The sequence below is a fragment of the Streptomyces sp. NPDC126499 genome (assembly GCF_040302485.1).
Lineage (GTDB): Bacteria > Actinomycetota > Actinomycetes > Streptomycetales > Streptomycetaceae > Streptomyces.
In genome coordinates, this window is sequence record NZ_JBEOUO010000011.1 from 54,281 (window position 1) to 111,951 (window position 57,671).

Annotated in this window: 44 protein-coding genes and 2 pseudogenes (1 of these 46 cut by a window edge); 32 read left to right on the forward strand and 14 right to left on the reverse strand. The window is 73.5% G+C overall.

Annotation, left to right across the window (positions count from 1 at the left end):
- Positions 1–40 precede the first annotated feature (40 nt).
- Positions 41–2,818, reverse strand: a complete 2,778-nt coding sequence (locus ABTZ91_RS18375) for a glycosyl hydrolase (protein WP_352078206.1) — start codon at positions 2,816–2,818, stop codon at positions 41–43.
- 295 nt (positions 2,819–3,113) lie between these two features.
- Here ABTZ91_RS18375 and ABTZ91_RS18380 point away from each other — a divergent pair, with 295 nt between their 5' ends.
- The 4 genes from ABTZ91_RS18380 (at position 3,114) to ABTZ91_RS18395 (ending at position 8,005) form a co-directional block, all read left to right on the forward strand.
- Positions 3,114–4,418, forward strand: coding sequence for an extracellular solute-binding protein (locus ABTZ91_RS18380; protein WP_352078207.1), 1,305 nt, complete (start codon positions 3,114–3,116; stop codon positions 4,416–4,418).
- A gap of 147 nt (positions 4,419–4,565) precedes the next feature.
- A complete protein-coding gene (locus ABTZ91_RS18385) occupies positions 4,566–5,543 on the forward strand; it encodes a carbohydrate ABC transporter permease (RefSeq protein WP_407077974.1) in 978 nt (325 codons plus the stop codon).
- Positions 5,540–6,448, forward strand: a complete 909-nt coding sequence (locus tag ABTZ91_RS18390; RefSeq protein ID WP_407077975.1) for a carbohydrate ABC transporter permease — start codon at positions 5,540–5,542, stop codon at positions 6,446–6,448. The genes ABTZ91_RS18385 and ABTZ91_RS18390 overlap by 4 nt, the downstream gene beginning before the upstream one ends.
- Positions 6,449–6,604: 156 nt before the next feature.
- Complete coding sequence (locus ABTZ91_RS18395) at positions 6,605–8,005, forward strand: GH1 family beta-glucosidase (protein ID WP_352078208.1); 1,401 nt, start codon at positions 6,605–6,607, stop codon at positions 8,003–8,005.
- Here the strand turns inward: ABTZ91_RS18395 and ABTZ91_RS18400 are convergent.
- Positions 7,977–8,999: an ATP-grasp domain-containing protein gene (locus tag ABTZ91_RS18400; RefSeq protein WP_352078209.1), complete on the reverse strand. Its 1,023-nt coding sequence runs from the start codon at positions 8,997–8,999 to the stop codon at positions 7,977–7,979. The genes ABTZ91_RS18395 and ABTZ91_RS18400 overlap by 29 nt on opposite strands.
- A 230-nt stretch (positions 9,000–9,229) precedes the next feature.
- Here ABTZ91_RS18400 and ABTZ91_RS18405 point away from each other — a divergent pair, with 230 nt between their 5' ends.
- The 4 genes from ABTZ91_RS18405 to ABTZ91_RS18420 all read left to right on the forward strand — a co-directional run bounded on the left by ABTZ91_RS18405 (position 9,230) and on the right by ABTZ91_RS18420 (position 12,014).
- A complete protein-coding gene (locus tag ABTZ91_RS18405) occupies positions 9,230–10,420 on the forward strand; it encodes a cytochrome P450 (RefSeq protein ID WP_352078210.1) in 1,191 nt (396 codons plus the stop codon).
- A 14-nt stretch (positions 10,421–10,434) separates the two neighbouring features.
- The gene (locus ABTZ91_RS18410; protein ID WP_352078211.1) at positions 10,435–10,635 is read left to right on the forward strand and encodes a ferredoxin; all 201 of its coding nucleotides are present in this window, start codon (positions 10,435–10,437) and stop codon (positions 10,633–10,635) included.
- A 76-nt stretch (positions 10,636–10,711) separates the two neighbouring features.
- Positions 10,712–11,170 carry a hypothetical protein gene (locus ABTZ91_RS18415; protein ID WP_352078212.1) on the forward strand — a complete coding sequence of 153 codons (459 nt, stop codon included), beginning with the start codon at positions 10,712–10,714 and terminating at the stop codon, positions 11,168–11,170.
- 70 nt (positions 11,171–11,240) lie between these two features.
- Positions 11,241–12,014 (forward strand): class I SAM-dependent methyltransferase, encoded by a 774-nt coding sequence (locus tag ABTZ91_RS18420; RefSeq protein WP_352078213.1) that lies wholly within the window; start codon positions 11,241–11,243, stop codon positions 12,012–12,014.
- 82 nt (positions 12,015–12,096) lie between these two features.
- Here ABTZ91_RS18420 and ABTZ91_RS18425 read toward each other — a convergent pair whose 3' ends face one another.
- The 3 genes and pseudogenes from ABTZ91_RS18425 to ABTZ91_RS18435 all read right to left on the reverse strand — a co-directional run bounded on the left by ABTZ91_RS18425 (position 12,097) and on the right by ABTZ91_RS18435 (position 16,855).
- Positions 12,097–13,911, reverse strand: a complete 1,815-nt coding sequence (locus ABTZ91_RS18425) for a S8 family serine peptidase (RefSeq protein WP_407077983.1) — start codon at positions 13,909–13,911, stop codon at positions 12,097–12,099.
- Between the two features lie 649 nt (positions 13,912–14,560).
- Positions 14,561–15,493, reverse strand: a pseudogene (locus ABTZ91_RS18430) (MFS transporter); the annotation flags it as partial.
- A 453-nt stretch (positions 15,494–15,946) separates the two neighbouring features.
- Complete coding sequence (locus ABTZ91_RS18435; protein ID WP_352078216.1) at positions 15,947–16,855, reverse strand: dihydrodipicolinate synthase family protein; 909 nt, start codon at positions 16,853–16,855, stop codon at positions 15,947–15,949.
- A 72-nt stretch (positions 16,856–16,927) separates the two neighbouring features.
- Here ABTZ91_RS18435 and ABTZ91_RS18440 point away from each other — a divergent pair, with 72 nt between their 5' ends.
- From ABTZ91_RS18440 to ABTZ91_RS18465, 6 genes are all read left to right on the forward strand, one after another.
- On the forward strand, positions 16,928–17,833 hold the full coding sequence (locus ABTZ91_RS18440) for a LysR family transcriptional regulator (RefSeq protein ID WP_352078217.1): 906 nt from the start codon (positions 16,928–16,930) through the stop codon (positions 17,831–17,833).
- A 106-nt stretch (positions 17,834–17,939) separates the two neighbouring features.
- A complete protein-coding gene (locus tag ABTZ91_RS18445; RefSeq protein WP_407077976.1) occupies positions 17,940–19,466 on the forward strand; it encodes an ABC transporter substrate-binding protein in 1,527 nt (508 codons plus the stop codon).
- A gap of 113 nt (positions 19,467–19,579) precedes the next feature.
- The gene (locus tag ABTZ91_RS18450) at positions 19,580–21,388 is read left to right on the forward strand and encodes an ABC transporter permease subunit (protein WP_352078357.1); all 1,809 of its coding nucleotides are present in this window, start codon (positions 19,580–19,582) and stop codon (positions 21,386–21,388) included.
- 169 nt (positions 21,389–21,557) lie between these two features.
- The gene (locus ABTZ91_RS18455; RefSeq protein ID WP_352078218.1) at positions 21,558–22,694 is read left to right on the forward strand and encodes an ABC transporter ATP-binding protein; all 1,137 of its coding nucleotides are present in this window, start codon (positions 21,558–21,560) and stop codon (positions 22,692–22,694) included.
- Positions 22,691–23,365 carry a dipeptide/oligopeptide/nickel ABC transporter ATP-binding protein gene (locus ABTZ91_RS18460; protein WP_352078219.1) on the forward strand — a complete coding sequence of 225 codons (675 nt, stop codon included), beginning with the start codon at positions 22,691–22,693 and terminating at the stop codon, positions 23,363–23,365. Before ABTZ91_RS18455 ends, ABTZ91_RS18460 begins: the two co-directional genes overlap by 4 nt.
- Positions 23,362–24,597 carry an MFS transporter gene (locus ABTZ91_RS18465; protein ID WP_352078220.1) on the forward strand — a complete coding sequence of 412 codons (1,236 nt, stop codon included), beginning with the start codon at positions 23,362–23,364 and terminating at the stop codon, positions 24,595–24,597. The genes ABTZ91_RS18460 and ABTZ91_RS18465 overlap by 4 nt, the downstream gene beginning before the upstream one ends.
- 83 nt (positions 24,598–24,680) lie before the next feature.
- Here the strand turns inward: ABTZ91_RS18465 and ABTZ91_RS18470 are convergent, their stop codons facing one another.
- Entirely contained in the window at positions 24,681–25,691 is a 1,011-nt protein-coding gene (locus ABTZ91_RS18470) for an aminoglycoside phosphotransferase family protein (protein WP_352078221.1), read from the reverse strand.
- A gap of 117 nt (positions 25,692–25,808) precedes the next feature.
- Entirely contained in the window at positions 25,809–26,210 is a 402-nt protein-coding gene (locus ABTZ91_RS18475) for a DUF5997 family protein (RefSeq protein ID WP_345491578.1), read from the reverse strand.
- A gap of 58 nt (positions 26,211–26,268) precedes the next feature.
- Between ABTZ91_RS18475 and ABTZ91_RS18480 the strand changes: the two genes are divergently transcribed.
- The gene (locus ABTZ91_RS18480) at positions 26,269–27,111 is read left to right on the forward strand and encodes a LysR family substrate-binding domain-containing protein (RefSeq protein WP_407077977.1); all 843 of its coding nucleotides are present in this window, start codon (positions 26,269–26,271) and stop codon (positions 27,109–27,111) included.
- Positions 27,112–28,012: 901 nt separating this feature from the next.
- On the opposite strand, the gene ABTZ91_RS18485 is transcribed toward ABTZ91_RS18480, so the two are convergent.
- The 4 genes from ABTZ91_RS18485 to ABTZ91_RS18500 are packed head-to-tail and all read right to left on the reverse strand — an operon-like array spanning position 28,013 to position 32,348.
- Positions 28,013–29,038 (reverse strand): LacI family DNA-binding transcriptional regulator, encoded by a 1,026-nt coding sequence (locus ABTZ91_RS18485; protein ID WP_352078222.1) that lies wholly within the window; start codon positions 29,036–29,038, stop codon positions 28,013–28,015.
- A gap of 30 nt (positions 29,039–29,068) precedes the next feature.
- Complete coding sequence (locus ABTZ91_RS18490) at positions 29,069–30,001, reverse strand: carbohydrate ABC transporter permease (protein WP_352078223.1); 933 nt, start codon at positions 29,999–30,001, stop codon at positions 29,069–29,071.
- Positions 29,998–31,023 (reverse strand): sugar ABC transporter permease, encoded by a 1,026-nt coding sequence (locus ABTZ91_RS18495; RefSeq protein ID WP_352078224.1) that lies wholly within the window; start codon positions 31,021–31,023, stop codon positions 29,998–30,000. Before ABTZ91_RS18495 ends, ABTZ91_RS18490 begins: the two co-directional genes overlap by 4 nt.
- Entirely contained in the window at positions 31,020–32,348 is a 1,329-nt protein-coding gene (locus ABTZ91_RS18500) for an extracellular solute-binding protein (RefSeq protein WP_352078225.1), read from the reverse strand. Before ABTZ91_RS18500 ends, ABTZ91_RS18495 begins: the two co-directional genes overlap by 4 nt.
- A 207-nt stretch (positions 32,349–32,555) precedes the next feature.
- Here ABTZ91_RS18500 and ABTZ91_RS18505 point away from each other — a divergent pair, with 207 nt between their 5' ends.
- Together ABTZ91_RS18505 and ABTZ91_RS18510 are read left to right on the forward strand one after the other, a co-directional pair.
- Positions 32,556–34,574, forward strand: coding sequence for a beta-galactosidase (locus ABTZ91_RS18505; RefSeq protein ID WP_352078226.1), 2,019 nt, complete (start codon positions 32,556–32,558; stop codon positions 34,572–34,574).
- 291 nt (positions 34,575–34,865) lie between these two features.
- Entirely contained in the window at positions 34,866–36,443 is a 1,578-nt protein-coding gene (locus ABTZ91_RS18510) for an arabinogalactan endo-1,4-beta-galactosidase (protein WP_352078227.1), read from the forward strand.
- 352 nt (positions 36,444–36,795) lie between these two features.
- Here ABTZ91_RS18510 and xylB read toward each other — a convergent pair whose 3' ends face one another.
- Complete coding sequence (gene xylB, locus ABTZ91_RS18515) at positions 36,796–38,283, reverse strand: xylulokinase (protein WP_352078228.1); 1,488 nt, start codon at positions 38,281–38,283, stop codon at positions 36,796–36,798.
- A gap of 109 nt (positions 38,284–38,392) precedes the next feature.
- Here xylB and xylA point away from each other — a divergent pair, with 109 nt between their 5' ends.
- From xylA to ABTZ91_RS18580, 13 genes and pseudogenes are all read left to right on the forward strand, one after another.
- Positions 38,393–39,562 carry a xylose isomerase gene (xylA, locus tag ABTZ91_RS18520; RefSeq protein WP_352078229.1) on the forward strand — a complete coding sequence of 390 codons (1,170 nt, stop codon included), beginning with the start codon at positions 38,393–38,395 and terminating at the stop codon, positions 39,560–39,562.
- Positions 39,563–39,845: 283 nt separating this feature from the next.
- Positions 39,846–40,490 (forward strand): GntR family transcriptional regulator, encoded by a 645-nt coding sequence (locus ABTZ91_RS18525; RefSeq protein WP_352078230.1) that lies wholly within the window; start codon positions 39,846–39,848, stop codon positions 40,488–40,490.
- 2 nt (positions 40,491–40,492) lie between these two features.
- On the forward strand, positions 40,493–41,395 hold the full coding sequence (locus ABTZ91_RS18530; RefSeq protein ID WP_407077978.1) for a dihydrodipicolinate synthase family protein: 903 nt from the start codon (positions 40,493–40,495) through the stop codon (positions 41,393–41,395).
- Positions 41,392–43,125: an L-arabinonate dehydratase gene (gene araD, locus ABTZ91_RS18535; RefSeq protein WP_352078232.1), complete on the forward strand. Its 1,734-nt coding sequence runs from the start codon at positions 41,392–41,394 to the stop codon at positions 43,123–43,125. Before ABTZ91_RS18530 ends, araD begins: the two co-directional genes overlap by 4 nt.
- A 250-nt stretch (positions 43,126–43,375) precedes the next feature.
- Complete coding sequence (locus ABTZ91_RS18540) at positions 43,376–44,314, forward strand: sugar ABC transporter permease (RefSeq protein WP_352078233.1); 939 nt, start codon at positions 43,376–43,378, stop codon at positions 44,312–44,314.
- A complete protein-coding gene (locus tag ABTZ91_RS18545) occupies positions 44,311–45,204 on the forward strand; it encodes a carbohydrate ABC transporter permease (RefSeq protein ID WP_352078234.1) in 894 nt (297 codons plus the stop codon). Before ABTZ91_RS18540 ends, ABTZ91_RS18545 begins: the two co-directional genes overlap by 4 nt.
- Positions 45,201–46,412, forward strand: coding sequence for a Gfo/Idh/MocA family oxidoreductase (locus tag ABTZ91_RS18550; RefSeq protein ID WP_352078235.1), 1,212 nt, complete (start codon positions 45,201–45,203; stop codon positions 46,410–46,412). The genes ABTZ91_RS18545 and ABTZ91_RS18550 overlap by 4 nt, the downstream gene beginning before the upstream one ends.
- Before the next feature lie 80 nt (positions 46,413–46,492).
- The gene (locus ABTZ91_RS18555) at positions 46,493–47,338 is read left to right on the forward strand and encodes a PmoA family protein (protein ID WP_352078359.1); all 846 of its coding nucleotides are present in this window, start codon (positions 46,493–46,495) and stop codon (positions 47,336–47,338) included.
- On the forward strand, positions 47,335–48,888 hold the full coding sequence (locus tag ABTZ91_RS18560; RefSeq protein WP_352078236.1) for a family 43 glycosylhydrolase: 1,554 nt from the start codon (positions 47,335–47,337) through the stop codon (positions 48,886–48,888). The genes ABTZ91_RS18555 and ABTZ91_RS18560 overlap by 4 nt, the downstream gene beginning before the upstream one ends.
- Before the next feature lie 91 nt (positions 48,889–48,979).
- Positions 48,980–50,320 carry a sugar ABC transporter substrate-binding protein gene (locus ABTZ91_RS18565; protein ID WP_352078237.1) on the forward strand — a complete coding sequence of 447 codons (1,341 nt, stop codon included), beginning with the start codon at positions 48,980–48,982 and terminating at the stop codon, positions 50,318–50,320.
- A complete protein-coding gene (locus ABTZ91_RS18570) occupies positions 50,317–51,120 on the forward strand; it encodes a rhamnogalacturonan acetylesterase (RefSeq protein ID WP_352078238.1) in 804 nt (267 codons plus the stop codon). Before ABTZ91_RS18565 ends, ABTZ91_RS18570 begins: the two co-directional genes overlap by 4 nt.
- Positions 51,121–51,122: 2 nt before the next feature.
- Positions 51,123–52,616 (forward strand): polysaccharide lyase family 1 protein, encoded by a 1,494-nt coding sequence (locus ABTZ91_RS18575; RefSeq protein WP_352078239.1) that lies wholly within the window; start codon positions 51,123–51,125, stop codon positions 52,614–52,616.
- A 259-nt stretch (positions 52,617–52,875) separates the two neighbouring features.
- Positions 52,876–53,987 (forward strand): annotated as a pseudogene (locus ABTZ91_RS18580) (pectinesterase family protein).
- 69 nt (positions 53,988–54,056) lie between these two features.
- On the opposite strand, the gene ABTZ91_RS18585 reads toward ABTZ91_RS18580, so the two are convergent.
- Together ABTZ91_RS18585 and ABTZ91_RS18590 are read right to left on the reverse strand one after the other, a co-directional pair.
- Positions 54,057–54,908 carry an SMP-30/gluconolactonase/LRE family protein gene (locus ABTZ91_RS18585; RefSeq protein ID WP_352078240.1) on the reverse strand — a complete coding sequence of 284 codons (852 nt, stop codon included), beginning with the start codon at positions 54,906–54,908 and terminating at the stop codon, positions 54,057–54,059.
- Entirely contained in the window at positions 54,905–55,678 is a 774-nt protein-coding gene (locus ABTZ91_RS18590; protein ID WP_352078241.1) for an IclR family transcriptional regulator, read from the reverse strand. The genes ABTZ91_RS18585 and ABTZ91_RS18590 overlap by 4 nt, the downstream gene beginning before the upstream one ends.
- Positions 55,679–55,884: 206 nt before the next feature.
- Between ABTZ91_RS18590 and ABTZ91_RS18595 the strand changes: the two genes are divergently transcribed.
- Together ABTZ91_RS18595 and ABTZ91_RS18600 are read left to right on the forward strand one after the other, a co-directional pair.
- Positions 55,885–57,039, forward strand: a complete 1,155-nt coding sequence (locus ABTZ91_RS18595; protein WP_352078242.1) for a mandelate racemase/muconate lactonizing enzyme family protein — start codon at positions 55,885–55,887, stop codon at positions 57,037–57,039.
- Between the two features lie 260 nt (positions 57,040–57,299).
- Positions 57,300–57,671, forward strand: partial view of an alcohol dehydrogenase catalytic domain-containing protein gene (locus ABTZ91_RS18600; RefSeq protein WP_352078243.1) — the 5' end (the start) only. It continues 585 nt past the right edge of the window; only the first 372 of its 957 coding nucleotides appear in the window; it begins with the start codon at positions 57,300–57,302; the stop codon falls past the right edge of the window.

Genomic DNA, 57,671 nt, shown 5'->3' on the forward strand with positions numbered 1-57,671 from the left:
CCCAGGAGGCTTCGTCGCGCGGCTTCGCCGCCGGGGCGGCTCAGCCGTACGGGATCACCAGGACGGACCGGTCCGTGCCGGTCTGGAGCCTCGACGTCCCGTTGCCGATGGCGCTCCACACCTCCAGGCGCACGGTGCCGTTGGTGAGGTTGCCGAGCGTGCCGGTCGCCGACGAAAGGCCGCGGGTCTGGGCGTACTCCTCCCAGCCGGTGAGCGGGTCGGTGGCGAAGTAGTGGTACGTCTCGGTCCGGTCGAAGGTGCCGTCGCCGGTCAGGTCGTAGCTGATCCTGGCCTGCTGGCCGAGGCCGACCGTGGTTCCGGCGTCGACCTGGAGCCGGAAGGCGGTGGAGGCGCCCGGGGTGAGGGTGCCGTTGACCCCGCGGGCCTCGTAGACGAGCGGCTTGTACGGGGTGCCGTCGTGGTTGGCGCCGTCGGCGGAGGCGATCGTGTCGGCCCCGGCCGTGCCCCCGGTGGCGGTGGTGAGGGTGCCGCCGGAGCGCAGCTGGAAGGTGTTCCCGGTCGACGGGCCGGGGTCCGGGCCGGGGTCGCCGCCCGTTCCGGTGCCGATGGCGGTCGAGCGGGCGGGCACGGTCAGGGTCCTGCCGTCGGAGAAGGTGACGGTCCGGGCGGCGGAGCCGTGGTTGTGGGCCGCGTAGGTCCGCACCGTGCCCTTGGTGAAGACGGCGGAGGTGGGCAGGTCGCCGGTGACGCCGGCGTCGGGTGCGCCGAGCGCGTCGAGCGTGCCGATCCAGTGGTAGGTGTGCGCCTTCGACTCGCCGGCCTCGGGGGTGTAGGCGGCGTGGCCCGCGTCCCACTTCACCTTCGCGGCGGCCGGGTCGGCGAGCGACTGGAACTCCCAGAGGATGTCGCGCCATTCGACGGCGGGGCCGCCGTTCTCGCGTTCCATCTCGGCGATGTTGCGGCGGATCGCGTCCTTGCGTCCGCCGAGGTGGAGGGAGCCGCCGGCGGTGACGGGCAGGACGTTGATGCCGTGGATCTCCTCGGGGTTGGCGGTCCACCAGGTGGCGTAGGCGCCGCCGCTGCCCCAGACCATGCCGACGGTGTCGTGGCCGAAGGAGGCCGGGAAGACCTGCTGGTCGGCGTCGAACCAGTACTGGGCGACGGCCTCGGCCTCGGTGGTCAGCAGATAGGTGCCGAGGTCGCGCAGCGCGGTGTCGCCGGTGGCCGAGCCCCACAGGACGAGCGCGGCGCTGAGGTTGGTGGACTCGGAGGACGACTCCTGGTTGTTGCCGGCGGCGAAGCCCTGGTGGCCGGAGGCCCAGCTGTGGCCGGCGTAGACGTCGAAGCCGCGCAGGAAGGGGAAGGCGGCGTCGGTGCGGGAGGGGTTGGCGGTGTCGCGGACCAGGGTCCTGACCATGCCGCCCCAGGCGGAGCCGGCGGCCCAGGCGGGGTCGTACTGGGCGACGATCGCGGCGGCGTAGACGTAGTAGCCGTAGTGGAAGTGGTGGTCGTTGAGCTCGGTGTCGCTGCCGTAGGAGGCGGGGTATCCGGTGAGGGTCTTCCACGCCGGGTCGTACGAGAACTCGTTGGCGCCGCCGGCGGTGAACCAGTCCTGGAGGCGGCCCTTGATCAGACCGAGGAGCTTGTCGCGGATCGCTCCCTCGCCGATCTGGTCGGCGACCGGCACGAGTTGGGCGAGCTTGCCGAGGGCCTTGCCGGTCCAGTAGGTGTCGACGGCACCGGAGAACGGGTCGGAGGCGTTCGCGGTCTCGCCCAGGTACGCCCGCAGCCGGGCGGTGTCGACGCCGTTCGTCCTCGGCAGGGCGGGCAGCACGGCGGAGGCCTTCTGGGCGGTGGTGAAGGAGGCCGCCTCGCGGACCTTCATGGTGCCGCGCGGCGAGACGTAGGTGTACGGGGTGAGGGCGTCGGTGGTGTGGAGCCACTGGTGCCGGTAGAGCGCCTGGAGGGTGCCGCGCTCGGTGCCCTCCTTGGCCTCGGTGGTGAGGGTGTAGGTGGCCCGGACGGTGCCGCCGGTGTAGCTCCAGTTCACGGTGGAGCCGGTGACGAAGCTGAAGGCGTACTTCCGGTAGGTGGCGAGCGCGCCGGTGGAGGGCAGGACGGCGACGGAGAAGTAGTCCTTGCCGCCGAGGCCGGTGGTGATGGTGCTGCCGGAGACGTTCCAGTCGGTGCCGGTGGGGGCGAAGAGGGCGTAGTGGTGTCCGGCGACGGTGATGCCGAGGACGTTGCCCTGGTCGGCGAAGACGGTGGGGGTGGTGGCGGTGGTGATCTGGGCGTTGCCGCCGGAGCCCTTGGCGTACACGAAGGGGCTGCCGTGTCCGATGGTGGTGCGCAGGGTGCGGGTGCCGTCGGACCAGTAGGGGGTGACGGTCCAGTCGGACCAGGCGTCGGCCTTGGTGTCGGGCGAGTTGAGGCCGCTGAGGCCGACGGTGAGGTCCCGCTTGTGGGGGTACTCGTACTGGCGGCCGTCGCCGACGATCTGGGGGCTCGTCGGGTAGCCGATGTCGAGGCCGGCGGCGGTGGCCTGGTAGGTGAGGGGGTGTCCGTACATGGGGGTGGAGTACGGGTTGTCGCCGTAGCGCTGGAAGGCCAGGGAGGACCACCAGTCGTTGGTGGGCACCGGCCTGCCCTGGGCGGCCGCCGTGACCTTGGGGGTGACGGGGGTGCCGGTGTGGGTGGTGGGGCCGGAGGTTCCGGCGGGGCGGCTGTCGGAGTAACTGCCGGAGCCTACGGGGACGGTGGCGGCCCCGGCCGGTGACGCGGTCGGCAGAAGTCCGACCGCGGCCAGGGCGGTGGCCAGGACCAGCACGGCGGCCGGTCGGTTGCGGGGGGCGGGCATGGGCGGCACCTCGTGTCATCACGACGGATAGGGGTGTCAGCGCGATCCGGGGCGCGAGAGCGCTCTCAGATGCCGGTGAACGTAAAACTCCTGAAACAACGGTGTCAATAGATGGAACGGCGGGGGGACTTGAGGGTGAGTCCAACCCGTTACGCCTTCGAGTCTTGACGGGACGGACACCGGGCGGGCACGCTCCAGACGCATCTTTGAGAGCGCTCTCAAACGGCGGGGCCGCCGGGCGGACGGCGCCCTCGACGCGTTCTTCTCTCCGCTCCAAACCCAAGGGAGGCTTCCCATGCCCATCGCCCGAGCCGCCAAGAGGGCCACCGTCCGTCTGGGAGCGGTCGTTCTGGCCGGGGCCCTGCTCGCCGCCTGCGGCGGGTCACCGGACGAGGCGTCGTCCGCCGGTCCGGGCGGCAAGGTGACCCTCACGGTCGACCTGTTCGGCTCCTTCGGGTACAAGGAGGCCGGCCTCTACGCGGAGTACGAGAAGCTCCACCCGAACGTCACGATCAAGCAGACCGACACCGAGGACGAGGCGGACTACTGGAAGTCGCTGCAGACCCGGCTCGCCGGCGGTGGCGGTCTCGCCGACGTCCAGGCCGTCGAGGTCGGGCGGATCGCCTCGGTCACCCAGCAGCAGGCGGACAAGTTCGAGGACCTGCGCAGATACGGCGCCGACGGGCTCAAGAACCGGTTCGCCGAGGCCAAGTGGGCCGCCGCCACCGGCCGCGACGGCGCGGTCCTGGGCCTCGGCACCGACGTCGGCCCCGAGGCCATGTGCTACCGCACCGACCTGCTGCGCAAGGCCGGGCTGCCCACCGACCGCGAGGAGCTCGCGAAGAAGTGGTCGACCTGGGAGGGCTATCTGGAGCTCGGCGAGCGGTACAAGGCCAAGGCGCCCGCGAACAGCGCCTGGCTGGACAGCGTCGGCAGCCTCTACTCGATCATGATCGGGCAGGAGAAGGAGCGCTACTACGACGCCTCCGGCGCCCTGATCTGGGAGAAGAACCCCGCCCTGAAGAAGGCCTGGGACACCTCGGTCGCGGCGGCGCGCAGCGGCCTGAGCGCCAAGCTGGACCAGTGGTCCCCGCAGTGGAACCAGGCGTTCGCCGCCGGCTCCTTCGCGACCCTCCCCTGCCCCGCCTGGATGCTCGGCTACATCAAGGGCCAGGCCGGCGACGCCGGAAAGGGCACGTGGGACATCGCCGCACTGCCGGGCGGCGCCGGCAACTGGGGCGGCTCCTACCTCTCGGTGCCGAAGGCGGCTCGGCACAAGAAGGAGGCGTACGAGCTGATCGCCTGGCTCACCGCGCCCGAGCAGCAGGCGAAGCTCTTCGAGAAGAACGGCAACTTCCCCTCGGCCACCGGCGCCATCGACAAGGTCGCCGCCGCCAAGGACCCTTACTTCTCGAACGCCCCGATCGGGAAGATCTTCGGTGACGCCGCGAAGGCCGCTCCCGTCCAGGTGCTCGGCGTCCACGACCAGAACATCGCCCAGCAGATCACCAACGCCCTGAGCGAGGTCGAACGCAAGGGAACGGCTCCCGAGAAGGCATGGGAGAACGCGAGGAAGGGCGTCGCCAACACGATCGGCTGACCCCGCGCCCCCCTTCCCCGGGCCCGCCGTGCCCCACCTCCCGCCGGGAGCCCCCGGGCCGCCGCCGTGGCGGCCCGGGGGCCCGCCAAGACCCGCCCTGCCCCGCCCCGCTCCGCTCCGGTACCGACTCACCCCCAAGGGCCGCCCGTGACCCTCGCCTCCTCCTCCGCGAAGCCGATCGCACCGCCCCGCCCGCCCCGTGCGTCCGGGCCGCCCCGCCCGCCCGTGCTCCGGCGCGCGTGGCGGAGCGTCTCCCCGTACGCGTATCTCGCCCCCTTCTTCACCCTGTTCGCCGCCTTCGGGCTGTTCCCGCTGGTGTACACGGCGTTCGTGTCGCTGTACCGGGTCGAGCTCCAGACGCCCGGCGACATGGAGTGGCGGGGCCTCGGCAACTACACGGCCCTGCTCGGCGACGCGTTCTTCTGGACCTCGCTGCGCAACACGTTCACCATCGGCGTGCTGTCGACGGTGCCGCAGCTGCTGATGGCCCTCGGCCTCGCCCATCTGCTCAACTACAAGCTGCGCGGGCGCACTTTCTTCCGCACCGCGATGCTGCTGCCGTACGCGACCTCCGTCGCCGCCGCCACCCTCGTCTTCGCGCAGCTCTTCGGCCGCGACTTCGGGCTCGTCAACTACGTGCTCGGGCTGGTCGGCGTCGGGCCGGTCGACTGGCAGAACGGCACGGTGGCCTCGCAGATCGCCGTCTCCAGCATCGTCGTGTGGCGCTGGACGGGCTACAACGCGCTGATCTACCTGGCCGGCATGCAGTCCATCCCGCACGAGCTGTACGAGGCGGCCGAGATGGACGGGGCGTCCAAGTGGCGGCAGTTCCTCCATGTCACGCTGCCGGGTCTGCGGCCCACGATCGTCTTCACGGTCGTGGTCTCCACGATCGGCGCCACCCAGCTCTTCGGCGAGCCGCTGCTCTTCGAGGGATCGGTCTCCGGCGGCATCTCCCACCAGTACCAGACGCTCGGGCTCTATCTGTACGAGCAGGGCTGGGGCTTCTTCCACCTGGGCCGGGCGGCGGCCATCGCCTGGGTGATGTTCCTGATGATCCTGCTCCTGGTCGGGGCCAACGCCCTGATCGCCCGCCGCCGTACCCGTAAGGAGGCCGGCCGATGACCACCTCGCTCGCCGATCCGCCGGTCACGCGCCCGGCCCCCGGGGCGCCCGCCACCGGGCGCGGGCGCCGCCGCTCGCGCGCCGGGCGCACGATGCGGGGCGGGAAGCTCGCGTACGCGCTCCTCACCCTCGCCGTGCTCGTCTCGGCGTTCCCCTTCTACTGGACGATCGTCGCCGCCAGCCGCTCCAACGCCGAGCTGGCCCAGGTGCCGCCCGCGCTGCTGCCCGGCCGCAGCCTGATCCGGAACTTCGAGGCGGTGATGGAGGAGGCCGACATCGGCAAGGCCCTGCTGAACTCCTTCATCGTGTCCGGCTCGATCACGCTGGGCACCGTGCTGTGCTGCACGCTCGCCGGGTTCGCCTTCGCCAAGCTGCGGTTCCGTGGCCGGGGCGCCCTGCTCGCCGTCACGGTGGGCACGATGATGATCCCGCCGCAGCTGGGCGTGATCCCGCTGTTCATGCTGATCGCCGAACTCCAGTGGGCGGGCCGGCTCCAGGCGGTGATCCTGCCGGGTCTGGTGTCCGCGTTCGGTGTGTTCTTCATGCGGCAGTACCTGGTGCAGTCCCTGCCGGACGAGCTGATCGAGGCGGCCCGGGTCGACGGCGCCTCGACGGGCCGGATCTTCTGGTCGATCGTGGTGCCCGTCGCCCGGCCCGGCATGGCCGTACTCGGCCTGCTGACCTTCATGGCGTCCTGGAACGACTTCTTCTGGCCCATCGTCGCCCTCACCTCCTCCGAGCCCACCGTCCAGGTCGCGCTGCGCCAGCTGGGCGGCGGCTACGTCAACGACCAGTCCGTGATCATGGCGGGCACCCTGCTCGGCACCCTTCCGGTGCTGCTGGTCTTCGGCCTCCTCGGCCGGCAGATCGTCGGCGGCATCATGCAGGGCGCGGTCAAGGGCTGAGCCGGGCCCGCCGGCCTCCTCGGCCCCGGCCCCGGCCCCGGCCGGGTGCCTCGCCTCTCCGCCGTCCTGCCCTCCCCGCCGTCCCGCACTCCTCTCCTCCCCGCCGTTCCACCCTCCTCGCCTCCCCGTCGTCTCACTCCTGGGAGTTCCCGCCTCATGACCGCGCTCGACCCCCGCCCCCGCACCACGACCCCGCTCCGGTTCCCGGCCGGCTTCCGCTGGGGCACCGCCACCGCCGCGTACCAGATCGAGGGAGCCGCCGCCGAACACGGCCGCACCCCCTCCATCTGGGACACCTTCAGCCGCGTCCCGGGCAAGGTCCGCAACGGGGACACCGGCGACATCGCCGCCGACCACTACCACCGCGTGAGCGAGGACATCGCGCTCATGCGCCGGCTCGGGGTGACCGACTACCGCTTCTCCGTCTCCTGGCCCCGGGTGCAGCCCACCGGGCGCGGGCCGGCCGTGCGCCAGGGCCTCGACTTCTACCGACGGCTCACCGACGAACTGCGCGAGGCCGGCATCCGGCCCGTGGCCACCCTCTACCACTGGGATCTGCCGCAGGAACTGGAGGACGCCGGCGGCTGGCCCGAGCGCGAGACGGCACGGCGCTTCGGCGAGTACGCGGCCCTCATGGCCGAGGCGCTCGGCGACCGCGTGGCGACCTGGACCACCCTGAACGAGCCGTGGTGCGCCGCCTTCCTCGGCTACGGGAGCGGGGTGCACGCGCCCGGCCGCACCAGCGCCCTCGCCTCCCTGCGCGCCGCCCATCACTTCAACCTGGCCCACGGTCTTGCGACCCGGGCGCTGCGCGCCGCCCTGCCCGCGGGGTCCGAGGTCTCGCTGACCCTCAACCTCCACGCGGTGCGCCCGCACACGCAGGCGCCCGAGGACCTGGACGCGGCCCGCCGGATCGACGCGGTCGGCAACCGCGTCTTCCTCGACCCGGTCTTCCACGGCACCCTGCCCGAGGACCTGGTCCGGGACACCGCCCCGGTCACGGACTGGTCGTTCGTACGGGACGGGGACCTCCGGACCGCGTCGGCACCGATCGACTCGCTGGGCATCAACTACTACTCCCCCACCGTGGTCGCCGCCGGGTCCTCGCCGGCGCCGTCGCCGTGGGCGGGCGCCGAGCGGCACGTGCGCTTCCTTCCGGCACCGGGGCCGCGCACGGCGATGGACTGGCCGGTCGACGCGAACGGGCTGCACGAGCTGCTCGTCCGGCTGCGCGACGACCTGCCCGGCGTTCCCCTGGTGATCACCGAGAACGGCGCCGCGTACGACGACTACGCCGATCCGGAGGGCCAGGTGAAGGACCCCGAGCGGGTGGCGTATCTGCGCGCGCACCTGGCGGCGGTCCACCGGGCGATCGAGGACGGCGCCGACGTCCGCGGTTACTTCCTCTGGTCGCTGCTCGACAACTTCGAGTGGGCGTACGGCTACAGCAAGCGGTTCGGCATCGTCCACGTCGACTTCGCCACCCAGCGGCGGACGTTCAAGGACAGCGCCCACTGGTACGCGGGGGTCATCGCGCGCGGGGGTCTGGAGGCGTAGCCGGGGGCCCGGCGGGCGGCGCGGCGAGGGGCGCGGACAGCGGCGCGTCGGGCGGCGCGTCGGGCAGCGCGGTGAAGGGCGCGGCGGGCGGTGAAGCGGACGGCGCGGCGAGCGGCGCGGACAGCAGGGCCGTCAGGAGCGCGGCCGGGTCGGTGCCGCTCGGCAGGTCGCTGACCTGGCCGTCGCCCACCTCCACCACCCGCCAGGCGCCGCCCTCGGCGAGGCGCGCCAGGTCGGTGGTGACGAAGCGGCAGCCGAGGGCCCGGACCAGGGGGCGGACCGCCGACAGGTCCGGGGCGGGCCGCACGTCCGGTGTGTCCGGGTGCGGGCCGACGAGGACCGGCTCGCCGTCGAGCCACCAGACACGGGCCTCCTCGGCCCGGTCGGCCGCGCCGCGCACGTACCGCTCGAAGCGGCGCAGCACCACCCCGCCGGCCAGGTCGTCGCCCTGCAGCTCGACGAAGCGTCCGACCACCCGGCGCAGGCCCTCGGTGTCGGCGAGGTCCGGTACGAAGCAGGCCTGTGCCCACTCGTGCTTGCGGGACTTCACGTAGTCCTTGACGATCGCCGGGCCGCGTCCGCCGAGCTCCCCGGCCGCCTGCTTCAGCTCCGTGTCGCCCGGCATGCCGCCGCCGGGAATCCAGCGGCTGCGCGGGGTGACGGCGGCGAAGGCCGCGTACCAGCCGGGAAGTTCGTGGGCCTGCCGGTAGGCGGCGGACGGGGTGAGCAGGGTCCGGCCGCGGGCGGCGAGGGCGGTTTCCAGGGCCGCGTACGCCGTCGGCGGCAGCATCCAGCCCCGGTACCAGAGAGGGCCGCCGTCCGCCGGCACCCGGCGGACGGCCTCCCGGGCGCGTCCGGCGAGCAGCGCGTCGTGGTCGACGACGGCGGGAGTGCCACCGAGTTCCCCGGCGCGGCGCGCTTCCGCCGCGTAGTGCGGGTCGGGCCGGTGCGGTGCGAGCGGGTCGGCGGGGAACAGCAGGGCGGGAAGCGGCATGCGGTGCACGGTAGCCGACGGGGGCGGGGCGGCGCGTCGGCCGGTCGACGGGCGGTTGGCGACTCAAGGCCGCCGGACGACGGCCGGACGACGGCCGGACGACGGCCGGATGGATCCACTCGTTCCGGCGGTTTGGCCGAACTGTGCGTAGACCGGATAGATGCCTGAGGCATGTAGTGGAGACGGCACCACCGTAGAAGCCGAAGCTCAGCCGTCTGCGAGGACCGGACATGACCGAAGCCGTGGCCTTCCCCCAGAACCGGACCTGCCCCTACCACCCGCCGACCGCCTACGACTCCCTGCGCGAGGAACGCCCGTTGTCGCGCGTCACCCTCTGGGACGGACGCCAGGTGTGGTTCGTCACCGGACACCAGGCCGCCCGGACCCTCCTCGCGGACCAGCGGCTGTCCACCGACTCCACCCGGGAGGACTTCCCGCTGCCGACCGAGCGGGCCGCACGCGTGCGCCGCCGCCGCCGGGCCGCGCTGCTCGGCTGGGACGATCCCGAACACAACGCCCAGCGGAGGATGCTGATCCCGAGCTTCTCGCTCCGGCGCACGGAGAGCCTGCGACCGCGCATCCAGGCGACCGTGGACCGGCTGCTCGACGCCATCGAGGAGACGGGACCCCCGGCGGAGCTGGTCGGCGCGTTCGCCCTGCCGGTGCCGTCGATCGTGATCTGCGACCTGCTCGGCGTGCCGTACGAGGACCACGACTTCTTCGAGGAGCAGTCCCGCCGGCTGCTGCGCGGCCCCACCGGCGCGGACACGGAGGAGGCCCTCGCCCGCCTGGAGGACTACCTGGGCGATCTGATCGACCGCAAGCGGGCCGAGCCGGGCGAGGGGGTGCTCGACGACCTGGTGGCCCGGCGGCCCGAGGACGGCGTACCCGACCGCGAGGAGCTGGTCGAGCTGGCGACGATCCTGTTGGTCGCGGGGCACGAGACCACGGCCAACATGATCTCCCTGGGGACGTACACGTTGCTGCGCCATCCCGAGCGGCTCGCGGAGCTGCGGGCCGATCCCGCCCTGCTGCCCACGGCGGTGGAGGAGCTGCTGCGCTTCCTGTCGATCGCGGACGGGATGCTGAGGGTCGCGCGCGAGGACGTGGAGGTCGGCGGTGCGGTGATCCGGGCGGGTGAGGGCGTCGTCTTCGCCACGTCCGTCATCAACCGGGACGGCGCGGTCTACGCCGATCCGGACACGCTCGACTGGTCCCGGCCCGCGCGGCACCACGTGGCGTTCGGCTTCGGCATCCACCAGTGCCTGGGGCAGAACCTGGCCCGTGCCGAGCTGGAGATCGCACTCGGGACGCTGCTGCGCAGGCTGCCCGGACTGCGACTCGCCGTGCCCGCCGAGGAGGTCCCCTTCAAGCCCGGGGACACGATCCAGGGCATGCTCGAACTCCCCGTCACCTGGTGAGAGGAAACCGGCCGATGCGCATCCTTCTCGACACGGACGTCTGTATCGGCGCCGGGCAGTGCGCCCTGGTCGCGCCCGACGTCTTCACCCAGGACGACGACGGCTTCGGCACCGTCGTCCCGGGCGGCGAGGACGGCGGGGGCGGTGGGGACGGGCCGCTGGTCCGCGAGGCGGCCCGCGCCTGCCCCGTACAGGCGATCACGCTCGACGCGTAGGCGTTGCCCCCGGCGCGTAGGCGTTGCCCCCGGCGCCCCGTTGCCCCGGCGTCCGGCGCCGGGGCACGATCGGGTCGTGTTCGAGGTGCTGCCCGGGGTGGGGCTCGTGTTGCCGCGTGGTGCGGGCGTGCTGCGGTTCGGCATGCCCGAGCGCGAGGCCCAGTGGGCCGTCGCGACGCTGGCGGACGTGCGCGGAACCTGGGTGTGCGGCGCCGGGTGGTCCTTCTCGGCCTCGTACGAGGGCCTGGAACTGCTCGTGTGCGGTGACACGGCCGACCGCTGGGGCCGGGCGGAGCACACGGTCAGCGGCCTGGCGACGGTCCGTCTCGGCCGGTACGGCGGGGCGGCGACGGAGCCCTCCGCCGTACCGGTGACGCTCCGGGACGTGGACGTGTTCGGCCACCCGGCGAGGGAGGTGCTCGACGTCCTGACATCGGACCCGCACCCCACGGTGAGCCTGCCGCACGCGCCCGCACACGCACACGCACACGCACCGGCCGGATATCTGACGGAGATACGGCTCTCGGCCGGCTGAGTGCCGCGACCGGGATACTCGATCCGGGCGGCCCTGGTCCCGCGGATCACGCGCGCACTAGGGTGCGACGATGGACCCAGTGACCGACGCACCGGTGCACCGTGTCCGGGCCGAGACCCCCGCCCGGACGAACGACTACGACGGATTCGCCGAGGCGTACGCGGCGAAGACCGAGAACAACCTCGTCAACGCCCACTACGAGCGGCCCGCGATGCGGGCCCTCGCCGGGGACGTGGCCGGCCGGCGCGTCCTGGACGCCGGGTGCGGCTCGGGCCCCCTGTCCGCGGCGCTGCGCGAGCGCGGCGCGGTCGTCACGGGCCTCGACGCCAGCGCCGCGATGCTGGCGCTGGCCAGGCGACGGCTCGGCGCGGACGTGGACCTGCGCCTGGGGGATCTGGGCGAGCCCCTGCCGTTCGCCGACAGCGTGTTCGACGACGTGGTCGCGTCCCTGGTGCTGCACTACCTGGAGGACTGGGGGCCGGCGCTGGCCGAGCTGCGGCGGGTGCTCCGGCCCGGCGGCCGGCTCATCGCCTCGGTGGAACATCCCATCGTGGCCTACGAGTTCACGGATCCGCGGCCCGACTACTTCGCGACCACCAGCTACGGCTTCGACTGGAGCTTCGGTGAGCGGTCCGTTCCGATGAGATTCTGGCGCAGGCCGCTGCACGCGATGACCGACGCCTTCACCGCCGCCGGTTTCCGGCTTTCCGCTCTCAGCGAGCCGCGGCCCGACCCGGCCGCACGGGAGCTGTTCCCCGACGGCTTCCACGACCTCGCTACCAAGCCCTGCTTCCTCTTCTTCGTCCTCGAGGTGCCGGCGGCGGCTCCGGACGCGGTCGCGTAGCCGTCGGACGGGAGGCGCCGAGCCCCCGGGAGGCTGCTCCCGGGGGCTCGGCGTGCGTCGGGCGGGCTGCCCGGAAGGCGGCCTAGAAGGTCAGGTTCCAGGCGTCGATGCGGCCCGTGTCCTGGGAGGCGATGTCCTGGACGCGGAGCTTCCAGGTGCCGTTCGCCGGCTCGGCGGAGGCGTTCACCGCGTAGGTCTTGGCGACGTCGTCGGTGCTGTCGCTGTTGGTGAAGTCCTCCAGCGGGTAGACCGTGCCGTCCGGGGCGACGAGGGAGAGCACCAGGTCACCGCGGTAGGTGTGCTTGATGTCGACGCCGACCTTGAGCGTCGACGGGGCGTTGCCGGTGACCCCGGAGACGGTGATCGGGCTCTCGACCGTCGCGTTGTCGACGATGGTGACGTCCGCGAGGTTCTCGAAGTACGGGCCGGTGGGCGGCGGGGTCGCGCCGCCGACCGCCTTGAGCGCGTCGACCTGGCCCTCGCCGAAGAAGCCGTTCTTGGCCGTGGTGCCCGTGCAGCGGCTGTCGGAGGGGCAGGCCTTGTCGGTGGCCTGCGTCGCGAGGGCGGCGCGGATGTCCGCCGGGGTGTAGGAGGGGTTCACGCTCGCGAGGAGGGCGGCGACGCCGGCGACGTGCGGGGAGGCCATCGACGTACCGCTCATGGAGCCGTACTTGCCGCCCGGCAGCGTGGAGTAGACGCCGCTGGCACCGTCGCCGCCCGGCGCGGCGATGTCGATGATGCCGTTGCCGAAGTTGGAGTACGAGGCCTTGGCACCGCCGTTGGCCTGTGCGGAGACCGTCACGACGCCCGGCAGCTCGGTCGGGATGTCGATGCAGGCGTTGGTGATGGTGCGGGTGACCGGCGTCGAGTCGTTGGGGCTCTCGGTGTCGGTCGTCTTGTTGGCCAGGTCGTAGTTGGCGTTGCCGGCCGCGGCGACCTGCAGCGAGCCCTTGGACTCGGCGTACGCCTGGGCGCGGCGGACGCCCTCGATGATGGCGGCCTGGTCGACGTTGTCGGGGCAGTTGAACTGCCACGGGTCGGTGTAATAGCTGTTGTTGGTGACCTTGAAGCCGTGGTCGCCCGCCCACATGAACCCGCAGATGGTGTTCTCCGCGAAGAACAGGCTGGTGGACGGCTCGGCGATGCGCACGGAGGAGATCTTCACTCCGGGGGCGACGCCGATGACTCCCTTGCCGTTCTTCGCGGCGGCGATCGTGCCCGCGACGTGGGTGCCGTGGGTGCCGACGTCGCGCCAGGCACCGGCGCGCGTGTCGGCCTTGCCGTAGGCGCAGGAGACGGAGTCCGCGGCGTTGAAGTTGGGCGCGATGTCCTGGTGCCGGTCGTCGACTCCGGTGTCCAGGACGCCGACCTTGACCGCGGCCGAGCCGGTGGTGACGGCCCAGGCCTGGTCGGCCTTGATCTGCGTCATGTCCCAGCGGTTGGTCTCATTCAGGGTCGTCGTGGACTGCGACGGGGTCGCCGGAAGCGCCGGGTTGTACGCGTCGGCCGGCACGTCGGAGGTGCGGGTCGCGCCGACCTGCTGGACCCCGGAAACGCCGCGCATCGTGGCGGCGAAGGAGGTGGAGGCGGAGTGGGCGACGATGACGCCGATGGCGTCGTAGGCGGCGAAGACGGTGCCGCCGTGGGAGGCGACGGCGTTGCGGACGGCCGTGGTGTCACCGGGCGTGGTGATGACCAGGTACGCGCGCGTACCGGCGGCCCAGGCGGCCGTGCCGGCCCGCGTACCGGCCGCGGACTTCGCCGGCGCCTGCGCGGCCGGGGCGGTACGGGCTCCCTGGGCCGCCTTCGCCGCCGTCTCCACGGGCAGGACCCGCGCCTGGGCGGGGGCGGTGAGGGCGACGGTGGCGCCGACGACGACGGCGGCCGCGACCGGCAGTCTCAGCCGGCTCGATATGTGGGAAAACAATGCGTCCTCCGATGGCCCGGAGGAGCTGGTGGCACCGGCCGGGCCCTGTGATGTGTGGGGTGGACGCAAGATCCCAGGACGCCGGTACCGGAGGGAAGGATTCTGTCCGTCCTCTCCCTTTCCGTTACCCATTGTTGATCTGACGGCACGCCATGTCGGGGGACGAACGAGGTCAGGTGGGGCATTGCCGCCACCCGCCGTCCGTGACGGCTCGTCAGGTCCGCGTCGGCGTGGTTTTCCCCCTCCGGTGGGAGCGGGCGCGGTCGACGGCGGTGAGGAGCGCCGCGGCGGCGGCGAGGACGGCGCTGGTCCACACGGCGGTGACGGGGGCGCCGGTCCGGCCGGTCGCGGCGGCGGCGAGGAGCGGGCCCGCGAAGGCGCCCGTGTTCAGTCCGACGGTGGCGAACGCGCCGGCCAGCACCGGGGCGCCGGACGCGAGGCGCAGGACGCGGCTGACGAGGGCGGTGCCGAGGCCGAAGGACAGCGCGCCCTGGACGGCCGCGAGGAGGAAGAGCGTCACGGGATGGACCGCCGTCAGCGCGAGCAGCACCCAGCCGGCGGTGAGCGCCCCGAACGCGCGGCGGCCGTACCGGAGCGCCGCACCCGGCCCCGCTCCCGGCGCCATGCGGCCGGCGGCGGTGACCCCCAGGAACGCGCCCGCGCCGAACGCGGCGAGCAGCCCGGGGACCGCTCCGGAGGGCAGGCGGGCGACGTCCTCGGCGACGACCGCGAGGAAGGCGAAGGTCGCGAAGGTGGCACCGTTGACCAGGGCGGCGACCCCGAGGGCCGTCCGCAGCGGGCGGGACGCCAGCACGCCGAGGTCACGTCGCACGGAGACGTCGGGGCGGGGCGGCGTGTCAGGGTGGGTCGAGGCGTCGGGGCGGGGCGGGGCGTCGGGGCCGGGCGCCGCATCGGGGCCGGTCGCCGCGTCGGGGTGGGTCGAGACCTCGGGACGGGCGGCCGCGTCGGGGGTGGGCGCCGCATCGGGGATGGGCGGGCCGTCCGGCGTCGCGGCGGCGGGCGAGCGCAGGACGAGCGCGAGCGCGGGCAGACACAGGGCGGCGACGGACCAGAACGCCGAGCGCCAGCCGTACGTCTCGCCGAGCAGCGCTCCGGCCGGCACACCGACGACGCAGGCGAGGGTCACGCCCGACAACAGGACGGCGGTCGCCCGCGCCCGGCGGGGCGGCTCGACGAGACCGGCGGCGAAGGGCAGGGCGACCGCGAGGAAACCGGCGTTGACGACGGCGGCGACGACACGGGTCGCGAAGAGCACGACGAAGTCCGTCGCGAGCGCGCCGACCACGTGGACGAGGACGAAGGCCGCGAGGAAGCCGGCGAGAGCGGGGCGGCGCGGCCATCGGGCGCTCAGGGCGGCCGTCAGGGGCGCGCCGACGATCATCCCGATCGCGTACGCGGAGGTGAGGCCGCCGGCGGCGGCGGTGGAGACGTGGAGGTCGTGGGCGAGGTCCGGGACGAGCCCGGACAGCATGAACTCGGAGGTGCCCTGGGCGAAAACGGCAAGCCCCAGGACATGAAGGAAGACGGGCAAGGACGTGACTCCGGCGTCGAGAGAGGCGGACGGGGAGGTCCGCGTACCGGCCGACGCACTGCGTCACCCTCACACGGACCCGCGGGCGCGTCCGGTCACTCGCAGCGGAGGGCGGCCGGGAAAGCTTCCGCTTCCGGCTCAGCGCACGGCCCGCCGCCGGGTGACCGGCGGCTCCGTTCTCTCCGACTCGGGGCTGGAGCTCGTCATGCGGGGCACCTTACGGGGAGCGTCCCGGGGCGGCAACGGAATTTCGCCGACCGGGCGTTCGCACCGGGGGCGGGCCGGGCCTTCGCGCCGGGCGTTCGCGCCGCGTGTCCGCACCGGGCGTTCGCGCCGCGTGTCCGCCGCCGGGACCGCCAGGCGTTCGCGCCGGGGCTGCCAGGCATCCGCGCCGGTTGTTCGCGCCGCGTGTCCGCCGCCGGGACGGGCCGCCGCGCCCCTCCCCCGTACCGATCAATCAGCCGCCGCGCCGACCTCCGCCAGTTCCTTCATCGCCGCCGCCACCGACTCCTCGGTGGCGGGCAGCAGCGGCAGCCGTACGTCGGGGGTGGGGATGCGGCCCTGGGCGTGCAGGACGCCCTTGACGACGGCCGGGTTGGGCTCGGCGAACAGGCGGCCGGAGAGGCGGGCGAGGCGGTGTCCGAGGGCGCGGGCCCGGGAGGTGTCCCCCGCCCGCCAGGCGTCGGCGAGCGCGGCGAAGCGGTCGGTGGCCAGGTGGGCCGAGGCGAGGATGCCGCCGGTGGCGCCGAGGGCGAGCAGGGGCGAGACGAAGGCGTCGTCGCCCGCGAGGACGGCGAAGCCGGCCGGCGGGTCGCCGAGCAGGGCGACGGTGTCCTGGTCGATGCCGCCGACGGCGTGCTTGACGCCGACGACGCCCGGGAGTCCGCCGAGGGTGCGCAGGGTCGCGGCGTCGAGCGGGCGGCCGGTGCGGTACGGGATGTGGTAGACGACCAGCGGTACGGGGCTGTCGGCGGCGAGCCGTGCGAAGTGGGCGACCACCCCGTCCTGGGAGGGCCGTACGAAGGCGGGCACGGTCACGAGGGCTGCCCGGATCTCCGGCCACCCGCTCAGCGCGGCGAGTTCGCGGGCCGCGGTGGCGGTCGCGCCACTGCCCGCGCCGACGACGAGCTGGGCCTCGCGGGCCCGGCAGACCCGGGCGCAGGTGTCGACGACGGAGCGGCGTTCGTCGGGGTCGAGCGCGCCGGCCTCGCCGGTGGTGCCGAGCGCGACGAGCCCGGCGGCGCCGTCGTCGAGCAGGGAGTGCGCGAGTCCTTCCAGGGCGTCGAGGTCGGGGCGGCCGTCGCGCGCGAAGGGGGTGACGAGGGGGACGTGGATCCCGTACGGGGTGAAGTGCTGTGCCATGTCGTCGAGGGTGCTCGCCACCGTACCCTCAGGTCCAGTTCGCGTTTTTGAGGCGAACCGTAAGCTGAGCTGATGCTCGATGTACGACGTCTGCGCCTGCTGCGCGAACTGGCCCTGCGCGGCACCATCGCCGCCGTCGCGGAGGCCCTGTCCTTCACCCCGTCGGCCGTCTCGCAGCAACTGGCCACCCTGGAACGGGAGGCGGGGGTGGCCCTGCTCGAACGGTCCGGGCGCGGGGTGCGGCTGACCCCGGCCGGGCAGAAGCTGGTGCGGCACGCGGAGGCGGTGCTCGAACGTCTGGAGCGGGCGGCGGCGGAGCTGGCCGAGGCGCGGCACGGCCCGGCGGGGCCGCTGCGGATCGGCGCCTTCCCCACCGCGACCCGCGCGATCGTGCCGGAGGCGCTGATGCTGCTGGCCGCCCGGCATCCGGCGCTCGAGCCGATGGTGTCGGAGACGGATCCGGCCGGGGCGGCGCACGCGTTGCGCGCGGGTGACCTGGACGTGGCGTTGATCCACGACTACGACCTGGTGCCGGCGCCGCTCGAACCGGGGCTGGCGGCCGAGGCGTTGTGCGAGGAGGAGATGTATCTGGCCGCGCCGTCGCCCGCGCCCGCCGGGCTCGGCGGTCTCGCGCTGCTCGCCCACTGGCGGGACGCGCCCTGGATCATGGCGGCCCCGGACACGCTGTGCCGGGCGGTGACGGAACAGATGTGCGGGGCCGCGGGGTTCGTGCCGCGGGTGCGCCACCAGGTGGACGCGTTCGCGACGGTCCTGGCCTTCGTCGGTGTCGGCCAGGGCGTGGCCGTCGTACCGCAGCTGGGGGCGACGGATCCGCCGCCCGGGGTGTGCCTGACGGCGTTGCCGGTCCGTCGCCGCACGCGGATCGCCTTCCGGCGCGGCGCGGGCCCGCATCCGGCGATCGCGGCGCTGACGCGGGCGCTGCGGGAGTCCGTACCCGGGCGTCTCGGCGCCCCTTGAGCACGCACCCGCCTTCAGCACGCACCAGCGGGGACCTTAAAGAGAATGATTTTCATTCTGCTAAGGTCGGGGCATCACCGCACCCCGCTCCCTTTGAGGACCCCTCGTGTCTCGCCTGCCCGGAAACACCCCCTTCGCCCGTCGCGGCCTGCTCGCCGCCGTCGCCGTCACCGCCGCCTCGGCCCTGGTCGGCGGCTGCTTCGCCGGCAATAACGCTCCGAGCGGAAAAGGGGGCGAGGACGCGAACGGCGGGCGCATCCGGGTCGCCATGATGCAGCCGCCGCGCTCCGGCCTCTCGCCGCTCTCGGACGACGCCTTCAAACTGTCGCGCTGGTCCACCGCCGAGACACTGGTCCGGCTCGACCCCGACGGCAACGCCGTCCCCTCGCTCGCCACCGGCTGGCGGCAGCAGGGACGGACCTGGACCTTCACCCTGCGCGGCGGTGTCACCTTCCACGACGGCAGCCCGCTCACCCCCGCCGACGTCGTCCGTTCCCTCACCGCCGCCGCGAAGGCCTCCCCCAAGCCGCGCATCCTCGACGGGGTCGAGCTCACCGCCCGGGCGGCCGGACCCCGTACGGTCACCGTCACCACCGCCCAGACCGACCCCCTCGTACCGCAGCGGCTCAGCTCGCCGCAGCTGTCGGTCCTGGCCGCCAAGGCGTACCGGGGGAAGACCGTCGACCCGGTCGGCGCCGGCACCGGACCGTTCGTGCTCGTGCGCGCCGACGGCACCGCGTCGGCCACCCTCGACCGTTACGACCGCTACTGGGGCGGCCGCGCGAAGGCCCCGGGCATCGACGTGCGTTACGTGCCCGACGGCACCGCCCGGGCCGCCGCCCTGCGCAGCGGCGAGGCCGACATCGTCGAGGCGGTCCCGGTCTCGCAGGCCGGTCTCGTCGACCAGAAGCTGATCACCGAGGTCCCCATGCCCCGGACCAACACCCTCTATCTGAACACCCGGCGCGGCCCCTTCCGCGACCCGGCCCTTCGGGCCGCCGCCCGGGAGGCCGTCGACGCCCGCACCCTCGTCTCCGGTGTCTACGAGGGCCGCGCGGACATCGCCGGCGGCCTGCTCGGACCGGCGCTGCCGTGGGCGGCGAAGCTGCGTACCCCCGTACGGCACACCGCCCCGGCCACCCCGAAGGGCGCGACGATCACCATCGGCACCTTCACCGACCGCGCCGAGCTGCCCGAGGTCGCCCAGCTCCTCCAGCAACAGCTGCGCAAGGCGGGCTTCCGGGTCGAGCTGGACGTGCGCGAGTACGCGCACATCGAAGCCGACGCCCTGGCGGGGAAGTTCGACGCCTTCGTCCTGTCCCGGGCCACCGTGCTCGACTCCGGCGATCCGGCCGCCTACCTGTACAGCGACTTCGCCGGCGACGGCTCCTTCAACATCTCCCAGCTCGCCGACCCCGCCGTCGACTCCGCGCTCACCACCGCCTCGACGACGGCCGCGGGCGACGCCCGCAGGCGGGCCGTCGTCGCCGCGGAGGCCGCCGTGCTCGCCACCGACGCGGCCGTGCCGCTGCTGCACGAGCGGGTGATCCAGGGCGACGCCGCGCGTGTCGTCGGCGCCGCGCACGACCCGCGCGAGCGCGAACTGGTCACCGTCCACACCCACGTACGGTGACGCCGCCCGTCCTTCCCGCCACGCCCGACCGTACGACGAGGACCTGGGTGTCCGCGCGGGCGCGGGCGACGCGGACGGTCCGTCCTGCGGCCGTACGGGCCGGGGCCGCCCGGCTGTTCGCGCTGGCCGCCGTCGTGACGGCGGTCGGACTGCTGCCCTGGCTGTCCGGCAGGGACCCGGCGCTCGCCCTGTTGCGCGCCCGGTCCGCCGAGCAGGCCCCCACGCCCGAGGCGCTCGCCGCCATCCGGGCCGATCTCGGCCTGGACGCGGGCCCGGCGGGCCTGCTCGGCCACTGGTTCGCGCGGCTGCTCCACGGCGACCTCGGGGTGTCGTGGGTGTCGGGCGCCGAGGTGCTGCCGTCGGTGACGGCCGGACTCGGCGTGTCCCTGACCCTGATGGGCGCGGCCCTGGCGGTCGCCGTGCTCGTCGGGACGCTGCTCGCCGCCCCCGTCCTGCTCCGGGGCCGGGCCACGGCCGGGACGGTGGCGGCGGTGCTCGCGGCGCTGCCCGAGTTCCTGCTCTCCCTCGTCCTGCTGCTCGTCGCCGGGGTGTGGCTGGGGTGGCTGCCCACCTCCGGCTGGGCGGGGCCGGCCCATCTGGTGCTGCCCGCCCTCGCCCTCGGGATTCCGGCGGGCGCGCTGCTCGGCCGGCTGGTCGCCGACGCGCTCCCGGCCGTCCTCGACGAGCGCTGGGTGGAGCTGTGGCGCGGCGCCGGGACCGGCCGGGGGCGGATCACCGCCGCGGCGCTGCGCCGGGCACTGCCCGCGCTCACCGGCCAGTTCGGCATGGTCGCCGTGGGTCTGACCGGCGGCGCGGTGGCCGTGGAGACGGTGTTCGCCGTGCCGGGAATCGGCCGTACAGCGCTGGGCGCGGCCACCTCGCAGGACCTGCCGCTGCTCCAGGGCTGCGTCCTCGCCCTGCTCGCGCTCGGTCTGCTCGCCGGCGCGGCGGCGGCACTGATCGGGCGGCGGCTGCTCGGTCCGGCGCTGCGGGAGGCCGGGCTCGGTCTGCCGCAGCCGCGCACCCGGCGGATCCCGCTCGCCGTGCCGCTGGCCCTGGCCGCGGCCCTGGCCGGGGTGATCGGCTGGGGGCTGCTGCGCGATCCGTACGCGGTGGATCTGACGGCGCGGCTCGCCGCGCCGTCCGCGGCGCATCCGCTCGGTGCGGACGCGCTCGGCCGTGACGTGCTCGCCCGACTCGGTCACGGCGCGGCGGCCACCGTCGGCACGGCCCTCGCCGTGACGTTCCTGAGCTGGCTCACCGCGCTCGTGCTGGGCTTCGTCCCGGGCGTCGCGGCCGGGCTCGCGGACGTCGCGAACGCCCTGCCGCCGGTGCTCACCGGCCTGCTCGTCGCGGCGGTCACCGGTCCGAGCGGCGGGGCGGCGGCCCTCGCCGTGACCCTGGTGTCCTGGCCGCCGCTGGCCGCGCACGCGGCGGCGCTGGTGCGGGAGACGCGGGCCTCGCGGTTCCTGGTGGCGCAGCGGGCGATCGGCGCGGGACCGCTGTGGGTCTGGACCCGGCACGTCCTGCCGACGGTGGCGGGGCCGGTCGCCCGGCACGCCGTGCTGCGGTTGCCCGGCATCGCGCTCGCCCTGGCGTCGCTCGGCTTCCTCGGGCTCGGGGCGCGCCCCCCGGCGCCCGAATGGGGGCTGCTGCTCGACGAGTCGGCCGACTACGTCGAGCGCGCGCCGGTCGCCGCGCTCGCCCCGGCGGTGGCGCTGGCGCTGCTCGCCGCGCTCGCGGTGTGCCTGTCGTCGCGCGGCGCGACCCCGGCCCGCCGCGCCCCGCGCGCCCCGCGCGCCCGGGGCGGCTTCCGCCCCGGCCTGCGTATCCGGCTCCCTCTGTGCCTCCGTCTACGTCTTCTCCTTCGTTCCGTCGTCGCACCGAGGAAGGACCGGCCCGTTGCCGCTCCCCCCGTCTGACCCCCCTCACTCCCCCGGCTCTGCCGGCTCTCCTCACTTTTCCGGATCTTCCGGCTCTCCCGGGTCTCCCGGCTCTGCCGACAGGTCTCCCGGGTCTGTCGGCGCTGCCGGCTCTTCCAGCTCTCCCGGCCTCTCCGATTCCCCGGACTCCTGCGCGCCGCTGCTCCAGGTGGACGGACTGCGGATCGGCTTCGCCGACGGGGAGGTCGTGCGCGGGGTCTCCTTCGACCTGCGCGCCGGCGAGGTGCTCGCGCTGGTGGGCGAGTCCGGGGCCGGGAAGTCCCTGACCGCGCGGGCGCTGCTCGGGATGCTCCCGCGCCGGGCCGAGGTGGCGGGCCGCGTACTGCTGCGGGGCAGGCCCGTCACCCCGGCCGATCTCGGCCGGCGCCTGGCGTGGATCCCGCAGGACGCGATGTCGGCGCTGTCACCCGTACACCGCGTCGAGGACCAACTGGCCTTCGCCGTACGGGCCGTGGCGCGGGTAGGGCGCGGGGACGCGCTGGCCGTGGCGCGCCGCGCCCTCGCCGGGGTCGGTCTGGCACCCGACGCCGCGGCCGCGTTTCCCCACGCCCTGTCGGGCGGGATGCGGCAGCGCGCGGTGATCGCGATGGCCCTGGTCAACAACCCTGATCTGGTGGTGGCCGACGAACCGACGACGGCGCTCGACCCCGAGCGGCAGGAGCGGGTGCTCGCGCTGCTGCGGGAGCGGTGCGCGGTGGCCGGGGCGGCACTGCTGCTGGTCAGCCACGACCTGGCGGCGGTACGGCGGCACGCCGACCGGGTGGCCGTGACCTACGCGGGCCGGATCGTCGAACTGGGCCCCGCGGAACTGGTCCTTGGCCGCCCGGTCGCCCCGTACACGCGCGGACTGCTCGCCTCGCTGCCGGCGGCCGGGCTGTCGGCGGATGCGCTGCCGGGAGACGGGCTGTCGGCGGATGGACTGCCGACGGCCGGACGGGGTGAGGGGCTGCCGGGGGACGGCCCGCCGGGAGACGAACTGCCGGGGGACCGGACGTCGGAGGGTGGGACGTCGGGGGGTGGGCTGCCGGGGGACCGGACGTCGGAGGGTGGGACGTCGGGGGGTGGGCTGCCGTGGGACGGGACGTCGGGGGGCGGGCTGCCCCGCCGCCCGCGGCTGCCCGTCCTCGCCGGTGCGCCACCGGCCCCGGGGGCGGCGGGCGCGGGCTGCGCCTTCGCTCCCCGCTGCCCGCACGCCGGTGACGTCTGCCGGCGTACGGAGCCCGCGCCCCGGGCGGTCGAGGGCCGCTCCGTCGCGTGCCACGATCCGTTCGGGGAGGCGGCATGAGCCCGCTCCTGGAGGTGCGTGACCTGGTCGTACGGTACGGGGGGCGGCCGGTGGTCGACGGGGTGTCCTTCGAGGTCGGCGCGGGGGAGTCGGTCGGTCTCGTCGGCCCGTCGGGCTGCGGCAAGTCGACGACGGCCGGGGCGGTGCTGCGGCTGCTGCGGCCGCACTCCGGGTCGGTCCGGTTCGCCGGAGTGGAGCTGACCGCCCTGCGGGAACGCGAACTCCGGACGCTGCGGCCCCGGTTCCAGCCGGTGTTCCAGGACCCGTACGGGTCGCTGAGTCCGCGCCGGCGGGTACGGGACCAGATCGCGGAGCCGCTGCGGGTGCACGGGCGCGGGTCGGTGGCGGAGGGCCGGGCCCGGGCCGACGAACTCCTCGGCCTGGTGGGCCTGGATCCCGCACACGGGCGGCGGCTGCCGCACGAACTGTCCGGCGGGCAGTGCCAGCGGGTCGTCATCGCCCGGGCACTTGCGCTGCGGCCGGAACTGCTGGTGCTCGACGAGCCGACGTCCGCACTCGACCCGTCCCTGCGGGCCGGCATCCTCAATCTGCTGATGGATCTTCAGGAAACCCTGGGGCTTGGCTTTCTGTTCATCTCCCACGACCACGCGGCGGTCGGGCACGTCTGCGACCGCGTGCTGCGCATGCGCGAGGGGAGGCTGGTGTCGTGACTCCGCTGGCCCGACTCCTGATCGGCAGTCAGTTCGCCTTCAATGTGGGCTTCTTCGCCGTTCTGCCGTACCTCGCCGATCACCTGGGCGGAACGCTCGGACTGGGCGGGGCCATGGTCGGGCTGGTGCTCGGGCTGCGCACGTTCAGCCAGCAGGGGCTGTTCGTGGTGGGCGGGGCGCTCACCGACCGGTACGGGCCGCGGCCCGTGGTCCTGGTGGGCTGCGCGCTGCGCGTGGCCGGGTTCTGCTGGCTGGCGGTGGCGGCGAGTGCCGGGGCGGTGATCGGGGCCGTGGTCCTCGTCGGCTTCGCGGCGGCGCTGTTCTCACCGGCCGTCGAGTCCGAGATCGCCCGGGAGGCGCTGCGCGTCGAACGCTCCGGCGGCCTTCGCCGCACCCGCACCCTCGCCCGCTTCTCCGCCGGCGGCCAGGCCGGCGCCCTGCTCGGCCCGGTCATCGGCACGCTGCTGCTGTACGGCGGCGGCGACGGGGCCTTCCGGACCGCCTGCCTCGTCGGGGCGGCCGTGTTCGTCCTGGTGCTGGGCGCCCAGCTGTGGCTGATGCCGCGGGGCGGCGGCGGGGGCGGGACGCCCTCGGCGGGCGGTGGCGTGCGGGCGGCGGGCAGCGGGAGCGTGCGGGCGGCGGGGAGGCTCGTGCTCGGCAACCGTCGCTTCCTGCTGCTCGCGCTCGCGTACGCGAGCTATCTGCTGGCGTACAACCAGCTGTATCTGGCGCTCCCGGCGGAACTCGACCGGGCCACGGGCTCGCAGGCGGCGCTCGGCTGGCTGTTCGCGCTGTCGTCGGTGCTCGTGGTGTGCGGTTCGGCTCCGCTGGAGCGGCTCGCCGCGGCCCGGCTGAGCCGGACGGGCATGGTGCGGGCCGGGCTTCTGCTGATCTCCGGCGCGTTCGGGGCGACGGCGGTGCTGCGGGAGCTGCCGGGCGTCGCGGCCGCCGTGGCCTTCACGGTGCTGCTCACGCTGGGCCAGATGCTGGTGCTGCCGGCGACCCGCGCCCTGCTGCCGGACCTCGTCGACGAGCATCGCCTCGGCCTCTTCACCGGCGCCCTGTCCTCCCTCTCCGGCCTCGCGGTCCTCACGGCCGGCGCACCCGTCGGAGCACTGCTCGACCTCGGCGGCGCGCTGCCGTGGCTGGTCCTGGGGGCGGTACCGCTGCTCGCGGTGGGATGCGTTCCGCACGGAGCGGAACGAAGTGAGGCGGTCAAGGTCGCGGCGTGACCGAGGCCGCCCCCGGGGGACGGATCCCACGGCGGAGCAGGGAGTCCAGCCAGTGGGGGCACCTCCCGTGCCCGAACAACGCCCTAGAGGAGATCCGGCTCGGCGAACAGTGCCTGGAGCCAGTAGGCGCTCGCCTCGTGGCAGTCCGTGGTGGGGGTGCCGGGGAAGAGGCGGAACCAGGAGACCGCGCGGCCGAGGGCGGCCAGGCGGACGGCGAGGGTGGCGGCGCGGCGGAGGTCCGGGAGGGTGGGGCCGAGGTCGCTCCAGGGTTCCAGGTACGCGTCGCGGACGCGGATCACGGCGTCGGGGCCGTAGCGGTCGCGGACGGCGCGGGCGGGGACGAGGAGGCTCGTGAAGGGGTGGGCGACGGCGGCGTCGCCCCAGTCGAAGAAGGCGTAGCGGCCGGGGCCGGCGGCGAGGAGCTGGGCGTCGTGCAGGTCGCAGTGGTCGAGCGAGTCGGGGACGCCGATCGCGTCGAGCTCGGCGCACCCGTCGAGCAGGCGGGGGCGGTGCGCCCGCAGGGAGCGGCGGGTGGCCGGGTCCAGGGTGGGGTTGTTCTCGACGAGGTCGTCGAAGATGCCCGGCAGGTCCCGGGTGCGGGCGCTGGGCACGCCGAGGGCGGTCATGCGGTCCGTGTACGGGGTGAGGGCGCGCTGCATGCGCGCGTACTGGCCGACGGCCTCCAGCCAGTCCGCCGGTCCGGCGTCGCCGGTGTCGAGGACGTGCCGGAACAGCGGGCCGCCGTCGGGCAGCAGGGACCAGCCGCGTTCGGCGTCGACGGCCAGCGGGGTCAGGACGTGCTCGGGGACCCATCGCGCGAGCGCGTGTCCGAGGCCCGCCTCGAAGGCGTTGCCCGGCGCTCCGGCCTTGAACCAGGCGGCGTCGCGCTCGCCCGTGCCGGTCCGGAAGCGGATGACGACCGACCAGGGGCGCACCCGCACCTCACGGGCGCCGGTGTCCGGCAGTCCGTGGCGGGCGAGCTGCCGCACCGCCCAGTCCAGGGCCGCCTCGCGCCAGGCGGTGTCCTCCCAGGGGGTGACCGCGTGGGCGAACCGTCCCCGGTCGACGACCGTCGTCGGTGTGTCGCATCCCATCCGGGGATTCCACCACTGGGGGCGGACACACCGCATCCGAAATAGTTCCGCTGCGAAAAATGCCGGCGGCGATCATCCCATCGGGATGATCGCCGCCGGAGGAGTGATCGGCTGGGATCAGTCGCGGTCGGCGGCCTTCGCGGCCTCCTCGGCGCGCTTCTCCTTGATGCGGGCGGCCTCCTTGCGGACCTCGGCCTGGGTGGCGCGCTCCTTCTGCAGCCACTCCGGGTTCTCGTCCTTGAGGGCCTCGATCTGCTCGGTGGTCAGGGCCTCCGTGACGCCGCCGCGGGCGAGTCCGGAGATGGAGATGCCCAGCTTGGCCGCCACGACGGGCCGGGGGTGCGGGCCGTTGCGGCGCAGCTCGCGCAGCCACTCCGGCGGATCGGTCTGGAGCGCGTTGAGCTCGGAGCGGGAGACGACACCCTCGCGGAACTCGGCGGGGGTGGCATCGAGGTACACGCCCAGCTTCTTGGCCGCGGTGGCGGGCTTCATCGTCTGGGCGGTCTGGTGCTGCGTCATACCGACAAGAATATCGGTCGGGTGCGCCCCCGCCGACCACGGCCGGTAATCTGGGCTGGTGACAGGCTCGGACGCAAGCTCCTCCCCCAGTGCCCCCGCTCCCTCCGCCTCGCCGGCCGCCTCCTTCCGGCTGGCGTACGTGCCGGGAGTGACGCCCTCGAAGTGGGTGCGGATCTGGCAGGAGCGCCTGCCGGACGTACCGCTGGAGCTCGTGCAGGTGGAGGCCGCCGAGGCGGCGGGGCTGCTGCGCGGGCGCCTGGCCGACGCCGCCTTCCTGCGGCTTCCGGTGGACCGTACGGAGCTGAGCGCCATCCCGCTGTACACGGAGACGACCGTCGTCGTGGTCCCCAAGGACCACCTGGTCGCGGCGGCGGACGAGGTCACCGTCGAGGACATCGCGGACGACATCGTGCTGCATCCGCTCGACGACACCCTGGACTGGGAGACGCCGCCGGGGCGTCCCGCGTTCGAGCGGCCGGCGACGACGGCCGACGCGATCGAGCTGGTCGCGGCCGGGATCGGGCTTCTGGTGGTGCCGCAGTCCCTCGCGCGGCTGTACCACCGCAAGGACCTCACGTACCGGACGCTGACCGGCACGCCGCAGTCGCAGGTGGCGCTGTCGTGGCCGGAGGACGCCACCACCGATCTGGTGGAGGACTTCATCGGGATCGTGCGGGGGCGCACGGTGAACAGCTCGCGGGGCCGCCGCTCCGACGAGCAGGCGGCGAAGACCGCGAAGGACGCGAAGCCGACGAAGGCGGCGAAGAGCGGGAAGGCCGGCCGCTCGGAGAAGCCGAAGCAGGGCCAGAAGCCGCAGGGCTCGGGTGCCCGGCGCCGGACCGGCGCCGGGGGCCCGGCTCCCAGGAGCGGGCGCTCCGGGAAGCCGCGCCGCCGTTCCTAGACGAGGACTTGTCCGGCCGATCATGCGCGGAGCCGGATGCGAGGGCTGCGGCGGTCACGGTCCCGAGGAACGGCGACAGTCTTGCCGACCTCGCCGCCGGGGGCGCGGTCATCGGTCGGCACGGCTGACGGTCCTCGGTGCGCGGCCCGCGAGCCAGACGGCGATCCGCTTCTGCACCTCCTTGTCGGCAAGGGGGTAGTCCCAGGATGCGTACCATGCCAGCTCCTGCAGACTCAGAGCTGTCCGGACGGGCCACTGCGACCACGTCGACACCGATCTCTCCGGTCGAGCAGCCGATGTACACGCTGCTGTCGAGCGCCATCATGCCGAAGCCCGGGCGCCCCGCACGTATGCCGAGGAACGCCGATGCCGCACCCCGGCCCATGACGTCCCACCGGTCCAGGAGCCTGACCCGGGTCCAGACCGCCGGTGCGTGACGGCGGCCGTAGGGCTGGTTCTGCTTGCGCAGGACGGCTTGGTGCGTGTGAGTGCCGTGGGGAAGCAGGACGAGGAACTCGCGCCGGTGGTCGAGAAGGCCGGAGGAGACCGCCAGGTCGTACCAGTCCTCGTTGAGGCGCTCGACGAGCCGTGGGGTTTCGTACCGGTGGGAGAAGCCGCCGGCAATGTCCTCGCGACCGTATCCGAAGACGAACGGCATCGTGCCGTCCGGCACTGCGTCCGGGATCACCTCGAGGCCGGCCCGCCGCAGCGGCCGGTACATCTTGCGTTCGCGCTCCTGGATACCCACCCGTCACTGTTGTACCAAGGCCGGCGCGCCGGGGATCCTCCGGTCCGGCGCTTCCTCGTGCCCCTCCCGAGGCCCCTCGGACCGGTGCGGGATCAGCCGCATGATCGGCAGGACGGGCCTCAGGGAACACCGCCGGTCCGGGGGCCGGGCCCGTCAGGCCGAGTCCCGGCGGACCAGTTCCGTCGGCAGGATGACCGTGGCCGGGTCCTCGCCCGCTATCCGGGCGAGGAGGGTGCGGACCATCTCGGCGCTGATGCGGTCCCAGGGCTGCCGGATGGTGGTGAGCGGGGGCCGGGAGGACAGGGCGGCCGGTGAGTCGTCGAAGCCGCCGACGGCGATGTCCTCGGGGACGCGGCGGCCGGCCCGGTCGAGGGTGTCGAGGACGCCGAGGGCCATCAGGTCGGAGGCGACGAAGACGGCGTCGAGGTCCGGGGCCCGGTCGAGCAGCTGCCGGGCGGCCGTCTCGCCGCCGGTGCGGCTGTAGTCGCCGGTGGCGACGAGGGTCTCGTCGTACGGCAGCCCGCAGGCGTCCAGCGTCTCGCGGTAGCCGGCGAGCCGCTCGACGCCGCCGGGGGTGTCGAGCGGTCCGGTGACGGTGGCGATGCGGCGCCGGCCGGTCGCGTACAGGTGGCGCACCATGTCGCGGGCGCCTTCGCGGTCGTCGGCGGCGACGTAGCCGATCCGGGCGGTCTGGCCGAGTGGTTTGCCGCAGGCGACGACAGGCACGCCGGCCTCGTGGAGCCGGTCGACGACGGGGTCCCCGGAGTGGCTGGAGACGAGGAGGACGCCGTCGACGTGCCCGGCCTCGATGTAGCGGAGGTTGCGTCGGCGTTCGTCCTCGGTGCCCGCGATCATCAGCAGGAGCGGGATGTCCTGGGCGGCGAGGGCCTGGGTGCAGCCGCGCAGCAGGACGTTGAAGTTGGGGTCCTCGAAGAACCGCTCCTGGGGTTCGGTGAGGAGGAAGGCCACCGAGTCGGACTTGCCGGTGATCAGCGATCGGGCGTGCCGGTTGACGACGTACCCGGTCTTGCGGATCGCCGCGTCGACGGCGGCCTTGGCGGTGGGGCTGACGTAGTGGCCGCCGTTGAGGACGCGGGAGACGGTGCCGCGCGAGACGCCGGCCTCGCGTGCCACGTCGTGGATGGTCGCGGGGCGGCGCCGGCCCGCTGCTGTGCTCATGCTGTGTGTTTCCCCTCGTTCCCCTGTGGTTCAGGACTTTACGGCGCCGGAGAGCAGGTCGAGGCTCCAGAAGCGCTGGATGACCAGGAAGAGCGCGACGAGCGGGACGACGGCGAGGAGCGCTCCGGTGATGACGAGGGTGTAGAGGGCGGGCTGGCTGGCGCCCTGTTTGAGCAGGGTGAACAGGCCGACGGTCATGGGGAACTTCTCGTCGTCGCCGAGCATGATGAACGGCAGCAGGAAGTTGTTCCAGATGGCGACGAACTGGAAGAGGAAGATCGTCACGAGGCCCGGGGACAGCATGGGGACGGCGATCCGCAGGAAGATGCGCAGTTCGCCGGCGCCGTCCATGCGGCCCGCCTCGACGAGTTCCATGGGGATGGCGGCCTCGGCGTAGACGCGGCCGAGGTAGACGCCGTACGGGGAGAGGATCAGCGGGAGCAGGACGGAGAGGTGGCTGTCGGTCAGGTCGGCCTTGGCCATGAGGAGGTACTGGGGGATGGCGAGGATGACGGGCGGCATGAGGACGCCCGTGAGGATGACGTTGAAGAAGGCCTCGCGGCCCGGGAAGCGGTAGACGGCGAGGGCGTAGCCGGCGAAGGCGGACACGACGGTCGACAGGAGGGCGCCGAGGCCCGCGTAGAGGACGGAGTTGCCCATCCAGCGCCAGTAGATGCCGTTACGGTACGCGCCGAGCTCGGCCACGTTGTCGGCGAGGCCGCCGCCGGGCAGGAAGCTGAAGGTGGAGAACAGGTCGGAGCCGGACTTGGTGGCGGCGACGAGGACCCAGGCGACGGGCAACAGGCAGTAGAGCGCGCCGAGGACGAGGGCGGCGGTCGGCAGCAGGGCGGTGCGGCGGGGGTTCGTCGCGCCGGCGGCGGGCGGGCCCTGGGAGGTGCCGGGGGTGGTGCCGGCGGCCGGGGCCGCTTTGCGCTCGTGCGTCGGGGAGGCGAGCCCGCTCATCGGGTTGCTCCTTGTGTGGTGCGGCGGTTCGAGGCCCGCAGGAGGGCGAAGGACAGCAGGAAGGTGGCGGCGGCGAGGATCACGGCCGTGGCCGAGGCGGCGTGGATGTTGCCGCCGCTGAAGGCGTCCTCGTACACCTTCATCAGGGGGCTCCAGGTGGTGGGGATGCCGTTGGTGAGCGGTTTGAGCGTCATGGGCTCGTTGAAGACCTGGAGGGTGGCGATCACCGAGAAGAAGAAGGTGAGGACGAGGGAGGGCGCCACCATCGGGATCTTGACGCGCAGGGCGATCTGCAGCTCGGAGCAGCCGTCCAGCTTGGCCGCCTCGAAGACCTCGGCGGGCAGGGAGCGCAGCGAGGTGTAGATGACGATCATGTTGAAGCCGGTGCCGCCCCAGACGGCGATGTTCGCCATGGAGGCGTAGAGCAGGCCGCCGTCCATCAGGTCGGGCAGGGGCAGGCCGAGGCGGTCGAGCAGGTGGTGGAAGGGGCTGACGTCCGGGAGGTAGAGGAAGCCCCACAGCAGGGCCGCGATCACGCCGGGGACGGCGTACGGGAGGAAGATCGCGAGCCGCGCGAAGGAACGGGCCCGGACGCGCGGGGAGTCGAGCAGGAGCGCGAAGAACAGGGCGAGGCCGAGCATCACGGGGACGACGATGACGCCGTAGCCGAGGACGCGCAGGGCGCTGCGGGCGAGTTCGGGGTCGGTGAGGGCGCTGGTGTAGTTGCCGAGCCCGGCCCAGACCTCGCTCTTGGCGCCCTTGCCGAGGCCGAGTCCCTTGACCTCGATCTTGTGGAGGCTGAGCCAGAGCGCGTAGCCGATGGGCAGGGCGAAGAAGAGGGCGAAGAGGGCGGCGGCCGGGAGGAGGAAGAGGTAGGGGGCGGTGCGCCGTCGTTCGAGGGTGGTGGTGCGCGACGGGCGGTCGTACGGGGCCGTCTTGGCCCCGTACGGCCGGCGTGCGCCCTGGTGGAGCCGGCGTGCGCCCTGGTGGGGCCGGCGTGCGCCCTGGTGGGGCCGGTTCACCGGGCGACCTCGAAGCCCTGCTTCTTCAGGTCGGCGACGGTGGCGTCCTGCATGGCGGCCAGCGCGGTGTCGAAGCCGGACCTGGCCTTGGCGGCCGTGCCGAACCGGTCCTTGAAGGCGGTGTAGGCGACGTTGACGTTGGGGCCCCAGGCGGCGGGGGCGGTGGTCTTCGCGATCTCCGCGGCGCGGGCGTAGAAGTCGGGCTGGTTCGCGAAGAAGGCGGGCGGACCGGCGAGCGCGGGGCCGTTCTGGGCCGCGGTGGCGGCGGGGTAGATGCCGGCTTCCCTGACGAGGGCGGTCAGGGCCTCGGGGTCGGTGTTGAGCCAGGTGGCGAACTTGGCGGCGGCCGCCTTGTGCTTCGAGTCGTTGGTGACGGCGGTGGTGGAGCCGCCCCAGCTGCCGGTGCTGGGCCTGGCCGGGTCCCACTGGGGCAGGGGTGCCATGGCCCACTTGCCCTTGGTGTCGGGGGCGGCGGTGGTGAGGGTGCCGGGGGCCCAGACGGCGCTGACCCAGGCGAGCTGTTCGCCGGTGTTGAGGGCCTTGTTCCAGGCGGGGGTGTACATGGGCTGGTTGTCGATGGCGCCGTCCTTGACCAGGCCGCCCCAGAAGTCGGCGACCTTCCGGGTGGCGGCGTCGTCGATGGCGACCTTCCACTTCTGGTCCTCGGTGGTCCACCACCGGGCGCCGGCCTGCTGGGCGAGGCCGGCGAACAGGCCGGCGTCGTTGGCGGAGAAGGTGGTGAGGGACTTGTCGGGGGCCTTGGTCTTGAGGGCCTTGGCGGTGGCGGCGAACTCGTCCCAGGTGGTGGGGACCTTCAGGCCGTACTGCCGGAAGAGGTCGGTGCGGTAGAAGAACATCAGCGGGCCGGAGTCCTGGGGGACCGCGTAGACGGCGTCGGTGCCGAGGGTGGTCTGCTGCCAGATGCCGGGGGCGAACGCGTCCTCGGCGCCGGCCACCTCCTGGGAGATGTCGGCGAGGGCGTCGTTGCTGACGAGGGTGGGCAGGGCCTGGAACTCGGCCTGGACCAGGTCGGGGGCCTGGTGGGCCTTGGCGGCGGTGATGATCTTGGTGACGAGGTCGTCGCCGGATGCCTGCTTCTGCACCGTGACCTTGATCTCGGGGTGCTTGGCGTTCCAGATCGCGGCCACCTTGTCCATGTTGGGCGCCCAGGCCCAGTAGGTGAGGGAGACCGGTCCTGAGGCGGTCTCGTCCTCGTCGCCGGAGCCGGAGGAGCCGCAGGCGGTGAGGGTCGCGGCGCCGAGGACGGCGGCGGTGGCGACGGCGGTGACGGCGAGGACGCGGCGGCGGTGCAGCGCGTGGGGCATGGGGTGCTTCTCCCTGACCGAAAGGGGCCTCCCGCGGGGACGGGGAGGCCGGCCATGCATCTGTGAGCGTTCACAGTAGAGAAACGTTCCGGACACTTGTCAATGGTTGCTCGTGTGCGGTTATGTTGCGTTGCGACATCGAGATCCTCTGTGTGCACGTTCACAGATCGATGGAGTTTTCAGATCCCGACGTTCCAGGAGACACGCATGCCGCCGACCGCTCCCCAGGGCCTGCACCGGCTCGCTTTCGGTGGGGACTACAACCCCGAACAGTGGCCGGAAAGCGTCTGGCACGAGGACGTCCGGCTGATGCGCGAGGCCGGCGTCACCATGGTCAGCGTCGGCATCTTCTCCTGGGCGCTGCTCGAACCCGAGCCCGGACGCCACGACTTCGGCTGGCTCGACCGGATCCTCGACCTGCTGCACGACAACGGCGTCCGGGTCGACCTGGGCACCCCCACCGTCGCGCCGCCGGCCTGGTTCTACCGGGCGCACCCGGAGGCGCTGCCCGTCACCCGCGAGGGCGTGCGCCACTCCTACGGCTCGCGCGGGGCCATCTGTCACAGCTCGCCCGCCTACCGGGACGCCGCCGCGCGCATCACCACCGCGCTCGCCGCCCGCTACGCCGGGCATCCGGCGCTCGCCCTGTGGCACGTCCACAACGAGTACGGCGTGCCGGTCAGCGCCTGCTACTGCGAGACCTGCGCCGCCGGGTTCCGCGACTGGCTCGCCGGCACCTACGGCTCGGTCGAGGCCGTCAACGAGGCGTGGGGCACCGCCTTCTGGGGGCAGCGCTACACCACGTACGAGCAGATCGACCCGCCCCGGCTCACTCCCACCGTCGGTAACCCGGCCCAGCAGCTCGACTACCGGCGCTTCACCGACGCCACGATCCGGGAGAACTTCCGCTCCGAGCGGAACATTCTCCACCGGCTCTCCCCCGGCATCCCGGTCACCACCAACTTCATGACCGCGCTCAGCCAGTGCGACGCCCTCGACTACTGGGCCTGGGGCCGCGAGGTCGACCTGGTCACCAACGACCACTACCTGATCACCGACGGCCGCCGCACCCACGTCAACCTCGCCATGGCCGCCGACCTCACCCGCTCCGTCGCCGGCGGCGCGCCCTGGCTGCTCCTCGAACACTCCACCAGCGGCGTCAACTGGCAGCCCCGCAACCCGGCCAAGCGCCCCGGCGAGATGGCCCGCAACTCCCTCGCCCATGTCGCCCGCGGCTCCGAGGGCGCCATGTTCTTCCAGTGGCGGCAGTCCCGGCGCGGCGCCGAGAAGTTCCACTCGGCGATGGTGCCGCACGGCGGGACCGACACCCGGATCTGGCGCGAGGTCGTGGGCCTCGGCGCCGGCCTGGACGCGCTGGCCGAGGTGCGCGGCAGCCGGACCGTGCCCGACGTCGCCGTGCTGTGGGACTGGCAGTCCTGGTGGGCGCAGTCCCTGGAGTGGCGGCCGAGCGAGGACCACGACGCCCGGGAGCGCGCCGACGCCTGGTACGAGGCGCTGTACGACCGGCACCTGACCGTCGACTTCGCGCACCCCGAGGCCGACCTGTCGGCCTACCCGCTGGTCGTCGTCCCCGCGCTCTACCTCGCGACCGAGGCCGCCGGGCGGAACCTGCGCGCGTACGTGGAGAGCGGCGGCACCCTCGTCGTCTCGTACTTCTCCGGCATCGTCGACGAGCACGACGCCGTCCACGAGGGCCCCTACCCGGGGGTGCTGCGGGACGTGCTCGGGCTCACCGTCGAGGAGTGGTCGCCGCTGCTCGCGGGCGAGGAGGTGCGGCTGTCCGGGCCCGGCGGTGCCGGGCTCACGGCGGACGTGTGGACCGAGTTCGTCGTGCCGCGGGGCGCGGAGCCGGTGTGGACCTACGCCGACGGCCCGGCCGCGGGTCGCCCCGCCGTCACCCGCCACCGGCTCGGGCGCGGCACCGCCTGGTACGTCTCCACCCGCCTGGACGCGGCCTCGCTGGGCCCCGTCCTGGGCGGCGCGTGCGACGACGCCGGGGTGGCGACGCGGCCGCTGCCGCGGGACGTGGAGGTCGTCCGGCGCGCCGGCGAGGGCGGCCGTTTCCTGTTCGTCCTGAACCACTCCGCCGAGGACACGAAGGTCCCGCTGGAGGGCCCGGGCACCGAACTGCTCGGCGGCGCACGGGTCGACGGGCAGGTGGAGGTCCCGGCGGGGGCGGTTCGGGTCGTCCGCCTGGACGGCTGACGGCGCACACCCCTTGATCTCACCTGGGGCGGCCGCCTGGCGCGGCGCCTGTCGCGCCGGCTGGCGCGCCGTCCCAGGGTGAGGCGCGTCGCCGAACGGTGGCGCGGCCCTGGCCGGTGGCGCGGCGCCGACCGGTGGGGCGGCGCCGACCGGTGGGGCGGCGCACCACCCGCACCACAGGCGCACCCGCATCACCCGCACACACGCACCATCTGCATCAACCGCGCCACCTGCACCACTCGCACCACACGCACGGCACTGTTCATCCTTCAACGTCGAAGGGACTCGACGATGCACGCCGCACCACGCAGGACCCTGCGAGCCACCGCCGTGACCGCCGCGCTCGGCGCTCTGCTGCTCGTCCCGCTGCCCGCCCAGGAGGCACGGGCCGCGAGCACCCTCACCAACCCGGGTTTCGAGGCCGACGGGACCGGGACCGCGACGCCCGCGGGCTGGTCCACGTACTCCGCCACCGGGCAGAACACCGCCTCCTTCACGGAGGCCGGCGGGCACGGCGGCGGCCACCGGCTGACGCACTGGTCGGCCTCCGCGTACAAGGTGGAGACCTATCAGTACCTGACCGGGCTCACCGACGGCAGTCACACCCTCCGTGCGTGGGTGCGCTCCAGCGGCGGGCAGAACGCCGCCTACCTCGCGCTGCGCAACTGCGGCTCCGCCGAGCAGCGGACGGAGCTGCCGCCGACGCCGAACGGAGCGTGGATACGGATCGTCACACCGGTCGTGGTCCGCGGCGGCGCCTGCACGGTGAGCGTCAACTCCGACGCCAGCGCCGGTAACTGGATCAACGTCGACGACCTGACGCTGACACCCGGGACGGCCGGGGTGCCGGTGAAGGGGGTCGACGTCTCGACGCTGAGGAAGAGCGAGGACCTCGGCGGGGTCTACCGCACGAGCGGAGGTGCCGCCGGCGACGCGCTCGGGATCCTGAAGTCCGCCGGCGCCAACTACGGCCGGCTGAAGGTGTGGGTGGACCCGGCCGACGGCTACAACGACAAGGCGCGGGTGCTGACCATGGCCAAGCGCATCAAGGCGCAGGGCATGAGACTGCTGGTCGACTTCCACTACTCCGACACCTGGGCGGACCCGGGGGCCCAGTCGAAGCCGGCGGCGTGGTCCGGGCACTCGTACGCGCAGCTTCGGACGGACGTCTACCAGCACACCTACGACGTGCTGAACGCGCTGAAGGCGCAGGGCACGACGGCCGACATGGTGCAGATCGGCAACGAGATCAACACCGGAATGCTGTGGCCGGAGGGTTCGACGGACAACTGGTCGCAGCTCGCCGGGCTGTTGAAGTCGGGGGTGTCGGCCGCCAAGGCGGTCTCGTCGTCGACGCAGATCGCGCTGCATCTGGCACACGGCGGTGACAACGCGCTGTACCGGTGGTGGTTCGACAACGCGACCGCGCAGGGCGTGCCCTTCGATGTGATCGCCCTGTCGTTCTACGGCTACTGGCACGGGCCGCTGTCGGACCTCCAGACCAATCTGGACGATATTTCCGCTCGGTACGGAAAGAAGGTCCTGGTGGTGGAGACGGCGTACCCGTTCAGGCTGGACAGCGAGGACGCGCACGAGAACATCATCGACACCACCGCCGAACTGGTCCCCGGCTACCCGGCCGGTCCGGCCGGCCAGTCGGCGTGGCTGCGTGACGTGATGAGCGTGGTGGAGGCGGTTCCTGCGGGTCGTGGCCTCGGGGTCGTGTACTGGGAGCCGACGTGGACGGCGGTCGCCGGCAACGGCTGGGACCCGGCGAACCCGTCCTCGGGCAACGGCTGGGAGAACCAGGCGCTCTTCGGCTACGACGACCGGCTGCTCCCGGCGGCGGCGCTGCTCTCCCACCGCTGAGCCATGGACGACCGGCGGGGGTGCCGGGCCGGTGTTTCGGCACCCCGCCGGACGCGGACGCACCACTACGGGAGGGGGGCTTTGTTCCGCTCCGAGCGGAACAAAGCCCCCGCGCCGGACCCACCCCTCAGGAGGCTCCGTTCCCCTCCGAGCGGAACGAAACCCCCGCGCCGAACGCACCCCTACAGGCGGCCCGGTTCCCCTCCGAGCGGAACGAAACCGGGCGGCCCGCGCCACCGTCCCGCCCGGCACAGCCCCGGTGCGGCTCTCGGCCCAACTCCCAGCGCAGCCCCCGGTGCGGCTCTCGGCCCAACCCCGGTGCTCCCCTCCCCCCCGGCGCGCCCCCGTTCGCTCAGCTCAGCAGCGTGGGGGCCGCCCGGTCCAGGACGTCCGCGATGCGGTGCCAGGTGTCCTCGTCGCGGGGTACGGAGGGCAGGGTCTCGCCCTCGCCGGTGCCCCAGGCGCGGGCGAGCGTGACCGGTTCGGCGCCGGTGACCGCGGCGGCGGCGAGGGCGGCGGCACCCAGGGCGACGAGTTCGGTGGCTGCGGGGACCACGAGCGGGCGGCCGGAGAGGCGCCGTACGGTCTCGGTCCAGGCGCGGCCCCGGGCGCCGCCGCCGATGAGCCGCAGCGGCCGGTCGCGTACGGCCGGGTCGGCGGGGTCGAGCCCGCAGGCGGCGAGGAGTTCGTCGAGGGCCCGCAGCACGGTGAAGACGGCCCCCTCGTAGGCGGCGCCGAGCAGGGCGCGGGGTGTGCTGGAGTGCCGCAGGCCGGTGAGCAGTCCGGTGGCGTGGGGCAGGTCGGGGGTGCGTTCGCCGTCGAGGTACGGCAGGAGGACGAGGCCGTCGCCGGGTGCGGCGTCCTCGCGGTCGAGGCCGAGGAGGGTGGCGATCCGGTCGATGGCGAGGGTGCAGTTGAGGGTGCAGCCGAGTGGGAGGTAGCCGCCGTCGGCGGCGGCGAATCCGGAGAGTCCGGAGCTCGCGGGGCGGGTCCGGGTGGCGGCGAAGACGGTGCCGGAGGTGCCGAGGCTGACGACCGGGTGGTCGAGGAGTCCGTCGCCTCCGGCGGCGCCGCCGAGGCCGAGGCCGACGGCGGCCGCCATGTTGTCGCCGGTTCCGGCGGCGACGACGATGCCGGGCGGGAGGCCGAGGGCGTCGGCGGCGGCGGGGGTGAGGGAGCCGGCGCGGGTGGCGGCGGTGGGGGCGACGGCCGGGAGCAGGGCGGGGTCGAGGCCGATGAGGGCGAGCAGCTCGGGGTCGTAGGCGGCGCGCGCGGTGTCGTACCAGCAGGTGCCGGAGGCGTCACCAGGGTCGGTGATCGCGACGCCGGCGAGCCGCTCGGTGAGGAAGTCGTGCGGGAGCCGGACGGCGGCGGTGCGGTCGGCGGTGGCGGGTTCGTGGGCGCGCAGCCACTGCCATTTCGCGGCGGTCATGGCGGCGACGGGGACGGATCCGGTGCGGTCGAGCCAGGCGTCCCGGCCGCCGAGAGCCGTGGTGAGGTCGGCGGCCTGGGGTGCGGAGCGGGTGTCGTTCCACAGCAGGGCGGGGCGCAGCGGGCGGCCGTCGGCGCCGAGGGCGACCAGGCCGTGCTGCTGTCCGGCGACGGCGATGCCGGTGACGGCGGCGGGCGGGACGGCGGCCTGCTTCAGCGCGTCGGAGACGGCCAGGGCGAGGGCGCCCCACCACTCCTCGGGGTCGGTCTCACGGGCTCCGGACTCGCCGGTGACGGTGTGCGGGGCGCGGCCGAGGGCGAGCAGCGCGCCGTTCTCCGCGTCGACGACGGCGGCCTTGGTGGACTGGGTGGAGCTGTCGACGCCGATGACCACGGGACGCTGGGACATGGGCCACCTCTCGTTCGCCGGGTGCGGGCTCTGGCGCCCGACGGCTCCCCGGCTGTATTAGTTATCTCAGAAAACAAATCAGGCGGCCAGCCTCGCGAAGGAGCCGGACATGCCGCAGAACCTCCTCCCCACTCCCGACGACCGCTTCACCTTCGGCCTGTGGACGGTCGGCTGGCAGGGGCGTGATCCCTTCGGGGACGCGACCCGGCCGGCCCTCGACCCGGTCGAGTCGGTCGAGCGGCTCGCCGCCCTCGGCGCGTACGGCGTCACCTTCCACGATGACGACCTCATTCCGTTCGGAGCGGAAGAAAACGAGCGCGATACGGCCGTCAAACGCTTCCGGGCCGCACTCGACCGCACCGGTCTGAAGGTGCCGATGGCCACCACCAACCTCTTCACCCACCCGGTCTTCAAGGACGGCGCCTTCACCGCCAACGACCGTGACGTGCGCCGCTTCGCGCTGCGCAAGACGATCCGCAACATCGACCTGGCCGTCGAGCTCGGCGCCTCGGTGTACGTCGCCTGGGGCGGCCGGGAGGGCGCCGAATCGGGTGCCGCCAAGGACGTCCGGGTCGCGCTGGACCGCATGAAGGAGGCCTTCGACCTGCTCGGCCAGTACGTCACCGAGCAGGGTTACGAGTTGCGCTTCGCGATCGAGCCCAAGCCCAACGAGCCGCGCGGCGACATCCTGCTGCCGACCATCGGGCACGCGCTGGCCTTCATCGAGCGTCTGGAGCGGCCCGAGCTCGTGGGCGTCAACCCGGAGACCGGCCACGAGCAGATGGCCGGACTCAACTTCCCGCACGGCATCGCGCAGGCGCTGTGGGCGGGCAAGCTCTTCCACATCGACCTCAACGGCCAGTCCGGGATCAAGTACGACCAGGACTTCCGGTTCGGCGCGGGCGATCTGCGTCAGGCCTTCTGGCTGGTCGACCTCCTGGAGACGGCCGGTTACCCGGGCCCGCGCCACTTCGACTTCAAGCCCGTGCGCACGGACGGCTTCGACGGGGTGTGGGAGTCCGCGAAGAACTGCATGCGCAACTACCTCATCCTGAAGGAGCGGGCCGCCGCCTTCCGCGCCGACCCCGAGGTCGTCGCCGCCCTGGCCGCCTCCCGCCTGGACGAACTGGCCGCCCCCACGGCCGCCGACGGGCTCGCGGGACTGCTCGCCGACCCGACCGCGTACGAGACCTTCGACGCGCGGGCGGCGGCGGAGCGCTCGATGGCGTTCGAGCGCCTGGACCAGCTGGCCCTGGAGCATCTGCTCGGGGTGCGCTGACCGCCCCTCCCCACGTCACGGCGACCCCGTCGGCTCCGGCCGACGGGGTCGCGCCGCGTCGAGCGACGGGGCCGCGCCGCATCGGCCGGCGGGATCGTGCCGCGTCAGGCGGCGGCAAGCCCGCGTGCGACGGCGGCGAGCGCCCGGACGGCACACCGCAGCAAGCGCTTTCCATCAATCCTGCGCGAAGCATTGACGAAACATCACCGCCCCCTTAGCTTCATCGGCATTGCACTTCGTACGTCATATATGAGACGCGATACGCGAGATCTGAGAGTGCGTCATGGCCTTCGCCGCCCCCAGCCCCATCCCGTCCCGCACCCAGTTCGTCCTGGAGGCGATCAAACACGACATCCTCACCGGTGGTCTCAGTCCGGGCCAGGCGCTGGTGGAGACCGAACTCGCCGCGCGTTTCGGGGTGTCGAAGACCCCGGTGCGTGAGGCGCTGAAGACCCTCGCCGGGAGCGGGCTCGTGGTGCTGAACCAGTACAAGGGCGTCACGGTCCGGATGGTCGACGCCGACATGGCCCGCGAGGTCTACGACGTGCGCCTGCTGCTCGAACCGGAGGCGGTCCGCAGGACCGTGGCGGCCGGCGCGCCCCTGGACGCCGCCCGTGAGGCGCTGCACCGGGCGGCCCTCGCCGAGGACACCGCCGAACGCTCCCTCGCCAACCGGGAGTTCCACCGGGCGCTCTACCTCCCCTGCGGCAACCCGCTGCTCGGCCGGATGCTCGACGAGGTCCGGGACCAGGCGGCCCTGGTGTCCACGGTGGCCTGGGCGGCCGTCCCTTCCTGGGAGCGGGAGGCCGCCGAGCACGAGGAGATCCTGCGCCTCGCCGCCGCCGGGGACGTCGAGGGCGCCGGGCGGGCCGTCCACGACCACATCGCCTCGTTCGTCGCCCGCGCCTTCCCCGAGGAGACGGAGTGAGCATGCCCTTCGACGACCTGCGGGCCGCGCTCGCCGACGTGGTCGCCATCCCCGTGACCCCGTTCGCCGCCGACGGCGGCCTCGACACCGACACCCACCGGACGCTGCTGCGCCGGATGCTCGACGCGGGCGTGCGCACCCTCACGCCGAACGGGAACACGGGCGAGTTCTACGCCCTCACTCCCGAAGAGCGCTTCGTCGTCACCGAGTTGACCGTCGAGGAGGCCGCCGACCGGGCCGCCGTCCTGGTCGGTGTCGGCCACGACCTGCCGACCGCGATCGAGACCGCGCGGCACGCCCGCGAGGCCGGCGCCGGGATGCTGATGGTGCATCAGCCAGTGCATCCGTACGTCTCCGCCTCCGGCTGGGTGGACTACCACCGGGCCATCGCGGAGTCCGTGCCGGAGCTGGGCATCGTGCCGTATCTGCGCAACCCCCGGCTGAGCGGAGCGCGGCTCGCCGAGCTCGCCGACGCCTGCCCGAACGTGATCGGCGTGAAGTACGCCGTGCCGGACGCGGCGCGGTTCGCCGGCTTCGCCCGGGACGCGGGCCTGGAGCGGTTCGTGTGGGTGGCGGGACTCGCCGAGCCGTACGCCCCCTCCTACTTCGCGGGCGGGGCGACCGGCTTCACCTCCGGTCTGGTCAACGTCGCTCCGGCGCTCTCCCTGGAGATGCTGCACGCCCTGCGGGCGGGCGACTATCCGGCGGCGATGAAGGTGTGGGCGCGGATCCGACGCTTCGAGGAGCTGCGGGCGGCCGACGGCAGCGCCGACAACGTCACGGTGGTCAAGGAGGCGCTGGCCTCGCTCGGTCTGTGCCGGCGCGACATCCGGCCGCCGAGCCGGCAGCTGCCGGAGGCCGCCCGGGCCGAGGTCGCCGGGATAGCCGCCGGGTGGCCGGTGTGAGCGCCGGTGCGGGACGGCGTCCCGAGGAACTGCGCAGTCACCAGTGGTACGGCACGGAGGGCTTGCGGTCCTTCAGTCACCGGGCCCGGACCCGGCAGCTCGGCTATCTGCCCGAGGAGCACCTGGGCAAGCCGGTGATCGCGGTGCTGAACACCTGGTCGGACATCAACCCCTGCCATGTGCATCTGCGGGACCGCGCGCAGGCGGTGAAGCGGGGGGTCTGGCAGGCGGGCGGCTTCCCGCTGGAGTTCCCGGTGTCGACGCTGTCGGAGACCTTCCAGAAGCCGACGCCGATGCTCTACCGCAATCTTCTCGCCCTGGAGACCGAGGAGTTGCTGCGCTCGTACCCGGTCGACGGGGCCGTCCTGATGGGCGGCTGCGACAAGTCGACGCCGGCGCTGCTGATGGGCGCGGCCTCGGTCGACCTGCCGGCGGTGTTCGTGCCGGCGGGGCCGATGCTGCCGGGTCACTGGCGCGGGGAGACCCTCGGTTCCGGTACGGACATGTGGAAGTACTGGGACGAGAAGCGGGCCGGGCGGATCGGCGACTGCGAGATGGCCGAGCTGGAGAACGGTCTCGCCCGCTCCCCCGGCCACTGCATGACCATGGGTACGGCGTCCACGCTGACGGCCGCGGCGGAGACGCTGGGCGTCACCGTGCCGGGGGCGTCGTCGATCCCGGCGGTGGACTCGGGGCACGACCGGATGGCCGCCGCGTCGGGGATGCGGATCGTGGAGCTGGTACGGGAGGATGTGCGGCTGTCGCGGATCCTGACGCGGGAGGCGTACGAGGACGCGGTCGCGGCGGTCCTCGCGCTGGGCGGCTCGACGAACGCCGTGATCCATCTGATCGCGATGGCGGGGCGCTCCGGAGTGCGGCTGACTCTGGACGACTTCGACCGGATCGCGCGGACGGTGCCGGTGCTCGCGAACCTGCGGCCGGGCGGGCGGTTCCTGATGGAGGACTTCCACTTCGCCGGCGGTCTGCCGGGGTTCCTGTCGCGGCTGACGGACGTGCTGCACCTGGACCGGCCCACGGTCGCGCACCCGACGCTGCGGGAGCAGCTGGCGGGGGCGCTGGTCCACGACGAGGAGGTGATCCGGCCCCGGGAGCGGCCGCTGGCGGCCGAGGGCGGGCTCGCGGTGCTGCGCGGCAATCTGTGCCCCGACGGGGCGGTGATCAAGCACATCGCGATGGAACAGCGGCTGCTCGAGCACACCGGTCCGGCGGTCGTCTTCGACGACTACCGCACGATGCAGCGCACCATCGACGACCCCGCGCTCGGCATCACCCCCGACCACGTCCTCGTGCTGCGCGGCGCCGGGCCCAAGGGCGGCCCGGGCATGCCGGAGTACGGGATGCTGCCGATCCCCAAGTACCTCCTGGAGCAGGGGGTCAAGGACATGGTGCGGATCTCCGACGCCCGGATGAGCGGCACGAGTTACGGCGCGTGTGTGCTGCACGTGGCGCCCGAGTCGTACGTCGGGGGGCCGCTCGCGCTGGTCCGCACCGGGGACCTGATCACGCTGGACGTGCCCGGCCGTTCGCTCCATCTGGACGTGGACGAGGAGGAGTTGGAGCGTCGCAGGGCCGTGTGGACACCGCCGCCCGCGCGGTACGAGCGGGGCTACGGCGCCCTGTACAGCGAGCAGATCACCCAGGCGGACACGGGCTGCGACTTCGCGTTCCTGGCCCGGCCGGGGGTCACGCCCGATCCGTACGCGGGCTGAAGCCTCCGTACCGCCCCTCCGAGGCCGGCGGCGGGGTCGCCGCCCCAGGCCCCGCCGCCCCGTACACCCGGTCGCGCGCTCCGGGTGCCGCCGCACTCCGGGTACCGGTCGCCGGTCCCGCACTCCCGGTGCCGGTCTCCGCCCCGTACACCCGTTCCCGTACTCCGTCCCGCCTGTCCGAAATCCCGAACATCATCCGCGAAGCGCTTCACCGTCGCGTCGCACCACGCACCAGAACGGAGCCGCCGTCATGGCCACAGCTGTGACCCCACCGCCCCGGGCGGTGCGCCCGCCCGGGCGCCGCCGCCCCGGAGGCCCCCCACGCCGACTGCCGTATCTGCTGATCGCGCCCGCCGGGCTGCTGATGCTGGGCTTCATCGCGTACCCCGTGCTCAGCGTCTTCTACTACAGCCTCCAGCACTACAACCCCACCAAACCGTGGCGGAACGGCTTCGCGGGGCTCGCCAACTTCACCGAGTTGTTCACCGAGGACCCGCACTTCTGGGGGACGCTGGCCTTCAGCCTCAAGTGGGTCGTGGTCGAGGTGTCGCTCCAGTTGCTCTTCGGTCTCGCGCTGGCGCTGATCGTGAACCAGACCTTCGTGGGGCGCGCGCTCGGCCGGGCGCTGGTGTTCTCGCCGTGGGCCGTGTCCGGGGTGCTGACCTCAGCGATCTGGGTGCTGCTCTACAACTCCCAGACCGGCATCAGCCGTTATCTCGCGGACGCCGGCATCGGCTCGTACGGCACGTCGTGGCTGTCCGACACGGCCACCGTCTTCCCGGCCGCGATCGTGGCCGACCTGTGGCGCGGGGTGCCGTTCTTCGCGATCCTCATCCTCGCCGACCTGCAGTCGATTCCCAAGGACCTGTACGAGGCGGCCGAGGTCGACGGGGCGAGCCGGCTGCGGCAGTTCCGCCACATCACGCTGCCGCACCTCAAGGACGCGATCGTGCTGTCCACGCTGCTGCGGGCGGTGTGGGAGTTCAACAACGTGGACCTGCTGTACACGCTGACCGGCGGCGGGCCCGCGGGCGTGACGACCACCCTGCCGCTGTACATCGCCCACACCAGTGTGGACGCGCACGACTTCGGCTACGCGTCCGCCCTGACGACGGTGGCGTTCGTGATCCTGCTCTTCTGCTCGACGGTGTATCTGCGCCTGAGCAAGTTCGGAGGCGAGAACCGATGACCGTCCTCGACCGGATCGAGGTCCGGGCCGAAGCGGCCGCCCCGCCCGGGGCGCCCCGCGGCCGCAAGCGGCACCGGGCCTGGGACGAGGTGCCCCGCTGGCAGATCTATCTTCCGCTCGGAGCGTATCTCCTCTTCACCCTGATCCCCTTCTACTGGATCCTGCTCTTCGCGCTGCGCCCGGCCGGCTCGACCTCGCTGGTGCCGTGGCCGATGACGACGGCCCACTTCGAGAAGGTGTGGACCGAGCGCAGTTTCGCCACCTATTTCGAGAACAGCGTGTACATCGGTGTCGCCACGCTCTTCCTGACGACGGTGGTGGCCCTGGCCGGCGGATACGCGCTCGCGCGCTTCGATTTCCGGCTCAAGAAGGGTTTCATGCTGGCCCTGCTGTGCTCGCAGTTCGTGCCGGGCGCGCTGCTGCTCGTGCCGCTGTTCCAGATCTTCGCCGGCCTGCGGATGATCAATTCCTTCGGGAGCGTGATCATCGCCGAGACCGTGTTCCAGCTGCCGCTGTCAATGATCCTCATCAGCGGCTTCATCCGGAACGTGCCGTACTCCCTGGAGGAGGCCGCGTGGGTCGACGGCTGCGGACGGTTCAAGGCCTTCCGCATCGTGGTGCTGCCGCTGCTGCGGCCGGGCCTGGTCGCGGTCGGCTCCTTCGCCTTCGTCCACGCCTGGAACCACTTCCTCTTCGCCCTGATGTTCCTCAGCAACCAGGAGAAGCAGACCATCCCGGTCGGTCTCAACACCCTGATGGGCGCGGACAGCGTCGACCTCGGCGCGCTCGCGGCGGGCGGGGTGATCGCCGCCGTGCCGGTGGTGATCGTGTTCGCCTTCATCCAGAAGTGGCTGGTCACCGGCTTCAGCGCGGGGGCGGTGAAGGGATGAGCGCACTGAGCCCGAACAGCCCGATCGGGCGGGTCGGAGGGGTCGGACGGGTCGATACGCCGGTGCCCGTGGTGCTCGCGGGGGCCCGGGGTCACGGCCGCTGGCACCTGGGCGAGCTGCGTCGCCTCGAAGGCGCGGGGCTCGTCCGGCTCGTCGGGGTCTGCGAGCTGAGCCCGCTGGACGCCACGGAGCTGGCCGGCTTCGAGGCGCTGCCCGCGCAGTCGCCGGACCTCGACGCACTGCTCGCCGCCACCGGCGCGCGGATCGCGATCGTCTGCACTCCCATCGCCACCCACGCCGACCTCGCTCTCGTGGCCGCCCGGCACGGCGTCCACCTCCTCCTGGAGAAGCCGCCGACCCCCTCCTACGCGGAGTTCCGGCGGATGACCGAGGGCGTCGCGGCGGCCGGGGTGGCCTGCCAGGTCGGCTTCCAGTCGCTCGGCTCGCACGCCGTGCCCGCGATCCGGGAACTGATCGCGGACGGGGTGATCGGCGAGCTGCTCGGGGTCGGCGGGGCCGGGGCGTGGGTGCGTGACGAGGCGTACTTCCGGCGGGCGCCGTGGGCGGGACGGCGGCGGCTCGACGGTGCCGACGTCGTCGACGGGGCACTCACCAACCCGCTGGCCCACGCCGTCGCCACCGCCCTCGCGCTCGCGGGCGCCTCGCGCGCCGAGGACGTCGTCCACATCGAGACGGAACTGTCCCGCGCGCACGCCATCGAGTCCGACGACACCTCCTGCGTCCGGATCGTCACGGCGGCCGGTCCGCAGGTGACGGTCGCGGCGACGCTGTGCGCGGAGACGGCTGCCGAGCCGTATGTCGTGGTGCACGGCAGCCGCGGGCGCATCACGTTCTGGTACAAGCAGGACCGGGTGCTGCTCCAGCGGGCCGGGCACGGCCCGGTGGAGACCGCGCACGGCCGCACCGGACTCCTGGAGAACCTCATCGCCCATCTGACGGCCGGCGAGCGGCTGCTGGTGCCGCCGGAGGAGACGGGCGCGTTCATGCGGGTGGTGGAGGCCGTGCGGTGCGCTCCCGACCCGGTGGAGCTTCCGGAGGAGTTTCGGCGGACGGTACGGGGCGAGGGCGGGCCGCGGCGGACGGTGCCCGGGATCGGGCGGCTCGTCGACGAGAGCGCCGAGACGCTGAGGCTGTTCTCCGAGCTGGGCGCGCCCTGGGCGCGGCGGGCGCGGGAGGTGGTCCGGTGAGCACGGCAGGTGGTCCGGTGAGCGCCGGAGGTGGTCAGGTGAGCACGGCAGGTGGTCCGGTGGGCGCCGCAGGTGGTCCGGTGGGCGCGCCCGACGTCCTGGAGCTGCGCTGCGCGGGGCGGCCGGTGGCCTCGTACACGACCCGGCCGGGTCTCTCGGCCCGGCACTCCCCCCGTCCCTTTCTGCACCCGGTGACGACCCTGGCGGGGGTGCCGGTCAGCGAGTTGCTGCCCGCCGACCATCCGCACCATCTGGGGGTGTCGGTCGCGGTGCCCGACGTGGGCGGTCACAACTTCTGGGGCGGGCGGACCTTCGTGCGCGGCCGGGGGCCGACCGAGCTCGACAACCACGGCGCCCAGCGGCACGAGGGCTTCGCCCGGTGCGCGCCGGACGGTTTCACCGAGCTGCTCAGCTGGACGGCCGGCGGCGGAGTTGTTCTTCGAGAGGAACGAATCCTGCGGCTGCGGGCGCTGACCCCCACGGCCTGGGCGCTCGACCTCGGCTTCGCGCTGACCGACGCGTCGGGGGCGGGGCTCTCGATCGGCAGCCCCGCGACCAACGGACGTCCGGGCGCCGCGTACGGCGGGTTCTTCTGGCGTGCCCCCAAGGAGGCGGCCCCGCCGGAGGTGTTCGGCGCGGCCGGGGACGGGGAGGCCGCCGTGCACGGGAGGCGCGGCGACTGGGTCGCGCTCGCCGGCGAGGGCTGGACGCTGGTGTTCGCCGGGGCGGACGAGGAGACCCGGCGTGATCCGTGGTTCGTCCGCGCCGCGGAGTATCCGGGCGTCGGATCCTCCCTCGCCCATCACCGTCGGCTCGATGTCCCGGCCGGTGGCACGGTGGTACGGCGGGTGGTCACCGTGGTGGCCGACGGCCGGCTCGACCGGGTGGCCGCCGCGGCCCTCGTCCGCGAGGCGGTGGCGTCATGACCGCTCCTTACGGGCAGCCGGAACCGCCGACCGGGGACCTGGGCGACGGGACCTACCGCAATCCGGTGCTCGCCGCCGACTGGTCCGATCCCGATGTGGTCCGGGTGGGCGACGACTTCTATCTGACCGCGTCCAGCTTCGGACGCGCCCCCGGCCTGCCGCTGCTGCACTCGCGCGACCTCGTCAACTGGACGCTCGTCGGGCACGCCCTCGACCGGCTGCGGCCGGAGGCGGCGTTCGCCGCGCCCCGGCACGACGCGGGGGTGTGGGCGCCGTCGCTGCGTCACCGCGACGGCCGGTTCTGGATCTTCTGGGGCGATCCCGACCACGGGATCTTCCAGGTGAACTCCCCTTCTGTACGGGGCCCGTGGAGCGAGCCGCACCTGGTGAAGGCGGGCCGGGGGCTGATCGACGCGTGCCCGCTGTGGGACGAGGAGACCGGCGAGGCGTATCTGGTGCACGCCTGGGCCAAGTCCCGCGCGGGGTTCAACAACCGGCTGACCGGACACCGGATGAGCCCGGACGGCACCCGGCTCCTGGACGCGGGCACGACGCTGGTCGACGCCGACCGGATCCCCGGCTGGTTCACCCTGGAGGGGCCCAAGCTGTACCGGCACGACGGCTGGTTCTGGATCCTCGCGCCGGCCGGGGGGGTGGCCACGGGCTGGCAGGGCGCCTTCCGGTCGCGGTCGTTCTTCGGCCCGTACGAAGAACGGGTGGTCCTGGCCCAGGGCGACACCCCGGTCAACGGCCCCCATCAGGGCGGCTGGGTGCGCACGGGGCGGGGCGAGGACTGGTTCCTGCACTTCCAGCAGCGCGGGGCGCACGGACGGGTGGTGCACCTCCAGCCGATGCGCTGGGACGGCGACGGCTGGCCGGTGCTCGGCCGCGACGGGGCACCCGTCCTGGTCCATCCGAAGCCGGACCTGCCGGAACAGCCCGTCTCGGCGCCTGTGTGCGACGACCGGTTCCCGGGCGGGCGGTTCGGGCGTCAGTGGCAGTGGACGGCCAACCCGGCGGCGGGCTGGACCGTCGGGCACGCCGGTGACGGGCTGCGCCTGACGTGCGGGCGCACCGAGCTCATCGACGATCTGCGGGCCCTGCCGTGGATCCTCACCCAGCGGATGCCGGCCCGGGCCTGCGCCGTGGAGGTGGTGCTCGCCCTGGACGCCCGGACGACGGCGCCCGGGGCCAGGGCCGGGCTCGTGGTCCTCGGTGACGCCTACAGCTGGATCGGGCTCGCCCGCGAGGGCGAGGGTGCGGTGCGGCTCGTGCACCGGTTCGCCCCGGCGAACGCCGACCGGGAACGGGACGCGGCGCCGTCGCTGCCCGCGCCCGGCGGCCGGGCCTCCCTGCGGATCGAACTGACCGCCGACGCCCGCTGCCGCTTCGCGGCGGACACCGGCGGGGGATTCGTTCCGCTCGGTCAGGAATTCGCCGCCACGCCCTGGCGGTGGGTCGGGGCGCTGCTCGGCCTGTTCGCCGCGGCGCCGCCCGGGGCCGGGCACGCCGGGACGGCCGAGTTCACCGCGTTCCGCATCACCCCGTAGCTCCCCGCTTCCCCCTCCCGCACCCCAGCCCCCACACCCGTACCCCTGCATCCACCGTATCCCCGCACGACCCGAGAGAAGAGAGCCGACGATGAACGTCTTCCGTGGCGGACGGTACAGAGCCGCCTGCGCCCTCGCCCTGACCACCGTGCTCGCGCTGACCGTCTCCGCCTGCGGCGACGACGGCAGCGGCGCCGCCGGCGACAAGGGCGGCGAGGGCTCGGGCAAGGGCGAGATCACCTTCTGGGACAACAACGGCGGTGTCCGCACCGACATCTGGAAGGAGATCATCGCCGACTTCGAGAAGGCGAACCCCGACATCAAGGTGAAGTACGTCGGGATCGCCTCCAAGGAGGTGCAGTCCAAATACGACACGGCCATCCAGGGCGGCGGCCTGCCCGACGTCGGCGGTGTCGGCGCCGCCATGCTGGCCGGGATCGCCGCGCAGAACGCCCTGGAGCCCCTGGACGCGCGGGTCGACGCGAGCCCGCTCAAGGGCAAGCTCAACGAGGGCATGGTCGAGAGCGTGAAGTCGGCCGGCGGCCAGGGGAAGCTGTTCACCGTCCCCACCTCCGCCAACAACGGCGTCCTGTACTACCGCACCGATCTGTTCGAGGCGGCCGGTCTGAAGGAGCCGTCCACCTGGTCGGCGTTCTACACGGCCGCCGAGAAGCTGACGGACCGGAAGAAGAACCGCTTCGGCTACACGATCCGCGGCGGTGCCGGCTCGGTCGCCCAGGCCCTGGACGCCATGTACGGCCAGAGCGGGATCACCAGTTTCTGGAAGGGCGACAAGACCACCGTCAACGACCCGGCGAACGTGGCGGCCCTGGAGAAGTACGCCGGGCTGTTCAAGCGGACGACCCCCGCCGCCGACGTCAACAACGACTTCACCAAGATGGTCGCGCAGTGGGACAGCGGCGAGATCGGCATGCTCAACCACAACCTGGGCTCCTACCAGGACCATGTGAAGGCACTCGGCACCGAGAAGTTCCGGGGCATCCCCAACCCGACCAAGGACGACGGCACGCGGGTGCAGGTCTCCAACCCGGTCGACGGCCTCGGCCTGTTCTCGTCCAGCAAGAACAAGGCGGCGGCCTGGAAGTTCATCGAGTACGCCGCCTCCCACGAGGCCAACAGCAAGTGGAACAAGTCGGCGGGCGCCATCCCGTCGAACACCGAGGCCGCGAAGGACGCCTGGATCCGGCAGTCCGAGCCGACCCGGCTCGCCGCCGAGGCCCTGTTCAGCGGAAAAACGGTGATCGTGCAGCTGCCGTACTACCTGCCGGACTGGAACACCATCTCCAAGGCCGACAACGAGCCCGCCTTCCAGAAGGTGCTGCTCGGCACGATGTCCGCGAAGGAGTTCCTCGACGACCTCGCCGAGCAGCTGAACGAGGCACAGGCCGAGTGGAAGAGCCTGGGCCGGTGACCGTGACCCGCCGCGGTCTGCTGGCGGCCGGGGCGGGCCTCGCGCTCGCCCCGGCCGGGGCAGCGGCCGCCGCCGCAGCCCCGAGGGGGACCCGCATGCGCACCCTGTACGTGGCCGGCGACTCCACCGCCGCGCGGAAGTACGCCGATGCCGCGCCCGAGACCGGCTGGGGCATGGCGCTCCCGTTCTTCCTGCACCGGGACGTCACGGTGGCCAACCACGCCGTCAACGGCCGCAGCACGAAGAGCTTCCTCGCCGAGGGGCGGCTGGAGCCGATCCTGGAGGCCGTACGGCCCGGGGACGTGCTGATCGTCCAGTTCGGCCACAACGACCAGAAGACCACGGACCCGGCGCGCGGCACCGACCCGTGGACGACCTACCAGGAGAACCTGCGGGTCTTCGTGACCGGCGCCCGCGAGCGCGGGGCGCTGCCGGTGATCGCGACCTCGGTGGAGCGGCGCCGGTTCGACGCCGCCGGGACGGCGCAGCGCACCCTCGGCGCGTACCCGGCGGCGATGCGGGCGGTGGCGCGGGAGGACGACGTGCCGCTGCTCGACCTGGAGGCGCTGTCCCTGGCGCTGTGGCAGGAGCTGGGACCGGAGGCGACGAAGACGTACTTCAACTGGACGCCGGCCGAGCAGGACAACACGCACTTCAACCCGCCGGGCGCGATCGAGGTGGCCCGGCTGGTGGCGGGCGAGCTGCTGCGCACCGGGGTGCTGGCGCCGCGCGAGACGCGCCGGCTGGACGACGCGATACCCGCCGGGTGGATCACCTGGCCCGATTCGGAGGAGAGCTGAGCATGGGTCACGAGCGGAGAACGCGGGGAGTGCCGGGAACGCGGACGACCGGCGGGACGCGGGGCACGCGGCGTACGGGGAAGGCGTGGGCGGCGGGCGCGGTCGCGCTGGCCGCGGCGGTCGCCGGACCGGTGCCGGTCGCCCAGGCCGGGCAGGCCGGGCAGGCCGGGCAGGCCGCGCACGCACCCCAGGCCGGACAGGTCGCCCGGACCGGACCGAGCGCGCAGGCCGGGCAGGGCGCGCAGACCGGACAGGGCGCGCAGACCGACACGACCGGACAGGCCGGGCACACCGGGTCCTCCCCCGAGCGGGCCGTGCTCGGTGCCGGGGACGGCTGGGCCTCGGAGGGCACGGGGACGACCGGCGGCTCGGCGGCCGTCGCGTCCCGGGTCTTCACGGTCACCACCTGGGAGGAGTTCCGGGCCGCGCTCGCCGTGCCGGGCACGGAGCCGCGGATCGTCCGGGTGGTGGGAACGCTGGACGCGACGGCCGCGGGCTGCTCGGCGTTCGAGGAGCCCGGCTACGACTTCGGCGCCTATCTCGCCGCCTACGACCCGAAGGTGTGGGGCTACGACAAGGAGGTCAGCGGCCCGCAGGAGGACCTGCGGGCGGCGTCGGCGGCCCGCCAGGGCCAGGCGGTCAAGGTGAAGGTGCCCGCCAACACCACCGTCGTCGGGGTCGGGCGCTCCGCCGGGATCACCGGTGGCAGCCTGCAGATCACCGGCGTGGACAACGTCATCGTCCGCAACCTCACCCTGGAGAGCCCGCTGGACTGTTTCCCGCAGTGGGATCCGACGGACGGGGCGACGGGGGCGTGGAACTCCGAGTACGACAGCATGGTCGTGTACGGCTCCACGCACGTGTGGATCGACCACAACACGTTCACCGACGGGGCCCACCCGGACTCCTCCCTGCCGTCGTACTACGGGGAGCTGTACCAGCAGCACGACGGCGAGCTGGACATCGTGCGGGGCGCGGACCTCGTGACGGCCTCGTGGAACGTGTTCGCCGACCACGACAAGACGCTGATGATCGGCAACAGCGACAGCGCGGCCGCCACGGACCGGGGGAAGCTGCGGGTCACCCTGCACCACAACCTCTTCAAGAACGTGGTCGAGCGGGCGCCGCGGGTCCGGTTCGGCAAGGTCGACGCGTACAACAACCACTTCGTGGTGCCGGGTCCGCCGTACGCGTACTCCCTCGGGATCGGGCAGGAGTCGCAGCTGGTCGCGGAGAAGAACGCGTTCACGCTCGCCGAGGGGGTCCCGGCCGGGCGGATCCTGAAGAAGTGGAAGGACGCCCCGGTCACCACGTCCGGGAACCTCGTCAACGGGCGGGCGGTCGATCTGCTCGCCGTGCACAACGCGGAGTTCCCGGGTGAGGTGCTGCGCGCGGACGCGGGCTGGACGCCCACGCTGCGCGCCCGGGTCGACCGGCCCCAGGCGCTGCCGGGTCTGATCGGCCACCGCGCGGGCGCGGGCCGCACCCTACGCTGAGCCTTGGCCTGACCTGGCCTGGCCTGGCCTGACCTGACCTGACCTGGCCTGACCTGGCCTGACCTGGCCTGAGCTCTGATCCTGGGGCCGGGCCTGGGCTGAGCTCCGCCTCTGCGCTGAGCCCCACCCCTCCCGTACGGCCCTGGCCCGAGCCCCGCCCTTCCCGTACTGCCGGTGCGGCGCCGTCTGCCTCCTGTCGCGGCGGCCCCGCACCGGCCCTCCACTCCCCCTGCCCTTCTCTCTCGCGAGGAGCCTCCCCATGCCTTCGTTCAGCCGCCGTGCCCTGCTCAGCGCGGGTGCCGGCGCGGCGCTCGTCCTCGCCGTGCCCGCCGCGGCGCGCGCCCAGGAGCGGCGCCGTCCCTTCGGCCGGTTCGGCTCGCCCTCGGCGCGGCTCACCGCGCGCACGCTGTTCGTGCACCCGGGCGGCCTCGGTGACCACCGCTCCGTCCAGGCGGCGGTGTCGGCCGCGGGCGGCCCCGGCTGGACGCTGGTCCTGGCGCCCGGCACGTACCGCGAGACCGTCGCGGTGAGCGCCGCTCGTGCGGACATGACGTGGATCGGGGCGAGCGAGGACGCCCGGGACGTCGTGGTGGTCTTCGACAACGCGGCCGGCACGCTCCGCCCGGACGGGACGCCGTACGGCACGACCGGTTCGGCGACCACCACCGTGCAGGCCGACGGGTTCAGCGCCCACTGGGTCACCTTCGCCAACGACTTCCTGCGCAGCGACCTGCCCGGCAGCAGCGGGACGCAGGCGGTGGCGCTGAAGGTGCAGGGCGACCGGTCGGCGTTCCGGCACTGCCGGTTCCTCGGCCACCAGGACACCCTGTACGCCGACTCGATGGCGTTGTCCCACGTCGCCCGGCAGTACTTCGCCCACTGCCACGTCGAGGGCGACGTCGACTTCGTCTTCGGCCGGGCGACGGCGGTCTTCGAGCACTGCCGGTTCCACACGCTGCTGCGGGAGGACCGGACGGACGCGCCGCTGGGCTTCGTCTTCGCGCCGTCGACCGCGCGCACCACCCCGTACGGCTTCCTGGCGTCCCGCTGCCGGGTGACGAGCGAGGCTCCGGACGGTTTCTACAAGCTGGCGCGGCCGTGGGTGCGGGCTCGGACCCGACGGCCTGGCCGTCCCTGGTCGTCCGCGACAGCGTGCTCGGGCCGGGGATCGACGCGGTCGCCCCGTACGCGCACATGCGTGAGGCCCACCCGTGGCAGCGGCAGCGGTTCGCCGAGTACCGCAACACCGGCCCGGGCGCGGAGGTGTCGGTCCCGGAGAACCGGCCGCAGCTGACGGCCGGGCAGGCCGCGGCGGCGACCCGGACGGCGTATCTCGGTGACTGGGACCCGCGCGGCGCTCTCCACCTCTGACGCCCGGTACGCGGGACCGGGACCCGCGCGGCGCCCTCCGCCCCTGACGCCCGGTACGCGGGCTGTCGGTCAGCCGGCGAACGGCGTGGCCGGCAGCCCCTCTCCGATGTCCGGGAGGACGAGCAGGGAGCCGGCGAGCGGTTCGGGGTCGGCGAGGCCGGTGCGGGCGGTCGTGACGTACAGGTCGCGCAGCCCGGGGCCGCCGAAGGCGCAGGCGGTCGGCCGGCGCACCGGCAGCGCAAGGGTGCGGTCGAGCGTGCCGGCGGGGGTGTAGCGGTGGAGCCGGCCGCCGTCCCAGAGGGCTACCCAGACGCAGCCCTCGGCGTCCACGGTGAGGCCGTCGGGGAAGCCGGCGTCCGGTGCGACGGTCGCGAAGGGGCGTCGTTCGACGACGCGGCCGTCCTCGACGCGGAGGGTGTCGATCCGGCGGGTGGGGCTGTCGATGTAGTACGCGAGCCGGTGGTCGGGGCTCCAGCCGATGCCGTTGCTGACGCTCACTCCGGTCAGGAGCGGGCTGGTGCTGCCGTCGGGGGCGACGCGGCGGAGGTCGCCGCCGCCCTCGCGTTCGTCGTAGCGCATGGTGCCGGCCCACAGGCTGCCGTCGGGGGCGACGGCGGCGTCGTTGCCGCGGCGGCCGGGCACGGGGTCGTGCCACAGCCAGGCGAAGGTGCCGTCGGGGTCGTAGCGGCCGACGCCGTCCCTGAGGTTGACGACGAGTCCGCCGCCGGCGCGGGGTTTCGCGGCGCCGACGTGCTGGCCGACGTCCGTCACGTGGTCGGCGCCGGTCGTCGGGTCGTGGTGGTGGACGCGGGAGGCGAGGATGTCGACCCAGATCAGCCGGGCACCGGCCGGATCCCAGGTGGGGCCCTCGCCGAGGGCGGCGTCCGTCCGCACGGCGACCTCGGGGGCCGGCGGCCTCATCGCCGGGCCGTCCGGTGGCCGAGGCGCAGGGACAGGTCGGCGGCGCCCCGGGCGGCGAGCGTGGTGAGTTCGGTCTCGCGCTCCTCGCTCCAGCGGATCACGGGGACGGAGATGGACAGGGCGGCGACGACCCGCCCGGAGCCGTCCCGTACGGGGGCGGCGACACAGGACACGTCGGGGTTGGACTCGCGGTGCTCGGTGGCGGTGCCGCGGGCGCGGACGGCGGCGAGTTCGGCGCGCAGGGCGGCGGGGTCGGTGATGCTGTTCGGGGTCATGGCGGCGAGTTCGCGGCCGTCGATCCGGGCGTCGAGCTCTGCCTCGGGCAGGGCGGCGAGCAGCATCTTGCCGACGGAGGTGCAGTGGGCGGGGAGGCGGCGGCCGGCGGCGGAGACCATGCGGACGGCGTGGGTGGAGTCGACCTTGGCGATGTAGATGACGTCCAGGTCCTCCAGGACGGCGACGTGGACGGTCTCGTCGCAGGTCTCGGCGATCTCCTGGGCGACGCGCCGTCCTTCGGCGGCGAGGTCGAGCTGTTCGGCGTAGCGGCTGCCGAGCTGGTGGGTGCGGACGCCGAGGCGGTAGCGGCCGGGCTGCTCCGGCACGAGGGCCAGGTAGTGGCGGGCCGCGAGGGTGGTGAGCAGTTCGTGGGTGGTGGTGCGCGGGAGTCCGAGCTTGCGGGTGATCTCCGGGGCGGAGAGGGTGTCGTCGCTCTGGAGGAACAGTTCGAGTATGTCGAATGCCCTGGTCACCGCCGGTACGAGACGCCCCATGGCCGTCCACCCGCCCCTCTGTCCGTTCGATATCCCGACCGTTGGTCGGTATGACGAACTTAGGCTAACCAGGCGGGGGTTCGCGGGCAATGGCCGCGCGGACCATTGACACCCGGGAGACGGCTGCGTACGGTCGCGCCACCATTTCGAACGCGTGACGATATCTCGAACATATCGCATCACTCGAACATCAGGGAGCATCTGCCGTGCGCATCACGGGAATCACCACCCATGTCGTCGGAACGCCCTGGAGGAACCTCACCTACGTCCTCGTCCACACGGACGAGGGCCTGACCGGAGTCGGCGAGACCCGGATGCTCGGCCACACCGACGCGCTGATCGGCTACCTGCGCGAGGCCGAGGCCAACCACATCGCAGGATCGGACCCGTTCGCGGTCGAGGACCTGGTCCGGCGGATGAAGTACGGGGACTACGGCCGGGCCGGCGAGATCGTCATGTCCGGCATCGCCGTGATCGAGACGGCCTGCTGGGACATCAAGGGCAAGGCCCTCGGCGTGCCCGTGTGGCAGCTGCTCGGCGGACAGGTGACCGACCGCGTCAAGGCGTACGCCAACGGCTGGTACACCACCGAGCGCACCCCGGAGGCCTACCACAAGGCGGCCCAGGAGGTGGTCGCGCGCGGCTACCGGGCCCTGAAGATCGACCCGTTCGGCAACGGCCACCTCGAACTGGACGCCGAGCGCTCCCGGTACGCGGTCTCCCTGATCGAGGCGGTCCGCGACGCCATCGGCCCGGACACCGAGCTGATGCTGGAGATGCACGGGCGCTTCTCCCCCGCCACGGCCGTACGGCTCGCCCGCGAGCTGGCCCCGTTCCGGCCGGCCTGGCTGGAGGAGCCGGTGCCGCCGGAGAACCTCAAGGCGCTGAAGAAGGTCGCCGACAAGGTGGACCTGCCGATCGCGACCGGGGAGCGGATCCACGACCGGATCGAGTTCCGCGAGCTCTTCGAGTCCCAGGCGGCGGACATCATCCAGCCCGACCTCGGGCACATCGGCGGCATCCTGGAGACCCGCAAGCTCGCCGCCACCGCCGAGACCCACTACGTCATGGTCGCCCCGCACAACGTGGGCGGTTCGGTGCTCACCGCCGCCTCCCTGCAACTGGCCGCCTGCACCCCGAACTTCAAGATCCTGGAGCACTTCAACGACTTCGCCGACGCGGAGATCACCGGGATCGTGCGGGGCGCGCCCCGGGTCGACCCGGAGACCGGCTGCTTCGAGATCTCGCACGCCCCGGGCCTCGGCGTCGAGCTGGACGTGGACGCCGCCGCCGAATTCCCGCAGCAGCGCGCCCACTTCGACCTGTGGGCCGAGGGCTGGGAGCGGAGGGCCCCGAAGTGAGCGGCGGCACCAGGACGTCCCCGGCCGCGGGGCCGGTGCCGGGTTATTCGACTCCGGGCCCGGGTTCGACGCCGGGCCCGGGTTCGACGCCGGGCCTGCATCCGGCACCGGCACCAGGACCGGATTCGGCACCGGGCCGGGATTCGGCACCGGGACCGCATTCGGCGCCGGACTCCGATGCGGCGCCGGCACCGGGCCCGGCCGTCAGCCGCGCGGTCCTCGTCCCCGAGCCCGGCCGACACCTCCTGGTGACGCGCCCGGTGCCCGAACCGGGTCCGGGCGAGGTGCGACTGCGGGTGGCCGCCGCCGGCATCTGCCTGAGCGACCGCGAGCTGTACGAGGGACACCGCGCCCCCGGCTACGTCCGCTACCCGGTCGTGCCCGGCCACGAGTGGTCGGGCACCGTCGAGGCGGTGGGCCCCGGCGGTGACCCGGCGCTCGTCGGCCGCAAGGCCGTCGCCGAGGGCTTCCGCAGCTGCGGCGACTGCGAGCGGTGCCGATGCGGGGAGACCAGCCTGTGCACCGGCGGGTACGCGGAGACCGGGTTCACCGAGCCCGGCGCCTTCGCCGACCACGTGGTCGTGCCCGCCCGGCTGCTCCACCTCCTGCCCGACGGGTCCGATCTGCGCGCC

Excerpts from the sequence above, each read along its gene's own strand:
- ABTZ91_RS18395 (WP_352078208.1), top strand. The coding sequence starts at position 6,605 with ATGACCGCGCTCGACCCCCGCCCCCGCACCACGACCCCGCTCCGGTTC.
- ABTZ91_RS18405 (WP_352078210.1), top strand. The coding sequence starts at position 9,230 with ATGACCGAAGCCGTGGCCTTCCCCCAGAACCGGACCTGCCCCTACCAC.
- ABTZ91_RS18440 (WP_352078217.1), top strand. The coding sequence starts at position 16,928 with ATGCTCGATGTACGACGTCTGCGCCTGCTGCGCGAACTGGCCCTGCGC.
- ABTZ91_RS18485 (WP_352078222.1), bottom strand. The coding sequence starts at position 29,038 with ATGAGCACAGCAGCGGGCCGGCGCCGCCCCGCGACCATCCACGACGTG.
- ABTZ91_RS18510 (WP_352078227.1), top strand. The coding sequence starts at position 34,866 with ATGCACGCCGCACCACGCAGGACCCTGCGAGCCACCGCCGTGACCGCC.
- ABTZ91_RS18530 (WP_407077978.1), top strand. The coding sequence starts at position 40,493 with ATGCCCTTCGACGACCTGCGGGCCGCGCTCGCCGACGTGGTCGCCATC.
- ABTZ91_RS18390 (WP_407077975.1), top strand. The coding sequence starts at position 5,540 with ATGACCACCTCGCTCGCCGATCCGCCGGTCACGCGCCCGGCCCCCGGG.
- ABTZ91_RS18470 (WP_352078221.1), bottom strand. The coding sequence starts at position 25,691 with ATGGGATGCGACACACCGACGACGGTCGTCGACCGGGGACGGTTCGCC.
- ABTZ91_RS18435 (WP_352078216.1), bottom strand. The coding sequence starts at position 16,855 with ATGGCACAGCACTTCACCCCGTACGGGATCCACGTCCCCCTCGTCACC.
- ABTZ91_RS18575 (WP_352078239.1), top strand. The coding sequence starts at position 51,123 with ATGGGTCACGAGCGGAGAACGCGGGGAGTGCCGGGAACGCGGACGACC.
- ABTZ91_RS18560 (WP_352078236.1), top strand. The coding sequence starts at position 47,335 with ATGACCGCTCCTTACGGGCAGCCGGAACCGCCGACCGGGGACCTGGGC.
- xylA (WP_352078229.1), top strand. The coding sequence starts at position 38,393 with ATGCCGCAGAACCTCCTCCCCACTCCCGACGACCGCTTCACCTTCGGC.
- ABTZ91_RS18585 (WP_352078240.1), bottom strand. The coding sequence starts at position 54,908 with ATGAGGCCGCCGGCCCCCGAGGTCGCCGTGCGGACGGACGCCGCCCTC.
- ABTZ91_RS18550 (WP_352078235.1), top strand. The coding sequence starts at position 45,201 with ATGAGCGCACTGAGCCCGAACAGCCCGATCGGGCGGGTCGGAGGGGTC.
- ABTZ91_RS18475 (WP_345491578.1), bottom strand. The coding sequence starts at position 26,210 with ATGACGCAGCACCAGACCGCCCAGACGATGAAGCCCGCCACCGCGGCC.
- ABTZ91_RS18490 (WP_352078223.1), bottom strand. The coding sequence starts at position 30,001 with ATGAGCGGGCTCGCCTCCCCGACGCACGAGCGCAAAGCGGCCCCGGCC.
- ABTZ91_RS18505 (WP_352078226.1), top strand. The coding sequence starts at position 32,556 with ATGCCGCCGACCGCTCCCCAGGGCCTGCACCGGCTCGCTTTCGGTGGG.
- ABTZ91_RS18375 (WP_352078206.1), bottom strand. The coding sequence starts at position 2,818 with ATGCCCGCCCCCCGCAACCGACCGGCCGCCGTGCTGGTCCTGGCCACC.
- ABTZ91_RS18525 (WP_352078230.1), top strand. The coding sequence starts at position 39,846 with ATGGCCTTCGCCGCCCCCAGCCCCATCCCGTCCCGCACCCAGTTCGTC.
- ABTZ91_RS18590 (WP_352078241.1), bottom strand. The coding sequence starts at position 55,678 with ATGGGGCGTCTCGTACCGGCGGTGACCAGGGCATTCGACATACTCGAA.
- ABTZ91_RS18410 (WP_352078211.1), top strand. The coding sequence starts at position 10,435 with ATGCGCATCCTTCTCGACACGGACGTCTGTATCGGCGCCGGGCAGTGC.
- ABTZ91_RS18565 (WP_352078237.1), top strand. The coding sequence starts at position 48,980 with ATGAACGTCTTCCGTGGCGGACGGTACAGAGCCGCCTGCGCCCTCGCC.
- ABTZ91_RS18460 (WP_352078219.1), top strand. The coding sequence starts at position 22,691 with ATGAGCCCGCTCCTGGAGGTGCGTGACCTGGTCGTACGGTACGGGGGG.
- ABTZ91_RS18500 (WP_352078225.1), bottom strand. The coding sequence starts at position 32,348 with ATGCCCCACGCGCTGCACCGCCGCCGCGTCCTCGCCGTCACCGCCGTC.
- ABTZ91_RS18540 (WP_352078233.1), top strand. The coding sequence starts at position 43,376 with ATGGCCACAGCTGTGACCCCACCGCCCCGGGCGGTGCGCCCGCCCGGG.
- ABTZ91_RS18380 (WP_352078207.1), top strand. The coding sequence starts at position 3,114 with ATGCCCATCGCCCGAGCCGCCAAGAGGGCCACCGTCCGTCTGGGAGCG.
- ABTZ91_RS18420 (WP_352078213.1), top strand. The coding sequence starts at position 11,241 with ATGGACCCAGTGACCGACGCACCGGTGCACCGTGTCCGGGCCGAGACC.
- ABTZ91_RS18400 (WP_352078209.1), bottom strand. The coding sequence starts at position 8,999 with ATGCCGCTTCCCGCCCTGCTGTTCCCCGCCGACCCGCTCGCACCGCAC.
- ABTZ91_RS18545 (WP_352078234.1), top strand. The coding sequence starts at position 44,311 with ATGACCGTCCTCGACCGGATCGAGGTCCGGGCCGAAGCGGCCGCCCCG.
- xylB (WP_352078228.1), bottom strand. The coding sequence starts at position 38,283 with ATGTCCCAGCGTCCCGTGGTCATCGGCGTCGACAGCTCCACCCAGTCC.